50 protein-coding genes and 1 tRNA gene are annotated in these 57,466 nt (G+C 63.9%); 25 read left to right on the top strand and 26 right to left on the bottom strand.

Features of this window, described 5'->3' with window-relative positions; all coding sequences use genetic code 11:
• Positions 1-190 precede the first annotated feature (190 nt).
• Positions 191-898, top strand: coding sequence for an SDR family NAD(P)-dependent oxidoreductase (locus FJ978_RS04425; protein WP_140570558.1), 708 nt, complete (start codon positions 191-193; stop codon positions 896-898).
• Here FJ978_RS04425 and FJ978_RS04420 read toward each other — a convergent pair.
• The 4 genes from FJ978_RS04420 to aroA form a co-directional block, all read right to left on the bottom strand.
• Complete coding sequence (locus FJ978_RS04420) at positions 883-2,751, bottom strand: hypothetical protein (RefSeq protein ID WP_140570556.1); 1,869 nt, start codon at positions 2,749-2,751, stop codon at positions 883-885. The genes FJ978_RS04425 and FJ978_RS04420 overlap by 16 nt on opposite strands.
• A 133-nt stretch (positions 2,752-2,884) precedes the next feature.
• A complete protein-coding gene (gene rpsA / locus FJ978_RS04415) occupies positions 2,885-4,582 on the bottom strand; it encodes a 30S ribosomal protein S1 (protein WP_013891536.1) in 1,698 nt (565 codons plus the stop codon).
• A gap of 205 nt (positions 4,583-4,787) precedes the next feature.
• Entirely contained in the window at positions 4,788-5,438 is a 651-nt protein-coding gene (gene cmk / locus FJ978_RS04410; RefSeq protein ID WP_140570554.1) for a (d)CMP kinase, read from the bottom strand.
• Between the two features lie 259 nt (positions 5,439-5,697).
• Positions 5,698-7,056, bottom strand: coding sequence for a 3-phosphoshikimate 1-carboxyvinyltransferase (gene aroA, locus FJ978_RS04400; RefSeq protein WP_140570552.1), 1,359 nt, complete (start codon positions 7,054-7,056; stop codon positions 5,698-5,700).
• A 206-nt stretch (positions 7,057-7,262) separates the two neighbouring features.
• Between aroA and FJ978_RS04395 the strand changes: the two genes are divergently transcribed.
• Positions 7,263-7,649, top strand: coding sequence for a TIGR02300 family protein (locus tag FJ978_RS04395; RefSeq protein ID WP_013891533.1), 387 nt, complete (start codon positions 7,263-7,265; stop codon positions 7,647-7,649).
• A 173-nt stretch (positions 7,650-7,822) separates the two neighbouring features.
• A tRNA-Ala gene (locus FJ978_RS04390) sits at positions 7,823-7,898 on the top strand.
• 280 nt (positions 7,899-8,178) lie between these two features.
• Here the strand turns inward: FJ978_RS04390 and FJ978_RS04380 are convergent.
• The 4 genes from FJ978_RS04380 to FJ978_RS04365 form a co-directional block, all read right to left on the bottom strand.
• Positions 8,179-8,418 (bottom strand): hypothetical protein, encoded by a 240-nt coding sequence (locus FJ978_RS04380; protein ID WP_140570548.1) that lies wholly within the window; start codon positions 8,416-8,418, stop codon positions 8,179-8,181.
• A 176-nt stretch (positions 8,419-8,594) separates the two neighbouring features.
• Positions 8,595-9,323: a Crp/Fnr family transcriptional regulator gene (locus FJ978_RS04375; protein WP_318013309.1), complete on the bottom strand. Its 729-nt coding sequence runs from the start codon at positions 9,321-9,323 to the stop codon at positions 8,595-8,597.
• A 114-nt stretch (positions 9,324-9,437) separates the two neighbouring features.
• A complete protein-coding gene (gene dgoD, locus FJ978_RS04370) occupies positions 9,438-10,586 on the bottom strand; it encodes a galactonate dehydratase (RefSeq protein WP_140570546.1) in 1,149 nt (382 codons plus the stop codon).
• Between the two features lie 7 nt (positions 10,587-10,593).
• On the bottom strand, positions 10,594-11,340 hold the full coding sequence (locus tag FJ978_RS04365; RefSeq protein WP_140570544.1) for a FadR/GntR family transcriptional regulator: 747 nt from the start codon (positions 11,338-11,340) through the stop codon (positions 10,594-10,596).
• A 200-nt stretch (positions 11,341-11,540) separates the two neighbouring features.
• Between FJ978_RS04365 and FJ978_RS04360 the strand changes: the two genes are divergently transcribed.
• From FJ978_RS04360 to FJ978_RS04280, 17 genes are all read left to right on the top strand, one after another.
• Complete coding sequence (locus tag FJ978_RS04360) at positions 11,541-12,530, top strand: arabinose ABC transporter substrate-binding protein (RefSeq protein WP_013891527.1); 990 nt, start codon at positions 11,541-11,543, stop codon at positions 12,528-12,530.
• A 70-nt stretch (positions 12,531-12,600) separates the two neighbouring features.
• Positions 12,601-14,112 carry an L-arabinose ABC transporter ATP-binding protein AraG gene (gene araG / locus FJ978_RS04355; RefSeq protein ID WP_140570542.1) on the top strand — a complete coding sequence of 504 codons (1,512 nt, stop codon included), beginning with the start codon at positions 12,601-12,603 and terminating at the stop codon, positions 14,110-14,112.
• Positions 14,113-14,123: 11 nt separating this feature from the next.
• Positions 14,124-15,074, top strand: coding sequence for an L-arabinose ABC transporter permease AraH (gene araH, locus FJ978_RS04350; RefSeq protein ID WP_140570540.1), 951 nt, complete (start codon positions 14,124-14,126; stop codon positions 15,072-15,074).
• A 24-nt stretch (positions 15,075-15,098) separates the two neighbouring features.
• A complete protein-coding gene (locus FJ978_RS04345; RefSeq protein WP_140570538.1) occupies positions 15,099-15,878 on the top strand; it encodes an SDR family oxidoreductase in 780 nt (259 codons plus the stop codon).
• A gap of 15 nt (positions 15,879-15,893) precedes the next feature.
• Entirely contained in the window at positions 15,894-17,606 is a 1,713-nt protein-coding gene (araD, locus tag FJ978_RS04340; protein WP_140570536.1) for an L-arabinonate dehydratase, read from the top strand.
• An 11-nt stretch (positions 17,607-17,617) separates the two neighbouring features.
• Positions 17,618-18,523, top strand: a complete 906-nt coding sequence (locus FJ978_RS04335) for a dihydrodipicolinate synthase family protein (RefSeq protein WP_140570534.1) — start codon at positions 17,618-17,620, stop codon at positions 18,521-18,523.
• Between the two features lie 254 nt (positions 18,524-18,777).
• Positions 18,778-19,950, top strand: a complete 1,173-nt coding sequence (ssuD, locus tag FJ978_RS04330) for an FMNH2-dependent alkanesulfonate monooxygenase (RefSeq protein WP_140570532.1) — start codon at positions 18,778-18,780, stop codon at positions 19,948-19,950.
• Positions 19,947-21,407 (top strand): FAD/NAD(P)-binding protein, encoded by a 1,461-nt coding sequence (locus FJ978_RS04325; RefSeq protein WP_140570530.1) that lies wholly within the window; start codon positions 19,947-19,949, stop codon positions 21,405-21,407. The genes ssuD and FJ978_RS04325 overlap by 4 nt, the downstream gene beginning before the upstream one ends.
• Before the next feature lie 165 nt (positions 21,408-21,572).
• Positions 21,573-22,679, top strand: coding sequence for a dimethylsulfone monooxygenase SfnG (sfnG, locus tag FJ978_RS04320; RefSeq protein ID WP_140570528.1), 1,107 nt, complete (start codon positions 21,573-21,575; stop codon positions 22,677-22,679).
• 125 nt (positions 22,680-22,804) lie between these two features.
• A complete protein-coding gene (locus tag FJ978_RS04315; protein WP_140570526.1) occupies positions 22,805-23,740 on the top strand; it encodes an ABC transporter ATP-binding protein in 936 nt (311 codons plus the stop codon).
• Positions 23,737-24,636 (top strand): branched-chain amino acid ABC transporter permease, encoded by a 900-nt coding sequence (locus FJ978_RS04310; protein WP_140570524.1) that lies wholly within the window; start codon positions 23,737-23,739, stop codon positions 24,634-24,636. Before FJ978_RS04315 ends, FJ978_RS04310 begins: the two co-directional genes overlap by 4 nt.
• 3 nt (positions 24,637-24,639) lie before the next feature.
• A complete protein-coding gene (locus FJ978_RS04305) occupies positions 24,640-25,680 on the top strand; it encodes a branched-chain amino acid ABC transporter permease (protein WP_140570522.1) in 1,041 nt (346 codons plus the stop codon).
• An 82-nt stretch (positions 25,681-25,762) separates the two neighbouring features.
• Positions 25,763-27,100 carry an ABC transporter substrate-binding protein gene (locus FJ978_RS04300; protein ID WP_140570520.1) on the top strand — a complete coding sequence of 446 codons (1,338 nt, stop codon included), beginning with the start codon at positions 25,763-25,765 and terminating at the stop codon, positions 27,098-27,100.
• Positions 27,101-27,176: 76 nt separating this feature from the next.
• Entirely contained in the window at positions 27,177-27,983 is an 807-nt protein-coding gene (locus FJ978_RS04295; protein ID WP_181176653.1) for an ABC transporter ATP-binding protein, read from the top strand.
• Positions 27,984-28,007: 24 nt separating this feature from the next.
• Complete coding sequence (locus tag FJ978_RS04290) at positions 28,008-29,255, top strand: SfnB family sulfur acquisition oxidoreductase (RefSeq protein ID WP_140570516.1); 1,248 nt, start codon at positions 28,008-28,010, stop codon at positions 29,253-29,255.
• Between the two features lie 62 nt (positions 29,256-29,317).
• A complete protein-coding gene (gene msuE, locus FJ978_RS04285; protein ID WP_013891512.1) occupies positions 29,318-29,878 on the top strand; it encodes an FMN reductase in 561 nt (186 codons plus the stop codon).
• Between the two features lie 118 nt (positions 29,879-29,996).
• Positions 29,997-30,482 (top strand): hypothetical protein, encoded by a 486-nt coding sequence (locus FJ978_RS04280; RefSeq protein WP_013891511.1) that lies wholly within the window; start codon positions 29,997-29,999, stop codon positions 30,480-30,482.
• Positions 30,483-30,488: 6 nt separating this feature from the next.
• Here FJ978_RS04280 and FJ978_RS04275 read toward each other — a convergent pair whose 3' ends face one another.
• The 5 genes from FJ978_RS04275 to FJ978_RS04255 form a co-directional block, all read right to left on the bottom strand.
• Positions 30,489-31,028, bottom strand: coding sequence for a hypothetical protein (locus tag FJ978_RS04275; RefSeq protein ID WP_140570514.1), 540 nt, complete (start codon positions 31,026-31,028; stop codon positions 30,489-30,491).
• Entirely contained in the window at positions 31,021-33,894 is a 2,874-nt protein-coding gene (locus FJ978_RS04270; protein ID WP_140570512.1) for a sarcosine oxidase subunit alpha family protein, read from the bottom strand. Before FJ978_RS04270 ends, FJ978_RS04275 begins: the two co-directional genes overlap by 8 nt.
• On the bottom strand, positions 33,891-34,157 hold the full coding sequence (locus FJ978_RS04265) for a sarcosine oxidase subunit delta (protein ID WP_140570510.1): 267 nt from the start codon (positions 34,155-34,157) through the stop codon (positions 33,891-33,893). The genes FJ978_RS04270 and FJ978_RS04265 overlap by 4 nt, the downstream gene beginning before the upstream one ends.
• An 8-nt stretch (positions 34,158-34,165) precedes the next feature.
• Complete coding sequence (locus FJ978_RS04260) at positions 34,166-35,419, bottom strand: sarcosine oxidase subunit beta family protein (RefSeq protein ID WP_140570508.1); 1,254 nt, start codon at positions 35,417-35,419, stop codon at positions 34,166-34,168.
• A 92-nt stretch (positions 35,420-35,511) separates the two neighbouring features.
• Entirely contained in the window at positions 35,512-36,171 is a 660-nt protein-coding gene (locus FJ978_RS04255) for a TetR/AcrR family transcriptional regulator (protein WP_041163957.1), read from the bottom strand.
• 281 nt (positions 36,172-36,452) lie between these two features.
• Here FJ978_RS04255 and FJ978_RS04250 point away from each other — a divergent pair, with 281 nt between their 5' ends.
• Both FJ978_RS04250 and FJ978_RS04245 read left to right on the top strand, forming a co-directional pair.
• Positions 36,453-37,892, top strand: coding sequence for an aldehyde dehydrogenase family protein (locus tag FJ978_RS04250; protein WP_013891505.1), 1,440 nt, complete (start codon positions 36,453-36,455; stop codon positions 37,890-37,892).
• Between the two features lie 75 nt (positions 37,893-37,967).
• A complete protein-coding gene (locus FJ978_RS04245; protein ID WP_140570506.1) occupies positions 37,968-38,543 on the top strand; it encodes a DUF1349 domain-containing protein in 576 nt (191 codons plus the stop codon).
• Between the two features lie 69 nt (positions 38,544-38,612).
• Here FJ978_RS04245 and FJ978_RS04240 read toward each other — a convergent pair whose 3' ends face one another.
• The 6 genes from FJ978_RS04240 to FJ978_RS04215 all read right to left on the bottom strand — a co-directional run bounded on the left by FJ978_RS04240 (position 38,613) and on the right by FJ978_RS04215 (position 46,950).
• Positions 38,613-40,187, bottom strand: a complete 1,575-nt coding sequence (locus FJ978_RS04240) for a glycosyltransferase (protein WP_140570504.1) — start codon at positions 40,185-40,187, stop codon at positions 38,613-38,615.
• Complete coding sequence (locus FJ978_RS04235; protein ID WP_140570502.1) at positions 40,184-42,316, bottom strand: glycosyltransferase; 2,133 nt, start codon at positions 42,314-42,316, stop codon at positions 40,184-40,186. Before FJ978_RS04235 ends, FJ978_RS04240 begins: the two co-directional genes overlap by 4 nt.
• The gene (locus tag FJ978_RS04230) at positions 42,313-42,963 is read right to left on the bottom strand and encodes a bifunctional DNA primase/polymerase (RefSeq protein WP_140570500.1); all 651 of its coding nucleotides are present in this window, start codon (positions 42,961-42,963) and stop codon (positions 42,313-42,315) included. Before FJ978_RS04230 ends, FJ978_RS04235 begins: the two co-directional genes overlap by 4 nt.
• Before the next feature lie 128 nt (positions 42,964-43,091).
• Positions 43,092-44,621 (bottom strand): mercuric reductase, encoded by a 1,530-nt coding sequence (locus FJ978_RS04225; RefSeq protein WP_140570498.1) that lies wholly within the window; start codon positions 44,619-44,621, stop codon positions 43,092-43,094.
• Positions 44,611-45,960 carry a glucoamylase family protein gene (locus tag FJ978_RS04220; RefSeq protein ID WP_140570496.1) on the bottom strand — a complete coding sequence of 450 codons (1,350 nt, stop codon included), beginning with the start codon at positions 45,958-45,960 and terminating at the stop codon, positions 44,611-44,613. Before FJ978_RS04220 ends, FJ978_RS04225 begins: the two co-directional genes overlap by 11 nt.
• A 237-nt stretch (positions 45,961-46,197) precedes the next feature.
• Entirely contained in the window at positions 46,198-46,950 is a 753-nt protein-coding gene (locus FJ978_RS04215; protein ID WP_140570494.1) for an SDR family NAD(P)-dependent oxidoreductase, read from the bottom strand.
• Positions 46,951-47,345: 395 nt separating this feature from the next.
• On the opposite strand from FJ978_RS04215, the gene FJ978_RS04210 reads away from it, so the two are divergent.
• Both FJ978_RS04210 and FJ978_RS33370 read left to right on the top strand, forming a co-directional pair.
• Positions 47,346-48,659 carry an O-antigen ligase gene (locus FJ978_RS04210; protein WP_140570492.1) on the top strand — a complete coding sequence of 438 codons (1,314 nt, stop codon included), beginning with the start codon at positions 47,346-47,348 and terminating at the stop codon, positions 48,657-48,659.
• A complete protein-coding gene (locus FJ978_RS33370; RefSeq protein WP_281405981.1) occupies positions 48,656-48,781 on the top strand; it encodes a hypothetical protein in 126 nt (41 codons plus the stop codon). Before FJ978_RS04210 ends, FJ978_RS33370 begins: the two co-directional genes overlap by 4 nt.
• A 187-nt stretch (positions 48,782-48,968) precedes the next feature.
• Here FJ978_RS33370 and FJ978_RS04205 read toward each other — a convergent pair whose 3' ends face one another.
• Together FJ978_RS04205 and FJ978_RS04200 are read right to left on the bottom strand one after the other, a co-directional pair.
• A complete protein-coding gene (locus tag FJ978_RS04205) occupies positions 48,969-50,225 on the bottom strand; it encodes a polysaccharide biosynthesis/export family protein (RefSeq protein WP_181176654.1) in 1,257 nt (418 codons plus the stop codon).
• Between the two features lie 85 nt (positions 50,226-50,310).
• Positions 50,311-50,988 (bottom strand): sugar transferase, encoded by a 678-nt coding sequence (locus tag FJ978_RS04200; RefSeq protein ID WP_140570488.1) that lies wholly within the window; start codon positions 50,986-50,988, stop codon positions 50,311-50,313.
• Between the two features lie 599 nt (positions 50,989-51,587).
• On the opposite strand from FJ978_RS04200, the gene FJ978_RS04195 reads away from it, so the two are divergent.
• The gene (locus FJ978_RS04195; RefSeq protein ID WP_031249634.1) at positions 51,588-51,860 is read left to right on the top strand and encodes a hypothetical protein; all 273 of its coding nucleotides are present in this window, start codon (positions 51,588-51,590) and stop codon (positions 51,858-51,860) included.
• 25 nt (positions 51,861-51,885) lie between these two features.
• Here FJ978_RS04195 and FJ978_RS04190 read toward each other — a convergent pair whose 3' ends face one another.
• The 5 genes from FJ978_RS04190 to FJ978_RS04170 form a co-directional block, all read right to left on the bottom strand.
• Complete coding sequence (locus FJ978_RS04190; protein WP_140570486.1) at positions 51,886-53,730, bottom strand: ABC transporter ATP-binding protein; 1,845 nt, start codon at positions 53,728-53,730, stop codon at positions 51,886-51,888.
• Positions 53,723-54,700 (bottom strand): serine kinase, encoded by a 978-nt coding sequence (locus FJ978_RS04185; RefSeq protein WP_140570484.1) that lies wholly within the window; start codon positions 54,698-54,700, stop codon positions 53,723-53,725. Before FJ978_RS04185 ends, FJ978_RS04190 begins: the two co-directional genes overlap by 8 nt.
• Positions 54,697-56,616 (bottom strand): lasso peptide isopeptide bond-forming cyclase, encoded by a 1,920-nt coding sequence (locus FJ978_RS04180; RefSeq protein WP_140570482.1) that lies wholly within the window; start codon positions 56,614-56,616, stop codon positions 54,697-54,699. Before FJ978_RS04180 ends, FJ978_RS04185 begins: the two co-directional genes overlap by 4 nt.
• Positions 56,613-56,966 carry a lasso peptide biosynthesis B2 protein gene (locus FJ978_RS04175; RefSeq protein ID WP_246678040.1) on the bottom strand — a complete coding sequence of 118 codons (354 nt, stop codon included), beginning with the start codon at positions 56,964-56,966 and terminating at the stop codon, positions 56,613-56,615. Before FJ978_RS04175 ends, FJ978_RS04180 begins: the two co-directional genes overlap by 4 nt.
• 148 nt (positions 56,967-57,114) lie before the next feature.
• Entirely contained in the window at positions 57,115-57,414 is a 300-nt protein-coding gene (locus tag FJ978_RS04170; RefSeq protein WP_140570478.1) for a PqqD family protein, read from the bottom strand.
• Positions 57,415-57,466 lie beyond the last annotated feature (52 nt).

Below are 57,466 nucleotides of genomic sequence, written 5' to 3'. Positions count from 1 at the left end.
CCGGCTTGGCTTTTGCGCGGGTATGAGCAGCGGCCCGCGGCTCTGCCTGTCGCACGGCTGCCTGACGCATGCAAAGACGTGACGGCTGCCATGTCGAGATATCAATTGAGTGATCGCCCGAAAGGCGCGACGCTTCGCGTCGGGCGGCAACAAGCGACAAAATCATAAAAAACGACAGGAGCGGTCCAGGATGACGGAAACACTCAAGGGCAGGCATATCGTTGTGACCGGCGGAACCGGAGCGCTCGGTGGCGCGGTGGTTGGCAGGCTGCTGGAACAGGGCGCGATCTGCCACGTCCCGAACGCGCACGCCGCCGCACCCCAGCATTTTCCTTTCGCCGCGCACGAGAACGTCAAGCTGGCGCACAATGTCGACCTGTCGGACTCCGCCAAGGTCGAGGCCTTCTATGCTCAAGTTCCCGCCTTGTGGGGGTCCGTCCATCTGGCCGGCGGCTTTGCCGCGGCGCCGGTGGAAAAGATCGAATCGGCGTCCTTTGCCGAGATGATGGACACCAATGCCCGCACCACCTTCCTGTGCAGCCGCGCGGCCATCCGCTCGATGCTGGAGTCAGGCATTGCCGGCCGCATCGTCAATGTCACCGCGCGTGCCGGGCTCGACCTCAGGCGCGGTGCCGGCATGGTTGCCTACGCGGCCAGCAAGGCAGCCGTCGCGGCGATGACGGTGGCGATGGCGGAAGAACTCAAGGCCGAGGGTATCCTGGTCAATGCCGTGGCGCCGTCGACGCTCGACACGCCGGCGAACCGTGCCGATATGCCGGACGCCGATTTCACCAGATGGGTCAGCCTCGAAGCCGCGGCCGAGGCCATCGCCTACCTGGCCTCACCCGCCAATCAGGCGATGAGCGGAACGCTGGTGCCGCTCTACGGCCGGGCCTGAACCGCGAGCGTCGAAGCCGGGCACACGGCATCCGATCCATCGGCATTGCGATAGCTGTAGATCCGCAGCGGCGATGAAGCGGCTGTGGGGCACTCGCGCAACCATGCCGGCGGCCGGCCTTCAATCAACCCCGCCGCGAATGGATAGGCGGCTTCCAGCGCCGGCAAAGGCGGGCCTCGCCAGGCGCAAATCGCGACATGCGTTGCCTTGGTGGCATCGAGTATCGCGCGTGGGTCGGTGGTCGCCGGATCAAGAAAACGGTAGCTTCGTTCGATTCCCTTGGCCGACGGATGATTGGCGATCGTCACCACCTTGGGACCGTCGGCAAGGGCAACGAAACGCGAGCCGACCAGCGGTGGGGAAAGGACAATGGCGCCTGCCGGCCAACCCTGTTCAGGCTCAAAAGGGCTGGAATAGCAGTTATCGGCGAGCTCGCCCGCAGGAACCGCCGCTTCGGACGGTTTTACCGACAGGTTGTACAGCGCCATTGCGACGGACAAAACGAGACCCGGCAGGATCAACGTATATCTGCGCGATGCCGCCGGCACCGGAGATTTCAAATAGCGTCCCAACCTCGCATCCGGCGACAGCAGGCTCGCCAGGACGAAAACGAGGCCTATGCCGGCAAAGATCGGAAGGTAGCGGTAGTAGCGGACATAACCGACCGCAAGCACCAGCGCGAGCAGCGAGAACAGGGCCAATATCACGAGAGGCCGGCTTCGACCGTGCCGCCCGGCGCAGATGACGGCTGGCGCAAGCGCGCCGATAAACAGCAGCGCCATGCTGGGAAAGCCTGTCGACAGGACGACATCAGGGCGCCGGAACAGGCTCATTTCCTGAAGAATTCTGTTGATCATGTTGTCGCGGACATAGGCGTCGAGCGAAGCGTAGGGGCTGGCCAGGCATTGCGGAAATAGCTTGGCAAGCGCCGCGGCACTTGCCGCCGCGAACACCAGCAGGATTGCCGTGCGCATGGGCCATCCTCCACGCCGGCCGGCAAGCAAAGGCACGACGGCAAATGAAAGCCCGGCCGCGACCAGAGCCGTCACGTGCGGCGTCGAATAGGTGTCGCATCTGACCGCGGTATAGGCGGAAGGCGGCACGATCGCCGCGAACAGGCCGATCGCCCCGGCAGCCAAGGCGATGCCGAAACCGACGATCCGGCTTTCACCGCCCTCGCGGTCAAAAATCCAGTCGAAGGCGTAGACCGCGATCACCAGCGCATAGAACGGCGCGAACTCGGCGCTGACGGCGATTGACAGGGCCGTCAGCAGCCCGTTGACGAAGGCGGAAAAGCGATTTCGCGACATCATCAACACCAGCGCTGCCAGAAGCAGCATGATTTGCAGATTGTGATAGTCGATCCGTCCCGGGGCGAATTCGAAAAAGGTGCGCGCGGCAAAGATCAATGCCAACGGGAATGCAACGGCCGGATAAGCAAAGCCGGTGGCGATCACCAGCCGGTTGTAGAAATAGAGCGCCGGCGCAAGCAGCAGCAGCGGGACGGCGAAGCTTGCCAGCATCAGAGCCGGCTCGAAGCCGGCGAACGGGGTGACCAGCCGCGCGAAGGCGGCATAGGGCAAGTCCACGATCCATGGCCAGTGCGAGACATAGGGCTCGGGCTGGACGATACCGGGCAGCGTCCGATCGAAGATATTGCCCGTCTCAAGCAAGGTACGGATTTCGTGGAGCTTGAGCAGATCGTCCGCGTCATTGTTGAGCCTGAAGCCCAGGCACCAAAGGGCGGTCATCAGGATCGCCATTGCGCAAAAGCAGAACAGGACAGGCGCGTTGGTGTAAAGACGCAGCAACCAGGAAGGTCGCGCGGCGGCATTGTTGGCGCCATTGCTCATGGAAGGTATTCCCTTGGACCACTGGCAAATACGCGACGAAGTTTATGTTCCCGTAAAGAAAAGACCCGCCGGATCGCTCCGGCGGGTCTTTTTGTAAGGTCGCACGCGAGGCGTGCCGTCGATGGCTGACGCCTTAGTTGCCCTGCTTCTTCAGCGCGGCACCCAGGATGTCGCCCAGCGAAGCGCCGGAGTCGGTCGAGCCGTACTGAGCGACGGCTTCCTTCTCTTCGGCGATTTCCAGCGCCTTGATCGAGACCTGCAGCTTGCGGGTCTTCTTGTCGAAGGCGATGACGCGGGCATCGACCTTCTGGCCGACGGTGAAGCGCTCGGGGCGCTGCTCGTCGCGGTCGCGGCTGAGGTCGGAACGCTTGATGAAGGTCTCGATGCCGCTTTCGACAAGCCGCACTTCCAGACCGCCATCCTTGACGCCGATGACTTCGCAGGTGACGACCGCGTTCTTGCGCAGTTCGCCGCTGTTGGCCGCTTCGCCGACCGTATCCTTGGCCAGCTGCTTGATGCCGAGCGAGATGCGCTCCTTGTCGATGTCGACGTCGAGCACCTGCGCCTTGACCATGTCGCCGCGATTGTACTCTTCGATGACCTGCTCGCCCGGACGAGTCCAGTCGAGATCGGACAGGTGCACCATGCCGTCCACGTCGCCTTCGAGGCCGATGAACAGGCCGAATTCGGTCTTGTTCTTGACCTCGCCCTCGACCTGGCTGCCGACCGGATGGCTGGAGGCGAACGCCTGCCACGGATTCTCAAGCGTCTGCTTGAGGCCGAGCGAGATGCGGCGCTTGGCCGGATCGACCTCGAGCACCACGACGTCGACTTCCTGCGTCGTCGACAGGATCTTGCCGGGGTGCACGTTCTTCTTGGTCCACGACATTTCCGAAACGTGGATGAGGCCTTCGATGCCCGGCTCCAGCTCGACGAACGCGCCGTAGTCGGTGATGTTGGTGACGGTACCCTTGATCTTCTTGCCGATCGGGAACTTGGTGCCGATCTCGGACCACGGATCGCTCTCGAGCTGCTTCATGCCGAGCGAGATGCGGTGGGTTTCCTGGTTGATGCGGATGATCTGCACCTTGACCGTCTGACCGATGTTGAGGATTTCGGTCGGATGGTTGACGCGGCGCCATGCCATGTCGGTGACATGCAGCAGGCCATCGATGCCGCCGAGGTCGACGAACGCACCGTAATCGGTGATGTTCTTGACGACGCCTTCGACAACCTGGCCTTCTTCGAGGTTCTGCACGATTTCCGAACGCTGTTCGGCGCGGCTTTCCTCGAGCACGGTGCGGCGCGAGACCACGATGTTGCCTCGGCGGCGATCCATCTTGAGGATCTCGAAGGGCTGCGGGTTGTGCATCAGCGGGGAGACGTCGCGGATCGGGCGGATATCGACCTGGCTGCGCGGCAGGAAGGCCACGGCGCCGTCGAGGTCGACGGTGAAGCCGCCCTTGACCTGGTTGAAGATGACGCCTTCGACGCGCTCACCCTTGGTGAACTTCTCTTCGAGACGGACCCAGCTCTCTTCGCGGCGGGCCTTCTCACGCGAAAGCATCGCTTCGCCAAGCGCGTTCTCGATGCGCTCGACATAGACTTCGACGGTGTCACCGACCTTGAGGGTGGTGTCCTTGCCCTTGACGCCGAATTCCTTCAGCGGCACGCGGCCTTCGACCTTGAGGCCGACGTCGATGATGGCCATGTCCTTTTCGATCGCGGTGATCGTGCCCTTGACGACTTGGCCTTCGCCGGAATGGCCGGCGGTAAATGATTCTTCGAGCAGGCTCGCGAAATCATCGCGAGTGGGATTTGCAGCTGACATATTTTCTCCTGGAGTGCCCCGCATCTGAAGCGGGACGGGCGCCGTGGGTTAGCGTTGCGTTGGCCTGCCGGCGTTCCGGGTTGAAAAACCCTGGGCCGCTTTTCAAGCGGCAATTCCGGCGCATGAAGAATGCTGGCAGGCTGGTTCGTGCCCGATATGGGTATTTTCTGCGCTTCCGGCAACGGAAAACGAGGGAAAACCCGGATCAGGCTTTATTTCGCTTGGCCAGCACGTCGTCGATGACAGTCATGGCCGCGAGAAACGCGGCTTCTATAGCCATTTCGCTGGTATCAAGCAAGTGCGCGTCGGCGGCCGGCTTCAAGGGCGAGTCGGCGCGGCCCATGTCGCGCTGGTCGCGGCGCTCGATGTCGGCGAGGATTTCGGCGAAATCGGCGGTGCCGCCGATGCTCTCGATCTCCGCCAGCCGGCGCCTCGCGCGCACTTCGGCGCTCGCCGTGACATAGAGTTTGATGTCGGCGTCGGGACACACGACAGTGCCGATGTCACGCCCGTCGAGCACCGCGCCCGGCGGCGTCTTGGCGAACTCGCGCTGCTTTTCCACCAGAATGCGCCGCACGGTCGGGTAAACCGCGACTTTCGAGGCAGCCTCGCCGACCGCATGCGCCGACAAGACCGCGCGGTCGAGCGTCGCCAGATCGACCTGGCGCGCGGCGGTTTCGGCCGCCGATACGTTGTCGAGCGGCAGGCCGAGCCGCAGTAGCGCATGGGCCACCGCACGGTAGGTGAGGCCGGTGTCGAGCAGGTTCAGCCGGTAATGGTCGGCGAGACGCCGGGCGAGGGTGCCTTTGCCTGCACCGGCTGGACCGTCGATGGCGATGGTGAAGACGTGTGTCATCGGCGGGCCAACGCGATCGGAAGATGCGGTGGATAAAACAAGCGTCGCGATCCTTCACACCCCCCTCTGTCCTGCCGGACATCTCCCCCGCAAGGGGGGAGATTGGCGGCTTTGGCGCTCCGCACAATCCTGCAACGTCGGCTATTGGCGAAAGCCGCAATGACGGCCAATCTCCCCCCTTGCGGGGGAGATGTCCGGCAGGACAGAGGGGGGTGCTGTCCCGCCGACATCTCTGCTTGCTTCGCGCTTGCCATCAACCTTACCCGATCTCCGCGCCCAGTCCCTTCATCAGCCCCATGAATTCCGGGAAACTCGTCGAGATCATCGCCTGGTCGTCGATCGTCACCGGCTTTTCCGTCGCCAGCCCCATGACCAGGAAACTCATGGCGATGCGGTGGTCGAGATGGGTCTGCACCGTCGTATCCAACCCGTTGGGATGGCCGCCCAGCCCCTTTCCGCCCGGCTTGCCGCGCACGGCAAGCGAAGCCTCGCCCTCGGTGCAGTCGACGCCGTTGAGCTTCAGCCCGTTGGCCACCGCCGACAGCCGGTCGGATTCCTTCACCCGCAGTTCCTCCAGCCCCTGCATCAGCGTCTCGCCCTCGGCGAAGCTCGCCGCGACCGCCAGCACCGGATACTCGTCGATCATCGACGGCGCCCGCTCGGGCGGCACGGTGACGCCCTTGAGCTCGGAATAACGCACCCGCAGGTCGGCGACATCCTCGCCGCCGGCATTGCGCGGGTTGAGGATTTCGATGTTGCCGCCCATCTCCTGCAGCGTCAGCAGAAGGCCGGTGCGGGTCGGGTTCATCAGCACGTTTTCGATTGTGATGTCGGAACCCGGCACGATCAGTGCCGCCACCAGCGGGAATCCGGCCGAGGACGGGTCGCCCGGCACCGCGATCGTCTGGCCGTTAAGCTTGCCCTGGCCTTCGATGAAGATGTGGCGCACGCCGCGCTCGTCGGTTTCGACCGATAGATTGGCGCCAAAACCCTTCAGCATCTTTTCGGTGTGGTCGCGTGTCATCACCGGCTCGATCACCGTGGTGATGCCGGGCGTGTTGAGGCCGGCGAGCAGCACCGCCGACTTCACCTGCGCCGAGGCCATCGGCACGCGGTAGGTGATCGGGGCGGCGTGCTTGGGCCCATGCAGCGTGATCGGCATGCGATCGCCTGGCGTCGCCTTCAACACCTGCACGCCCATCTGGCGCAGCGGCTCCAGCACGCGGCCCATCGGCCGGCCCGACAGCGAGGCGTCGCCGATAAAGGTGGTTTCCATGTCATAGGTGCCGACAAGGCCCATGGTCAGGCGCGAGCCGGTGCCGGCATTGCCGAAATCGAGCGGGCCTTCCGGCTGCAGCAGCGCGCCGTTGCCGGTGCCGCGGATCACCCACTCGGTGCCGCGCTTTTCGATATGCGCGCCCATTGCCTTCATGGCCGCACCGGTGCGCATCACGTCTTCGCCTTCGAGCAGGCCGGTGATGCGGGTCTCGCCGGAGGCGAGGCCGCCGAACATGAAGGAGCGGTGCGAAATCGACTTGTCGCCCGGCACCCGTGCGGTGCCGGAAAGGGCTGACGATTTGCGGGCGGTGGCCGGCTTGGCAGCGGCGGCGTGAGACATGGAATTTCCCTGGACGGAGTGCCGGCGGGCCGGCGCTTTTCATTTGTTGCGGCGGTCTCGTATCACGGCGGGGCGAAATGGTCATCCCCATGGTCGTCACTTGGCGCGAGGCCTTTCAGGACTTGGTTTTGTGACGCCGGCTTTTCGCTTTGACAGCGCCCCAAACTGTGGTTAAGGGGACCACTCTTTTATTGACGAGGCTTGCCGTGGCAAAAAACGAACTTGGCACAAAGCGTATCGACCCTGAGACGGGTCGAAAATTCTACGACCTGAACAAGGACCCGATCGTCTCGCCCTATACGGGCAAGACCTATCCGCGTTCCTATTTCGAGGAAGGCAAGATCGCCGCCCTCGAGGAGGAAGAGGAAGTGGCCGAGAAGGAAGTGGACGCCGAGGACGAAGAGGGCGTTGAAGTCGTCTCGCTCGAAGAGGCCGACGAGGACGCCAAGGGCGACGATCTGCCCGATCTCGGCGACGACGAGGATGTCGACCTGGGCGACGACGAGGATGACACATTCCTTGCCGACGAAGAGGAAGAAGACGACGACGTCGCCGACATGATCGGCGTTGGCGACGACGACGACGAGGTCTGATCGACCCTGGAATGCAAGTGTTTGCAGGCTTTCTCGGCCTGTGAACAAAAAGCCGGTACTCAAGGCTTGATATCTGGGAAAGGCGGGGTTAGAAGCCGCCTGCACTAACGGCGCGGTGTTCCAACCCGCGCCGGATCTCTTCGCCGGCAACGGCGCCGGTTGACTCCGGAAGTGGGGCCATAGCTCAGTTGGGAGAGCGCTTGAATGGCATTCAAGAGGTCGTCGGTTCGATTCCGATTGGCTCCACCAGTCACCTTCTAGGCCGCTGATTTTCCTATCGGTTTTCGATACGGCCAGGATCCTCCCGCGTCGAAATCGATCGCAAATCCAGCGCCGATCGCGCTCCGCGCAATGAGATCGTCAAGTTCCCAATCGGTAAGTTCGCAAAGCGGAAACACGCGCCTCACGGCGCAGTTCACCTCGGATATCGAAATGCTCGTGCTCTCGACATTGTCGATCAGGTGTCGGACGATCGCCAGTCGGACGTCCGACAAGGTAGGCGTCTCCACGGGCGCGGACATCTACGGGCCTACGAATGGAGCCGTGGTGCTTTGGCCGGTCTTGCGTCGAAGGCGACGGGCACGCCATGAACGAAGGATGCGGCCGCCACCAGTTCCTCCAACTCGCGGTCGGTGGCCTTGCATGCCGGCATCAGTGTTCGGATGGCGCGGATCGCCTGCGCGATGGAGAGGAACCGGGCCCTTCCCCTGGAAAGGACATAGGCTTCGGCGGCTTTTTCAACAGTGATGGTGCGAAACGAATTGGTCATGAAGAATTCCTCCCTGAAACCCTGACCAATCCGATTTATGGCACGAATTCGACCGCCTTCAAGCCTATGTCCGATAGCGGACAGTCGCTGCGAGCCGCTCAAAACCGCTGATGCTTTTCGGGCGACCTGCCGAGGGGCTAGGGCACGTCGGCTGAACCCGTTTCAACCGGCATGCTTCAGGCCGCGGCCAGGCCGAAATAACGCTGCTCCTCCTCGCCGTAAGCGCCATGTGTGAGCTTTATCAACCCAGCGCGGTCGACGATCGTGATCTCGCCGCGCTTGGCGTGAACCAATCCTCGATATTCAAGCATTTGCAGGGCCGTGGTGACCCCGGGGCGGTGGGCGCCGAGCATGGTCGCCAGAAACTCATGCGTCAGGTAGATCTTGTCTCCTTCGGCGCGGTCATGGACCATCAGCAGCCAGCGGGCCAGGCGTTCCTCGATTTTCGAATGACCATTGACCAGCGCCGTCCGCGACGATTGGACAAGGAACGCGTGGGCATAGTCCAGGAGTGATGCGCGAAGGGACGGGCTTTCCGCAATCGCGGAGCGAAGGGTTTCAACCGGCAGGCGCCACCCATTGCCCGCGACCTGGATATAGGTCTCGGTGGCGGTGCTTTCCTGTCCGAGAATGACGGCAATTCCTGTCATCCCGTCATAGCCGATAATGCCGACTTCACTTTGCCGCCCGCCAGTCATGGTGGCGACCACCGACGCGATGCCCCTCTCGGGAAAATATACGTCCTTGATCGGCTGATGCGCGACCTCCAACTGGTCCTTGATGTCCAGTTCGACATGATGCAGCGATGGCCGCAAAAGCGCGAAGTCCTGCGAGGAGAGGGCCTTCAGCACCTGGTTGCGAAAGAGGGATTGGGGCAAAGCTCTCTCCCATACGGGCAAGAGCACGCACCTCTCACTGTCGGACGCATCCGAAGAACTGGCGGCCGATGGCGAAGCATAGGCCTTAAATGCGCGATTGCAAAGAAATAGCTGACCTGCCGAGACCGGCGATCTATCTCTTCACCACTCGGCGAAGGAGCCGTCCTTATGGCGCCAAATCGGATTGCGCCAGCGATGGCCTTCCTTGGCGCGCTCCCTGACATACTCTTCGTCGATCTCGACGCCCAGGCCCGGCCCGTCGGGAATGGCGACATAGCCGTCCTCGTAGCAGAAGACGTCCTTGTTGGCGGCATAGTCGAGCAGGTCGTTGCCGGCGTTGTAGTGGATGCCGAGGCTCTGCTCCTGGATGAAGCAATTGTAGCTGACCGCGTCGAGTTGCAGGCAGGCGGCGAGCGCGATCGGCCCCAATGGGCAGTGCGGCGCCACCGCCACGTCATAGGCCTCAGCCATCGCCGCGATCTTGCGGCATTCGGTGATGCCGCCGGCGTGCGACAGGTCTGGCTGGATGATATCGACGACGCCTTGCTCGAATACCGACTTGAAGTCCCAGCGGCTGTAGAGCCGTTCGCCGAGCGCGATCGGGGTCGAGCCGAGGGCGGCGATCTCCTTCAGCGCTTCGCGGTTTTCGCTGAGCACCGGCTCCTCGATGAACATCAGCCGGTAGGGTTCGAGTTCCTTGACCAGGATGCGCGCCATCGGCCGGTGCACGCGGCCATGGAAATCGACGGCGATGCCGATGTTCGGCCCGACCGCCTCGCGCACCATGGCGACGCGCTCGACGGCGGCATCGATCTTGTCGTGGCTGTCGACGATCTGCAGTTCCTCGGTGCCGTTCATCTTCAGCGCCAGGAAGCCGCGCGCCATCACTTCCTTGGCGCCGGCAGCCACTTCCGCCGGCCGGTCGCCGCCGATCCAGGAATAGACCTTGATCGTGTCGCGCAATTTGCCGCCGAGCAGCTCATGCACGGGCACGCCGAGCGCCTTTCCCTTGATGTCCCACAGTGCCTGGTCGATGCCGGCGATCGCGCTCATCAGGATCGGCCCGCCGCGGTAGAACCCGCCGCGATGCATCACCGTCCAATGGTCCTCGATCAGGCGAGGATCCTTGCCGATGAGATAGTCGCCAAGCTCCTTCACGGCGGCCTCGACGGTCAGCGCCCGGCCCTCGACCACCGGCTCGCCCCAGCCAGTGACGCCGGCATCGGTCTCGATCTTCAGGAACAGCCAGCGCGGCGGCACGATGTAGGTGGTGAGCGATATGATTTTCATGCTGGTCTCAGTTGTTCTTGAGTTTCTTGGCGCTGACGAGGTCGCGCGCCGCAAGGTCGAGAATCCGGTTTGCGGCACTGCGTGCCGCCTCGGCGTCGCGCATGCGCAGCGCCTCGACCACCTCGCGGTGCGCGGCCACCGCCTCCATGCGCCGATCGAGCGAAATGGTCGCCGTCGCCTCCAGCGAGAATTTGAGCCCGGTGTCGATCAGATTGCCGATCTGCCGGAAGATCGGGTTGTGGCTCGCCGCATAAAGGATCTGGTGGAAGGCGATGTCGGAGCGCGAGAAGGTACCGAGGTCCTCGCCGGCGCCGGCCATGCCGCGCCACGCGGCTTCGAGATTGGCGATTTCCTGCAGTGTCGCGCGCGTGGCGGCAAGCTCGGCGACCAGCGGTTCGATGGCGCGGCGGGTTTCGAGTATGGCGTCGAACAGCTTGTCGTCGAGCGCATGCGGCGCGTGCCAGGCCAGCACCTGCGGGTCGATGATGTTCCAATCATCCTCGGTGCAGACGACGGTGCCGACACGCGGCCGCGACAGCACCAGCCCCTTGGCGGCCAACACCTTGAGGGCCTCGCGGATGACGGTGCGGCTGACGCCGTATTCGACGCCCAGTTCGTTTTCGGTCGGCAGCGAAGAGCCGGCCGGATAGCGCCCGGAAAAGATGTCGGAGGCAATCGCCTTCGTCACGTCGGGCATGACGCGCGGTCGGCGGGTAGCCGTGTCGCCTGGCGTCTTTTTCAAAATGTCGGTCACCTCAGCCCTCCTCCAAGGCGGCGAACCTGCTGGTTCGCGCAACCGGCCCGGCCTTACCGGATGCGGATGATTTGCGCCAGCGATCCCTGGTCAGAGCATGTAGCTTAATTGTCATACCAGATCAATTGACGAGTATGATAAAAACAATTAGAGACTCCAGCACCCGGGCTGAGCGCCCGGCCTATCGCTGGGAGGTAATCATGCGACTTTTGAAGACCGCGCTCGTCGCGGGCGCGCTTGCCGTGCTGTCCGTCACGACTATCGCTGCGTATGCTCAGGACACCAAGATCGGCTTTATCGTCAAACAGCCCGAGGAGCCTTGGTTCCAGGACGAATGGAAGTTCGCCGACCAGGCCGCCAAGGAAAAGGGTTTCACCCTGGTCAAGATCGGCGCCGAGGATGGTGAGAAGCTGATGTCGGCGATCGACAATCTCGGCGCCCAGGGTGCGCAGGGCTTCATCGTCTGCACCCCGGACGTCAAACTCGGCCCCGGCATCGTCGCCAAGGCCGCCGCCAACAATCTCAAGCTGATGACCGTCGACGACCGCCTCGTCGGTGCCGACGGCAAGGCGCTCGAAGACGTGCCGCATATGGGCATTTCGGCTACCAAGATCGGCGAGGCCGTTGGCCAGGCGATCGTCGACGAGATGAAGGCGCGCGGCTGGAAGGCCGACGAGGTCGGCGCCATCCGCGTCTCCTATGATCAGTTGCCGACCGCCGTCGATCGTGTCGAAGGTGCTATCTCGGTGCTGAAGGCGAACGGCTTCAAGGCCGAGAACATCTTTGACGCCCCGCAGGCCAAGACCGACACCGAGGCCGCGCTTAATGCCGCGACGGTAGTGCTCAATGCTCACGCCGACATCAAGAAATGGGTCTCCTTCGGTCTCAACGACGAGGCCGTGCTTGGCGCCGTGCGTGCCTCCGAAAGCGTCGGCATTCCCGCCGACGGCATGATCGGCGTCGGCATCGGCGGCGCGGATTCGGCGATCAACGAGTTCAAGAAACCGACCGCCACCGGCTTCGTCGGCACGGTGATCATCTCGCCGAAGCGCCACGGCTACGAGACGGCACTCAACATGTACGACTGGGTCGCCAACAACAAGGAACCGGAAAAGCTGATCCTGACCTCCGGTGCGCTGGCCAAGCGCGACGACTACCAGAAGGTCCGCCAGGGCCTCGGCATCGAATAATCCTCACTGTACAAACAGGCGGCGGCGCAACCCGCCGCCTGTTTGCCGTGGTTCAAAAGGATCGACGCCAGTGTCCTTTCTCGACTTCTCGCGCATCACCAAGACCTATCCGGGCGTCAAGGCGCTGTCGGACGTCTCGTTCGGCGTCGACAAGGGCGCCGTGCATGGCCTGATGGGCGAGAATGGCGCCGGTAAATCCACGCTGATCAAGATCCTGTCGGGCGACCAACATGCCGACGAGGGCGAGATCAGCATCGACGGCAAGGCCCAGGCCTACGCCTCGACAAGGGACGCCTTCGACAATGGCGTCATCGTCATCCACCAGGAACTGCAGCTCGTCCCCGAGCTCACCGTTGCCGAAAACCTCAGCCTCGGCCGCTTTCCCGCCAGTGCCGGCATCATCGCCGGCCGCAAGATGCTGGACGATGTCGGCGCCAAGCTGAAATCGGCCGGCATCGATATCGACATGCGCCGCAAGGTCAAGACGCTGTCCATCGGCGAACGCCAGATGGTCGAGATCGCCAAGGCGATCATGCTCGACGCGCGCGTCATCGCACTGGACGAGCCGACCTCGTCGCTGTCCTCGCGCGAAAGCGAAATCCTGTTTGCCCTGATCAACCGCCTGCGCGGCGAGGGCAAGGTCATCATCTATGTCTCGCATCGGCTGGACGAGGTGTTCCGCCTCTGCGACAGCCTGACCGTGCTGCGCGACGGCAAGCTCGCGGCGCATCATCCATCACTGAAAGGCGTCACCCGCGACCAGGTCGTCGCCGAAATGGTCGGCAGGGAAATCTCCGACATCTGGGGTTTTCGGCCGCGCGGATCGGGAGATGTCCGCCTGAAGGTCGAGGGGCTCTCCGGGGCCAAGCTCAAGACGCCGGCCAGCTTCGAGGCCCGTGCCGGCGAGATCGTCGGCTTCTTCGGCCTGATCGGCGCCGGGCGCTCGGAACTGATGCGGCTGGTCTTCGGCGCCGACCCGCGCTCGAGCGGTACTATCAGTGTCGACGGCAAGCTCGTCCGCGCCACCGATCCCCACGGCTCGATCCGGGCCGGCATCGTGCTGTGCTCCGAGGACCGCAAGCATGACGGCATTATCCAGGGTCGGTCGATCGAAGAGAACATCAACATCTCGTCGCGGCGCCATCACACGCGCTTCGGCGTGCTCGACCGCGCCAGCGAGATCGCCACCGCCGAGACCTTCATCAAGAAGCTCAAGGTGCGCACGCCCTCGCGCAGGCAGGACATCATCAACCTCTCCGGCGGCAACCAGCAAAAGGTCATCCTCGGCCGCTGGCTGTCGGAGCAGGGCGTGCGCGTCCTCATCGTCGACGAGCCGACACGCGGCATCGATGTCGGCGCCAAATCGGAAATCTACGAACTGCTCTACCAGCTTGCCGAGGACGGCATGGCGATCATCGTCATCTCGTCCGAACTGCCGGAAGTGATGGGCATTTGCGACCGCATCCTGGTGATGTGCGGCGGACGCATCAGCGCCGAACTTACGCGGGACCAGTTCGCCGAGAGGGCGATCCTGGCCGCGGCACTCCCCGACAAGAAAACCCCCGACGCGATCGCATCCTGAGGACTTTTGCCATGACCGGCCAGTTGAAAAAAATCCTGCTCGGCGAACAGGGCCTCGTCGTCATCTTCGTCGTCGCCTTCGCGTTGGTGTCGCTGCTGGTGCCGAACTTCCTCACCGACCGCAACATGCTCGGCCTTTTGCAGTCGGTAGTCACCGTCGGCATCGTCGCCTGCACTATGATGTTCTGCCTGGCGGCGCGCGACTTCGACCTGTCGGTGGGCTCGATCGTCGCCTTCGCCGGCATGGTCGCGGTGATGGCATCGAACTACACCGGCTCGATCCTGCTTGGCCTGCTGGCGGCAATCGCCTGCGGCGCCTTCGTCGGCTTCATCAATGGCGTCGTCATCGCCAAATTCCGCATCAACGCACTGATCACGACACTTGCCACCATGCAGATCGTGCGCGGCCTTGCGCTGATTGCGTCCGACGGCCGCGCCGTCGGCATCAACAGCCCGGATTTCTACCAGCTCGCGCTGTCGAAACTGCTCGGCATACCGACGCCGATCTGGGTGCTGGCCGTGCTCTTCGGCATCTTCGGCTTCGTCTTGAACCGCACTGTTTTCGGGAAGAACACGCTGGCCATCGGCGGCAATCCGGAGGCGTCACGGCTGGCCGGCGTCAATGTCGACCGGACACGCATCTGGATCTTCGCGCTGCAGGGCGTCGTCTGCGGCATCGCCGGCATCCTCTTGGCCTCGCGCATCACTTCGGGTCAGCCCAATGCGGCGGTCGGCCTGGAGCTTTCGGTCATCTCCGCCTGCGTGCTCGGCGGCGTCTCGCTTGCCGGCGGCCGCGCCACCATGTCGGGCGTCATCGTCGGCGTGCTGATCATGGGCATTGCCGAGAACGCCATGAATCTGCTCAACATCCCGGCCTTCTACCAGTACATCGTGCGCGGCGTGATCCTGCTGCTCGCCGTGCTGCTCGACAATCTGCGCTCGTCGGCACTCGGCCGGCGTTGACCGACTTCACGTGGAGTGACAGCGATGGCTGAGCGCCTGTCCGGCAAACGCATCTTCCTCACCGGTGCCGCGCAAGGCATCGGGCTTGCCATCGCCGAGGCCTGCCTTGCGGAGGGCGCAAGACTGTTCCTGGTCGATCGCGACGGCGCGCTGCTCGACAAGACCGTCGCCGGGCTCGCCGCTTCGCAGGGCCATGTCGGTCATCAAGCTGCCGACATCAGCGACGGGGCGGCGATCGCCGCCGCGGTCGGACAAGCAGGCGACGAGATTGGCCCGATCAACGCGCTGATCAACAATGCCGGGATGAATGTATTCTCCACCCCGCTCGATGCGACCGAGGAAGAGTGGAACCGCAATTTCGATGTCAACGTCAAGGGCGCCTGGAACTGCAGCAAGGCGGTGCTGCCGGGAATGATCGCGAGCGGCGGTGGCGCCATCCTCAACATCGCCTCGACCCACGGCTTCACCATCATTCCGCACACCTTCCCCTATCCCGTCGCCAAGCACGCGCTGCTCGGCCTGACCAAATCGCTGGCGCTGGAATACGCGGCGCAAGGCGTGCGCGTGAACGCGCTGGCGCCCGGCTACGTCGAGACGCAGAAGGCGATCGACTACTGGAACAGTTTTGCAGACCCGGTGGCGGCGCGCGCCAAGACGCTCGCGCTGCATCCCGGTGGCCGCATCGCGTCGGTGCGCGAGATCGCGCTGGCCGCGGTGTTCATGATCTCCGACGAGTGCCCGTTCATGAACGCGGCAACCCTCGTCGTCGATGGCGGGCTCAGCCAGTTGCAGCACCCCGCCTGAACGTCGGGAAAAGCCATGACCAAGAGAAGATCGCAGCACTGGTTCGGCGGTAATGGCAAGGATGCCTTCATCCACCGCAGCTGGATGAAGAACAATGGCCTGCCCGACGACGCTTTCGACGGCCGCCCGGTGATCGGCATCTGCAACACTTTTTCTGAATTCACCCCGTGCCATGTCCATTTCCGCAGCCTGATCGAGCACATCAAGGCCGGCGTTCTGGAGGCCGGGGGCCTGCCGCTGGAATTTCCCGTCTTCTCCTGCGGCGAATCCAATCTGCGGCCGACGGCGATGCTGTTTCGCAACCTCGCCTCGATGGATGTCGAGGAGGCGATTCGCGGCAATCCGATGGATGGCGTCGTGCTGATGGCCGGCTGCGACAAGACCACGCCGTCGCTGGTGATGGGTGCTGCATCCTGCGACCTGCCGTCGATCGTCATTTCCGGAGGGCCGATGCTCAACGGCCGCTTCCAGGGCCGCGAGATCGGTTCGGGCACGGATGTGTGGAAGTTCTCCGAGGATGTCCGCGCCGGGGTGATGAGCGAACAGGATTTCGCCAATGCCGAAAGCGCCATGTCGCGCTCGCCCGGCCACTGCATGACCATGGGCACGGCCTCGACGATGGCCTCGATGGTCGAGGCGCTCGGCCTGGCGCTGCCCGGCAATACCGCCTATCCCGCCGTCGACGCGCGCCGCAGCCGCATCGCCCGCATGACCGGGCGGCGCATCGTCGAGATGGTCAATGAGGATCTGCGGCCATCGGCCATCCTGACGAGGCAAGCCTTCGCCAATGCGATCCGCGTCAATGGCGCGATCGGTGGCTCGACCAATGCGGTCGTCCACCTGCTCGCCATCGCCGGCCGCGTCGGTACTGAGCTGACGCTCGACGATTGGGACGCCCTTGGCCGCGACGTGCCGACCATCCTCGACCTGATGCCGTCTGGCCGCTTCCTGATGGAGGATTTCTGCTACGCCGGCGGCATTCCGGCGGTGATGAAAGAGATCGCGGACATGCTCGATCTCGACGCGCTGACAGTCACCGGCAGACGACTGCGCGACAACATCGCCGACGCTCAAAACTACAATCCGGAGGTCATCCGCCCGCGTGACAAGGCGCTGACGCAGCACGGCGGCATCGCCGTGCTGCGCGGCAATCTGGCTCCCGACGGTGCCATCATCAAACCGTCGGCCGCATCGCCGGCCCTGATGAAGCATCGCGGCCGCGCCGTCGTGTTCGAGGACATCGACGACTACAAGGCGCGCGTCGACGATCCCGCACTCGATATCGACGAGACCTCGATCATGGTGCTCAGGAATTGCGGCCCCAAGGGCTATCCCGGCATGGCCGAGGTCGGCAACATGGCGCTGCCCCAAAAACTCCTGAAGCAGGGCGTCCGCGACATGATCCGCATCTCCGACGCCCGTATGTCCGGCACCGCCTTTGGCACGGTGGTCCTGCATGCGGCGCCCGAGGCCGCCGTCGGTGGCCCGCTGGCGCTGGTCAGGAGCGGCGACATCATCGAGCTCGATGTCGAGGCGCGGCGGTTGCACCTCGACGTGTCGGAACAGGAGCTGGCGAGACGACGAATAGGCTGGGCTCCTCCGGAGCCGGTGATGCGCGGCGGCTACCAGGGCCTCTATGTCGACCATGTGCTGCAGGCGGACCGTGGTGCCGATCTCGATTTCCTGGTCGGCAGCCGCGGCCACGCCATTCCCCGCGAAAGCCATTGAGGTCGACGAGGATGGCGAATTTCCAGCCGGATGATCTCCATGGCATTCATGCCATCCTCTATGCACTGTTCGACGAGAACGAACGGCTGGACCGCGCCGCGATGCGCAGCCAGGTCGAGATCTGCCTGGCGACCGGCGTGCATGGCATGGCGGCACTCGGCCTCGCCACCGAAGTCGCCAAGCTGACCGAGGCCGAGCGCCGGACGGTCATGGACTGGACGGCGCAGGACACCGCGGGAAAAGTGCCGCTCGCCTTCACCATCCTCGGCGCTTCGGTGGCCGAGCAGATATCCCAGGTTCGCCATGCCGAAAGCGTCGGCGCCGACTGGGTGATCCTGCAGCCCCCGCCTGGCGGATCTTACGGGGCGCTGGAGTATATCCGCTTCTTTGGCCGTGTCGCCGAGGCGACCGACCTGCCGGTGGCGATCCAGAACGCGCCCGCCTTCTTCGGCCGTGGTCTGACATCGGATGAAATCCGCGACCTCGTCACGCTGCATCCCAACATCAGGCTGATCAAGGGCGAGGGGCCGGTCACCGACATTGCCGGCCTGATCGAGCGCACCGAGGGCCGGATTCCCGTTTTCAACGGGCGTGGCGGGCTGGAACTGATCGACAATTTCCGCATCGGCTGCCGTGGCATGATCCTGGCGCCGGATTGCGTGGATTATGCCGTACGCGCCTGGAAGGCGTTCCGCGCCGGAAACGAAGCGATAGCCGAGGCTGAGTATGCTAAAATGCTGCCGGCGGCGGTTTTCGTCATGCAGGGCATCGAGAACTTGATCTGCTACGGCAAGCGGCTGTTTGGCGCCCGCACCGGCATCCCGATACATGATCGCGCGCCGGCGATGCGGCCCAATGAGACTGGTCTCGCCATCGTCGAGCGCTTCGCGGCAGGGCTTGGCCGATTGCCGGGCTAGAACCGCAGCCATCGGCAGCGGGGTCGCTGCCGTGATGCTTCGAATAGGCGAAGACCGGGTACATCAGCCCGGGTGCGAGCTGGCGGAGAGAATTCTAATAATCCCGTCGGAATTGGAATAAACTAACTCTACAGAATTTATAGAATAAGCAATCTGTACTGGCGATCTGGCTTTCCCGGACAGGACCACGCCATGCCCACTTCCTTGCGCCCGTTCTCAGCCTGCTGCCGTCGCCCGCGCGTGGGAGGCAGGCCATGACCGCTGATGTCCCCGACCGCATCAAGGTGCTCTGGTTCCTGCCGACGCATGGCGACAGCCGCTATCTCGGCACGACGGAAGGCGGCAGGGCCGTCGACCTGCCCTATCTGACGCAAGTGGCCAAGGCCGCCGACACGCTGGGCTATTACGGCGTGCTGTTGCCGACCGGCCGGGCCTGCGAGGATTCCTGGGTGATCGCCTCGGCGCTGGCGCCGCTCACCGAGCGGCTGCGTTTTCTCGTTGCCGTGCGGCCCGGCCTGCAGTCGCCGACGCTCGCCGCGCGCATGACCGCCACGCTCGACCGCATCTCCAACGGCCGCCTGCTGATCAACGTCGTCACCGGCGGCGATCCGCTGGAGAACAAGGGCGACGGCATCTTTCTCTCGCATGCCGAACGCTATGAGGTGACACAGGAATTCCTGCGCATCTACAAGCGCGTGCTGAGCGGCGAGACGGTCGAACATCAGGGTAAGCATTTCCGCATCGAGGATGGCCGGCTGCTGTTCCCGCCGGTGCAGACGCCATATCCGCCGCTCTATTTCGGCGGCTCGTCCGATGCCGGCTCCGTGGTGGCGGCGCAGGAGATCGACAAATATCTGACCTGGGGCGAACCGCCGGCCGATGTCGAGAGCAAGCTGGACGCCGTGCGCGAACTGGCCGAAAAGGCCGGCCGCAAGCTCTCCTTCGGCATTCGCCTGCATGTCATTGCCCGCGAGACGACCGAGCAGGCCTGGGCCGCGGCGGACAGCCTGATCAGCCGGCTCGACGACGCCACGATCGCTTCGGCGCAGAAGGTGTTTGCCCGCATGGATTCGGTCGGCCAGGCGCGCATGAGCGCGCTGCATGGCGGCAGCCGCGACAGGCTGGAGATCGCGCCCAATCTCTGGGCCGGCGTCGGCCTGGTGCGCGGCGGCGCCGGAACCGCCCTTGTCGGCGACCCGGACACGATTGCCGAGCGGATCGACGAATATCGGCGCCTCGGCATCGACACCTTCATCCTGTCCGGCTACCCGCATCTTGAAGAAGCCTATCGTTTCGGCGAACTGGTGCTGCCGAAACTGCCGACCGATCACCCGGTCAAATCGGCCGGCTCATCCGTCAACACCGGGCCATTCGGCGAAACCATTGCCGGCGACCACCGCCCGAAGTCGCTCGCCAGCGCCTCGTGAACGCGCTGCCCCAATCCCGCCGGCTGCGCGTCGCCATCATCGGCGGCGGCTTTTCCGGCGCTGCGGTCGCCTGGCATCTGGCGCAACTGCCCTGGTTCGAGCGTCTGTCGATTTCGGTGATCGAGCCGCGACCGGCGCTTGGCGGAGGCCTTGCCTATTCCAGCGCGGAGCCTGCGCATCGGGTCAATGTCCCGGCGATCAGGATGAGCATGGCTCCCGACGATCCTCAGCACTTTGCGCGCTGGTTGGCCGGCAGTGGCGAACTCGAGCGCGATACCGACGCCATCTGGAAGAACGGCGAGGCCTATCCGCGCCGGCGCGTGTTCGGCCGCTACGTCGCCGAGCATCTGGTGCCCTGGCTCGCTTCGGGCGTGGTTCGTCATGTCCAAGGTCTCGCCACGCGCGTGACCCGTGACGCGGATGGCGCTGGCTGGGCCGTGCACACTTCCGGCGGCCCGGTCGCAGCCGACATTGTCGTCCTGGCGGCGACGCACCTGCCGCCTGGAATTCCGGACGCGCTGGCCTCCCTGGCCGAAGCGCCGGGTTTCGTTGCCGACCCGTACGCCGCTTCCGCTCTTGCCCATATCGGACAGGAAGCGTCGGTGCTGATTGTCGGTTCCGGATTGAGCTCGGCCGACATGGTGGCCGAACTCGATCGCCGCGGCCATCGCGGCCGCATCCTGGCGTTGTCGCGCCGCGGGTTGCGCTCGCGCGGCCACCCTGACGTCAGGGGCGAGCCCTTCGGCGATTTTGCGTCATCGCCGGCCGCAACAGCGCTTGGCCTGCTGAAGAATATTCGCGCCACGCTGGCGGCGGCGCGAGCCGCCAATGTCAACTGGCAGTCGGTCTTCGACCAATTGCGGCTGCAGGGACCGGTGCTGTGGGCAGCACTTGCACCGCGCGAGCGGGCAAGGCTGGTCCGCCAGTTGCGCGTGTTCTGGGACGTGCATCGCTTCAGGATCGCACCGCAGGTGGCGGCGGTGCTGGATCGCCGTCAGGCCGCCGGCACCTACGAAACCGTTGCCGCCAGGCTTGTCGCGTCGAACCATGAGGATGACGGCCCGGCGGTCAGCTTCCAGCGGCGCGGACGGACGCGGATCGAAACGGTGCGCTTCGATGCCGTCATCAACACGACTGGCCCGGCGCATGGGCAAGCCCTTCGGCTCAACCCGGCGCTGCGCTCCTTGGCCGAAGCCGGGCTGATCAGGGCTGACGCATACGGGCTGGGTATCGAGACCAGCCTCGATAGCCGCGCCATCGGCCGGGACGGCAAGGCGGTCGCCACGCTTTTCGTAGCCGGCCCGCTGGCTCGGGGCACGTTTGGCGAGCTCATGGGCCTGCCGGAGGTGGCCCGTCACGCCCAGACGGTTGCCAGGGAGATCGCAAGGCTGCTGGACACGGTCCCGTCAGCCGAGACGATCGGCGTCGATGCGGACAGCGTTGCCGCGGCCCACTGACGGCCGGAAGCCGGTTTGACCGGGAAAATTGGTATTTCCGTCCCAGGAAGGCTCCAAAAACGGAAAATCCTTCTTTGTATATAAATTCCATAAACATAATAAATATTGGGGAAAGCCGGCGCCGACCGGACCGATCAACGACACCGCCTGAATGGGAGACAGTTCATGGCACACGCAGACACCGACGCGCTCAAATTCGCCTATTGGGTGCCCAATGTTTCGGGCGGCCTGGTGATCTCCAACATCGAGCAGCGCACCAACCATTCGGCCGAATACAACCGCAAGCTGGCGCAGATCGCCGAGAAGGCCGGCTTCGACTATGCGCTCAGCCAGATCCGTTTCACCGCCGGCTACGGCGCCGACGAGCAGCATGAATCGGTAGCCTTCAGCCATGACCTGCTCGCCGCCACCACGACGCTGAAGGTCATCGCCGCGATCCTGCCCGGCCCGTGGAATCCAGCGCTGGCAGCAAAGCAGATCGCCACCATCAGCTATCTGACCAATGGCCGTGTCGCCATCAACCTCGTCTCCGGCTGGTTCCGTGGCGAGTTTCACGCCATTGGCGAGCACTGGCTTGACCATGACGAGCGCTACCGCCGCTCGGAGGAGTTCATCCGCGCGCTGCGCGGAATATGGACCGAAGACAGTTTCACCTTCCGCGGCGATTTCTATCGCTTCAACGAATATTCGCTGAAGCCGAAACCGCCGCGGCCGCTGCCCGAAATCTTCCAGGGCGGTTCATCGCGTGCCGCGCGCGACATGGCATCGCGTGTCTCGGACTGGTACTTCACCAACGGCAACACACCGGCCGAGATCGCCAAGCAGGTCGAAGACCTCAGGACCAAGGCGAAGGCCAACAGCCATTCGGTCAAGGTCGGCGTCAACGCCTTCGCCGTCGTCCGCGAAACCGAGGACGAGGCCAAGGCGGTGCTTGCCGAAATCATTGCCAAGGCCAACCCCGAAGCGGTCAATGCCTTTGGCCACGAGGTCAAGAATGCCGGCAAGGCCTCGCCGGAAGGCGAGGGCAATTGGGCGAAATCCTCCTTCGACGATCTGGTCCAGTACAATGACGGCTTCCGCTCGAACCTGATCGGCACGCCGAGACAGGTCGCGGAGCGCATCGTCGACCTGAAGCGCGCCGGCGCCGATCTCATCCTGCTCGGCTTCCTGCACTTCCAGGAGGAGGTCGAGTATTTCGGCAAGCATGTCATTCCGCTCGTCCGCGAGCTGGAAGACGCCGAACAGGCAGCGTCACTGGCGGCAGCAGAATAGTCATCCCGCAAGCTGGCCGGTCAAGCTCCGGCCAGCACACGAATGAAGGTGTTTCAGGTGCGCTCGATCTCCTCGGGCGGCATCGAGAATTCGCGCGCCTAAAGGCGCAATCGAGGACCTTGGAAATGCCATTGGCCAGCTATTCCCTTGGAATGATGGAGGCTTCGGTCTACGCGCCGGAAATCTTCGCGCGCGGCTTGCCGTCGGCGCCCCAGCCGGCGCTGCCTTCCGCGGGCCGTATCGAGCCGGCGGGGTCCGTTTCGGGTACAGCCGCTCCGCTGCTTTCACTGCAAGCTATCGGCCTGTCGTTCGGCGGCGTCGTGGCATTGGCCGATATCGACCTGTCGGTGCAACCCGGCGAGATCCGCGCCATCATCGGGCCGAACGGCGCCGGCAAGAGCTCGCTGATCAACGTCATCAGCGGCGTCTACCGGCCGGATCGCGGCCATGTCCTGCTCGACGGCGTCAGCCATGCCCAGGTGCCGACGCAGCGGCTGGCGCATCTCGGCGTTGCCAGGACCTTCCAGAACCTTGCTTTGTTCAAAGGCCTCAGCGTCCTCGACAATGTCGCGTCCGGCCTTGCCTACAAGGTCCGCTCCAATTTTGCCGACCAGGTGCTCGGCATTGGCCGCTCGCGCGGCGAGCAGCGTGAAACACGCGGCCGCGCCGACCAGATTCTAGAATTCCTCGACCTCACCGCCGTTCGCGAACGCCTTGTCGGCACGCTGCCCTACGGGCTGCAGAAGCGCGTCGAATTGGCCCGCGCACTGGTCGCGCAACCGCGCCTGCTTCTGCTCGACGAGCCGATGGCCGGCATGACATCAGGCGAGAAGAGCGAGATGGCGGGTTTCGTCCGCGCCGCGCGCGATCGCTTCGCCACCACCGTGGTGCTGATCGAGCATGATGTCGGCGTCGTCATGGGCCTGTCCGACCGCCTCGCCGTTCTCGACTACGGCCGCAAGATCGCCGACGGCACGCCTGACGAAGTCAGGAACGACCAGCGCGTCATCGATGCCTATCTCGGCGTCGCCTCCGACAATGAGGACGGGGCAGGCATATGATCGCCGACTTCGATTATCAGTTCTGCATCGAAGTGCTCGTCGGCGGCCTGCTCTCCGGCGTCATGTATTCGCTGGTCGCGATCGGCTTCGTGCTGATCTACAAGACTTCGGGCGTGCTCAATTTCGCGCAGGGCGCGCTGCTCCTGTTCGCGGCACTCACCTTCGTCAGCCTCGTCGAACGCGGCGTCCCGTTCGCGCTGGCCCTGGTCGCCACCTTCGCCATCATGGTGGCGATCGGCGTCGCCATCGAACGCACGGTGCTCAGGCCGCTCACCAACAAGCCGCCGATCACTTTGTTCATGGCCACGCTCGGCCTGTCCTACATCATCGAGGGTGCCGCCCAACTGATCTGGGGCACGCAGGTCCACGGCCTCGATCTCGGCATCGAGGACGTGCCGCTGGAAGTCGGCGGCGTGCTGATCAGCCAGTTCGATATCTTCGCCGCGGTGGTTGCCGCCGGCATGGTTCTGCTGTTGTCGCTGTTCTTCCGCTACACCCGCATCGGCCTCTCCTTTCGCGCCGTCGCCGATGACCAGTTCGCCGCGCTCGCTGTTGGTCTGCGGCTGCCGCTGATCTGGGCGACCGTCTGGGCGGCCGCCGGCCTAGTCGCATTGGTGGCGGGACTGCTCTGGGGCGCCCGCCTCGGCGTGCAGTTCTCGCTGTCGCTGGTGGTGCTCAAGGCGCTGCCTGTGCTGGTGCTCGGCGGCTTCGATTCCATCCTCGGCGCCATCGTCGGCGGGCTGTTGATCGGCGCCAGTGAGAAGCTCGCCGAGGTCTATATCGGCGACTATTTCGGCGGCGGCATCGAGAGCTGGTTCGCCTATGTCGTTGCGCTCGTCTTCCTCCTGATCCGCCCTTCCGGCCTGTTCGGCCAGAAGCTCGTCGAAAGGATCTGAGCGATGACCGCGATAGCAAGCGATTTCTCGTCCACGCCGGCGCTGCCGAAATGGCTCGCGCCTGTCCTCCTGCTCGCCTTCGCCTATGGCGTCGTGCCGCTGATCGGCTCGAGCTACCTGTTCGAGGCAATCCTGCTGCCGTTCCTGGCGCTCAGCCTCGCCGGCGTCGGCTTGAACATCCTCACCGGCTATGCCGGCCAGGTGTCGCTTGGCAGTGCTGCCTTCATGGCGGCCGGTGCCTTCGCCGCCTACAATTTCAATTTGCGCGTCGAAGGCCTGCCGTTGATCGGCAGCATTGTTCTGGCCGGCCTCGTCGCGGCCGCGATCGGCATCGTCTTCGGCCTGCCGAGCCTGCGGCTGAAGGGCTTCTATCTCGCCGTCTCGACGCTTGCCGCGCAGTTCTTCGTGCAATGGGCGCTGACCAAGTTCAGCTGGTTCTCCAACAATTCGGCATCGGGCGTCATCGACGCGCCAAGGCTTTTGATTTCAGGCTTCGCACTCGACGGCGCCGTCGGCCGCTATCTCTTTGCGCTGACCATCGTCACCGTGCTGACCTTCCTTGCCCACCGGCTGGTCTCGTCGCAGACCGGGCGCAACTTCATCGCCATCCGCGACAATGAAACCGCCGCCCGCATCATCGGCATCCCGGTGCTGAAGACCAAGCTTCTGGCCTTCGCCATCTCGTCCTTCATCATCGGCGTCGCCGGCGTCATCTGGGCCTTCGCCTATCTCAGAACGGTCGAGCCGGACGGCTTCGATCTCGACCGATCCTTCCAGATCCTGTTCATCATCATCATCGGCGGGCTGGCATCGATCCGTGGCGCGTTCTTCGGCGCCGCCCTCATCGTGGTCTTCCCGCTCGGCTTATCGCGCCTCGGCGGCTTCCTGCTTGGCGATGTCTTCGATTCCGGCGTGCTCGACATGAGCCAGCGCATCGTGCTGGGCGCGCTCATCATCCTGTTTCTGATCCTTGAACCCGACGGACTGGTGGCCCTGTGGGACAGGCTCCGAAGACGGCTCCTGTTCGCCTGGCAGACGAGCTGAGCTCCATCATTCGACATCAATCGCATTTGGAAATGAACCAGAGGCCGAACCAAGGACGGCCCATACCGGGAGTACCCAACCCATGAACTTTCTCAGCACAATCAAGGCGGCGGCGCTGTCCGCAGCGATGATCGTGTCGGTGGCCTTGCCATCAGCTCACGCCGACGAACAATATTTCCCGCTGCAGAGCTATCGCGTCGGCCCTTACGCGGCTGGCGGCACCGGTTTCTTCGGCGGCTTCATCGACTATCTCAACCTCATCAACATTCGCGACGGCGGCGTCAACGGCGTCAAGCTGACCTGGGACGAATGCGAAACCCAGTACGAGGTCGAGCGCGGCGTCGAATGCTACGAGCGGCAGAAGAGCCATGCCGGTGCCGCCGCCTGGAACCCGCTCTCGGTCGGCATCGCCTACGCCATGATCGACCGTATCACCGCCGACAAGGTGCCGCTGATCACCGTCAACCACGGCCGCACCGATTCCACCGACGGGCGTGTGTTTCCTTATGTCTTCCCGCTGCTGCTCAACCCCTACAGCGAGACGTCCGGCATCGTGAACTACATCGCTTCCAAGGAAGGCGGCATCGACAAGCTGAAGGGCAAGAAGATCGTTGTGCTCTATCACGGCTCGCCCTACGGCAAGGAGACCATCCCGATCTATGAACTGCTGGCGCAGAAATACGGCTTCACCGTCCAGCAGATCGAGGTGCCGCATCCCGGCAACGAGCAGCAGTCGCAATGGCTGACCATCCGCCGCGCCAAGCCGGACTTCGTCGTCCTGCGCGGCTGGGGCGTGATGAACCCGGTGGCGCTGAAGACGGCGGTCAAGGTCGGCTATCCCGTCGACCACATCGTCGGCAATGTCTGGTCGAATTCGGAAGAGGATGTCATCCCCGCCGGCGACGCCGCCAAGGGCTACACCGCCATCACCACCCAGGCCTCCGGCAACAGCTACCCGGTGGTGCAGGAGATCGTGAAGACGGTCTACGGCGCCGGCAAGGGCAATCTGGAAGACAAGTCGCGCATCGGCTCCGTCTACCACAATCTCGGCATCGTCAACGGCATCCTGAATGTCGAGGCGATCCGCGTCGCGCAGGAGAAGTTCGGCCACCGCACGCTGACCGGCGACGAGGTCCGCTGGGGCTTCGAACATCTCAAGCTCGATCCGGCCAAGGTCGAGGCGCTCGGCGCCAAGGATCTGTTCCACTCGATCAATGTCAGCTGGGACAACCACGAAGGCGAGGGCTATGTGACCTTCCAGCAGTGGGACGGCAAGAAGTGGAACGTCGTCTCCGACTGGATCGCGCCGGACTGGGCGCTGCTGCGGCCCATCATCGAGAAGTCGGCCGAGGCCTATGCCGCCGAGAAGGGCATCAAGCTGCGCAGCGCCGATGATGCCAATGCCGTGACCACCAACTGATCAGCCAGTGCCGGCGCCGCGGACAGGTTCCGTGGCGCCGGCCGCTTTCGTTCCGCGGACCAGGGAAGAAGAGCCCATGCCGGACAATGACGTCATTCTTGCCGTGAATGCGGTCCACGCGACCTACAACCACGCCATCACGGCGCTGCACGGCGTCAGCTTCGAGATCAGGCGCGGCGAGATACTGGCGCTGCTCGGTGCCAATGGTGCAGGCAAGACCACCACGCTGAAGGCGGTCTCGAACCTGCTGCCGGCCGAGCGCGGCCAAGTCAATGCCGGCACTATCCGCTATGACGGTTCGGATGTCGCGCGCCGCAAGCCGGGCGATCTGGTGCGCGCCGGCCTGGTGCCGGTGCTGGAAGGCCGCCACTGCTTCAAGAGCCTCACCGTCGAGGAAAACCTGGTCGCCGGCGGCATCGGCCGCAGCGGTCGTCGCGCCGAAATCAACGTCGACCTCGAACGCATCTACGGCTATTTCCCCCGCCTCAGGGAAAAGCGCCGGACACTGTCCGGACTGACCTCCGGCGGGGAGCAGCAGATGACCGCGATTGGCCGGGCGCTGATGTCGCGGCCGCGCCTGCTCGTCCTCGACGAACCGTCGATGGGGCTTGCCCCGCTCATCGTCCAGGACATCTTCCAGACGCTGAGAAAACTCAATCGCGAGACCGGCCTGTCGATCCTGGTGGCCGAGCAGAATTCCGCGGTCGCGCTCAGATATGCCGACCATGCCACGGTGCTCGAAAACGGTGTCTCCGTCCTCTCTGGCCCGGCTGCAGAGCTTCGCCAGCGCGAGGATGTGCGCGCCTTCTATCTCGGTCAATCGACCTCCGGGCAACAGCCGTCAGCGGCTACCAAAACAGCCCATCTCCATGCCGTCGCCTGAAACGAAATTCGAAGGAGCAGTGAAATGACCGTCTCGACCGTCAAGACAGACCATGCCTCCGCCGCCGTGCCGCCCGTTGCAAGGCCATCGGGGCCAGCCCACATCATCAAGGATGACGCCGAAGCGATCGCCATCGCCCACGCACTCGCCGCCGAATTCGCCAAGGACTCCTCCAGGCGCGACCGCGAGCGGATCTGGCCGGTTGCCGAACTCGACGCCTTTTCGCAGAGCGGCCTCTGGTCGATCAATGTGCCCAGGGCATTCGGCGGGCCGGAAGTGTCCTACGCGACGCTGGCCAAGGTGATCGAAATCATCTCGGCGGCGGATTCCTCCATCGGCCAGGTGGCTCAGAACCATCTCGGTGTCATTGCCGCCATCCGCACCGTGTCGGACGCCGAACAGCAGAAACTGCTCTTTGGTGAGGCGTTGAAAGGCACGCGGTTCGGCAACGCCTTCTCCGAGTTCGGTTCCAAACGTGCCGCCGATTTCGAGACCCGCTTCACCGATGCCGGCGACCATGTGGTCGTCAATGGCCGCAAATTCTATTCCTCCGGCGCGCTGCTTGCCCATCTGGTGCCGATCGTGGCGCTCGATGACGAGGGCCGCGCCTGGTATGCGATTGCCGACCGTGGCGCGCCCGGCCTGACGGTCATCGACGACTGGTCGAGCTTCGGCCAGCGCACGACGCTCTCCGGCACCGTGATCATCGACAACGTCAAGGTGCCGAAGACTTTTCTGGTGCCCGGCTACAAGGGCTACGACAGGCCGACCGCCGACGGCGCCATCTTCCAGATCATCCAGGTGGCGGTGGACACCGGCATCGCCCAGGCGGCGATCGACGAGACGGTTCACTTCGTCAGGACCAGAAGCCGCGCCTGGATCGACAGCGGCGTCGACAATGCCTGGGACGATCCCTACACCATCCAGGCGATCGGCGACCTGACGCTGCGCCTGCACGCGGCACAGGCGCTGCTCGAAAAGGCCGGCCATGCGATCGACCGCGCCGTGATCGAGCCGACCGCCGAGACGGTCGCGCATGCGCAGATCGTCACCGCCGAGGCCAAGATCCTGTCGACCGAGATCGCCATTGCCGCGACGAACAAGCTGTTCGAACTCGCCGGCACGCGCTCGACGCTGGCCGAGCACAATCTCGACCGCCATTGGCGCAACGCCCGCACGCACACGCTGCACGATCCGGTGCGCTGGAAATATTCGATCCTCGGCAAATATTTTCTCAACGGTGAAAATCCGCCGCTGCACGCCTGGAGCTGATTTCCATCGGCAGGCGAAAGCCCGCTTTAGTAAAAACTTCGACCATCAAGAGGCCCACCGCCATGTCAAATCCAACAGTCGTCGGCTTTTCCGGCAACATCACCCGGCCGTCAAAGACACGCGCCTTCGTCGATTTCGTCGCAAGGGACATTGCCGCGCGCCACGGCCTGTCGGCCAGCACCTATGACATCGAGGATGTCGGCCCATCGCTGGGCACGGCAAGGTGGGCACGCGACCTCGACAGCCAGGCGCAACCGATCCTGGCCCAGATCCTCTCCGCGGATGTGCTGGTGGTCGGTTCGCCGACCTACAAGGGCAGCTACACCGGCCTGTTCAAGCACTTCTTCGACCTCATCGATCCAGCCGCGTTGCGCGGCAAGCCCATCCTTCTGACCGCGACCGGCGGCGGCGAGCGCCACGCCTTGATCGTCGAGCATCAGCTTCGGCCGCTGTTCGGCTTCTTCGAGGCCTTCACCCTGCCGACCGCCGTCTACGCCACCGACAAGGATTTCACCGACGGCGTGCTGCGCTCCGAGGCGATCCTGAAGCGCGCCGCGCAGGCCGTGGACGAGGTCGGCTTCGTGCTGGCGAACCGCTCGGCGGGCAGGGTCGCCGCCGAATAGCCTCTCGTCATCGGCTTGCACCGAGGTCGAAATCGGCGTCCGGGGTAAGCTCGCTTACCCGCAGTTTACGACCGCCGGCTACAACGTTCCTGTCTGATTCGTCTGGGACAGGAACATCATGAGCAAAGCCCTCATATCCTTCGCGCTGGTCGCGGTGCTGACCGCCTTGCTCATGGCGTTGAGCCTGGCGGTGGCCAGGCACGGCTATCCCTATGGGGCGATCGGCGTCAGGCGCCTCGACGGCATTGCCGATGCCGGAACGTTCATTCCGCTGGCCGCCGTCTACTTCTTCAGCGCGCTGCTGATGATGATCCTGCCGATCCGTGCGGCCAGCATCGTGCTGACCCATGCCGCCGACGCGATCTTCTGGACGGTGATCGTGCTGCTTGCCACCATTGTCGGCGGCCTTCTTGCCAGATGGGCCTTCGGGCAGGGCAGCGCCCTGCTGGCATTATTGAACTGGCGGTTCCTGTTTGCCGTCGCCGTCGTCGGCTGTCACTTCGTCATGAACGAGCTGCGCCGCAATGTGCTGCTGCGCAGCCTGTTCTTCGTGGTCTTCGCCGCCGCGATGCTGGCCTGCCTGTTCTGGTCGTTCACGCTCTGAGCGTGATCATGGCTGGCTAGCTTCCGCGATATGGCTCGCGGCTTGCTCCATCCACGTCCAGAGATAGCAGGCAAGACCGCGGTCGACATGGATGCGCAGCTTGCTTCCATGGCGATAGACGATGGCGCTGATGCCGGCGAAGGAAAGTGCTGCACTGGCACTTGGCTGCCTGGGGTCGAGCGTCGTGCCGCGTGCGATGAAAGCATCGAGCCCCACGCCTTCGATTTCGAACAGTTGCAGGCCGGTGCTGATCTCCGTCACCGCGAACCCTTCCTTGTGCCAGCCCGCCGCGATGGCAAGCGGTGCGTTCGACACCACGAGCAGCCGGTCGCGGGCCAGCCGCGCGGCATAGCGCTCGCCCTGCGCCGCGCCAAAGACACCCACGCCATCCGCCTTCACGCCGGATAGACGCGCCCAGGCATCGAGGTCGCCGCTGACCAGCGTCTGGTCGAGGCCCGTGACCGTGCGCACCGCCAGGCCAGGTGTCGTAATCATTGCCGCCGGCCAGTCCGGCACGCTGGACCATTTCTCCGCGAGATCACGCATTGAGCCGCTCTCCTGCCGGATCGAAGGCGCAAGGGGCGGCGATCGTCGCCGTCCTGATCTTGCCGAGATGCTGGATTTCGATCGTCTCGCCATGACGCGTTGCGCCACGCTCGATCAGGCCAAGCGCGATGGGGTGGCCAAGCGTCGGACTCTGATAACTTGACGTGACAAAGCCCAGGCTTTTCAGCTTGCCGTCGCGACGGTCGATGCCGTGCGCGCCTGTGGGCAATGGCGCTTCACCAGACGGCACCGACAAGCCGACAAGCTGCAAACGGTTACCGCGCGACGCCTCCTCGGTGAACAGCGAGCGGCGGCCGACATATTCGGTCTTGCGCTTGGCGCGGGGGCCTTCGCTGCCGAGATCATGCGGCAGCGTGGTGCCGTCAGTGTCCTTGCCGATGACGATAAAGCCTTTCTCGGCCCGCAGGATCATCAACGCTTCGAGGCCGATGACGACGGCGTCGAGCGCCTGGCCGGCCTGACGCAGATGCGCCCATAGCGGTTCGGCACGATCGGCTCGGATCGAGATTTCGTAGCTTCTGTCGCCGGTGAAGCTGACACGGGAGATGCGAACCTGGTCGCCGCCATAGCGGCCATGGCCGACCGCCATATGCGGCAGGTCGGCATCGTCGAGCGAGAGGCCGAGATCCAGCTTTTCCAGCAGCTTTCGTGCGTTCGGACCCGAAACGGTCAGCGTCGCCATTTCCGATGTGGCGTTGTGGATGTAGACGGCGTCGCGGCCGAAACGGTCCTGGCGCCATTCCTCCAGCCGGGCGTGCACGGCGGCAACATGCGAGGACGAGCACGAGACGACGAATCGATGCTCGTCCAGCCGCACCAGCACGCCGTCATCGAAGACCACGCCGTTCTCCGACAGCATGAAGCCGTAGCGGCAGCGGCCGGGCTTCAGCGTCGACATGGTGTTGTAATAGAGGAAGTCGACGAACGCGGCCGCCTGCGGTCCGATCACCTCGATCTTGCCGAGCGTCGAACCGTCGAACAATGCCACCGACTGGCGGGCACGCCGCGCCTCATCCTGGATGGCGCGATCTGCATCGGCGTCGCGGCCGCCATAATGGGCCGGGCGCAGCCAGCCGCCATATTCCTGGAAGACGGCGCCGCTGGCACGGTGGACGTTTTCCAGCGGAAGCCGGCGCACCGGCGCCATCAGCTCGCCAACGCGCGCGCCAGCAAAGCTTGCCAGCGGCACCGGCGTGAACGGCGGGCGATACGTGGTGGTGCCGACCTCCGGCACCGTGCGACCGGTAATGCCTGCCATCAGCGCCAGCCCGGGCAGGTTGGAGGTCTTGCCCTGGTCCGTCGCCATGCCGAGCGTGGTGTAGCGCTTGAGGTGTTCTACCGAAACGAAGTTTTCGCGTGCCGCCAGCTCGACGTCCTTCGCCGTCACGTCGTTCTGGTAGTCGATCCAGATGCGCCCTTTCGAGCCCGGCATCGGCCATGCCGCTACTATGCCGCCAGTCGCCTCTGGTCCGGTGCTGAGCGGTGTTGCAGCACTTCCCTTGCCCGGGAAGGCGTCCGCGACGCCGGCGAACACATCCGACAGGCAAACCGCGCCAGCGGCTGCCCCGACGACGGAAATGCCGTCGACCGGGTCGCCCGGCAGGAAGGCGGCGCGCGCCTCGCTCCAGGCGAGCTTGCCCCTGGCCTGACCGAACAGATGAATGGTCGGCGTCCAGCCGCCCGAGACCAGCACGCAATCGGCATCGAGCCTGCTGCCGTCGTCCAGCGTCACGCCTTCGACGCGAAGCTTGCCGCTTGCCGAGGCAAGCGCCCGCCCTTTGAGCACCCGCACACTGGCAGGCGTGGCGGGCATGCCGTCGCGCCTGATGTCGACAAGCGTGACGTCGGCGCCGGCCTCCGCGACTGCCTCGGCAACCTCGTAGGCGCTATCATTGTTGGTCGCGACAACGATGCGCCGGCCGACCAGCACCGCATGGCGCCTGAGATAGGCGAGCGCCGCATCGGCCGACAGGATACCCGGCAGATCATTGTTGGCGAAGGGCAGCGGCCGCTCGATGGCGCCCGTCGCCAGCACGACCCGGCGTGGCCTTACCCGCCACAGCGTGTCCGGCTGGCCGTCGAGATGGCGCTGGTTCAGCCCGACCAGATTGTGGTCGTAGATGCCGAAGGCGGTGGTCCAGGGCAGGATCAGGTGGCCGTTGGCAGCTAGGTCCGCAACCGTCTCATCGACCCACTCGGTCGCCGATTTCCCGTCGATCTCTCCGGCGCGATGGCCGAGCGATCCGCCAGCCCGGAGTTGGTCATCGACAAGCACCACGGATTGGCCCGAACCGGCGGCCAGCCTGGCCGCCGCCAGGCCTGCCGGTCCGGCACCGACCACCAGCACGTCGCAATGGTGGTTGATCTGGTCCGCCATGCCGGGCGAGGCCCAGCTCGCGTCGACCTTGCCCAATCCGGCCATGGCACGGATGCGCGGCTCGAACATGTGCCAGTCCGGCCACATGAAGGTCTTGTAGTAGAACGCGGCCGGAATGAAGCGCGAAAAGCGGTCGAGAAAGGCGTTGCGGTCGGCCAGCGCATTGGGCGTCGCGTTGACGCTTTTCGCCACCAGCCCGTCGCGCGCCGGCTCGGTCGTGGCCCGCGTGTTCGGCGTCGCGCCGCCGACATCGACCAGCGCGTTCGGCTCTTCGACGCCCGCACCCCAGATGCCGCGTGGCCTATGATACTTGAAGCTGCGGCCGACCACCGCGACATCGCCGGCCAGCAGCGCCGAGGCGATGGTGTCGCCGGCAAAGCCCTGCACGGTCGTGCCGTCGAAGCTGAAGCGGATCGGGCGCGAGCGGTCGATGGCGCTGCCGCCGGTGGCAAGACGCGAGGCGGTCACGCCCTGTGCTCCCCGCCAAGCGCGGCCGAGGACAGCACCTTGTGCGAGACGGTGTCACGTTCCATGACGAAGAACTCGCCGCAACTCACGTGAACCCAGATCTCGCGCGCCGTGCCCTTCGGATTGCTGCGCAAATAGAGGTAATCGGCCCAGCGCTCGATCGGCACCTCGGCATCATCCGGCCGGACATTGCCGGCATCGCCGCCATAGTGGAATTCGGTCTCTTCGCGCGGGCCGCAGAACGGGCAAGGGAAAAGCTGCATGATTGCCTCTAATGCGCGATGCCGGAGCCGGCCGCCTCGTCGATCAGTCGTCCGCTGGCGAAGCGGTCGAGGTCGAACGGGCGGCTGATGTCGTTGTGCTTGCCGGTCGCCAGCAGGTTCGCCAGCAGCGTGCCGCCAGCGGGAATAGCCTTGAAGCCGCCGGTGCCCCAGCCGCAATTGAGGAACAGGCCCGGCAGCGGCGATTCCCCGATGATCGGCGACGAATCCGGCACGACGTCGACAATGCCGGCCCATTGCCGCATCAGCTTCAACTGGCCGAAGATCGGAAACATCTCCAGCAGCCCGGCGATGACGGTTTCCAGCGTCGGCAGATTGCCGCGCTGTGCATATGAAGGAATACGGTCGAGCCCGCCGCCGATGACGATCTCACCCTTGTCCGACTGGCTGACATAGACGCCGCAGCCGGGTGACAGCACCACGGTGTCGAGGATCGGCTTGACCGGCTCGGAAACGCAGGCCTGCAGCGCATAGGAATTAACAGGCAGCCGGAACCCGGCCTTGGCCGCCAGCACCGAGGAATGCCCGGCCACGGCCATGCCGATGCGCTCGGCACGGATGACGCCACGCGTCGTCTGGATACCGCGGCAGCGGCCGCCTTCGATGATGAAATCGGTGATCTCGCAGTTCTGGATGATATCGACACCGAGCCGGCTCGCGGCGCGCGCATAGCCCCAGGCAACCGCGTCATGACGCGCCGTGCCGGCCCGACCTTGCCAGATGCCGCCGAACACGGGGAAACGCGCATCGGCCGAGAAATTGTAGATCGGCGCCACGCGCCTTACATCCTGAGGCGAGAAAAGCTCGGCATCGATGCCGTTGATCTGCATGGCGTTTGCGGTGCGCGCGCCGATCTCCATCTCGGCCGTCGAGTGGCAGAGATTGACCATGCCGCGCTGCGACAGCATGACGTTGTAGTTCAAATCCTTGGATAGCCCCTCATAGAGCCGGTGCGCCAGCCCGTAGAGTTCGACGCTTTCGGGATAATAATAGTTCGAGCGCACCACTGTGGTGTTGCGGCCGGTGTTGCCGCCGCCGATCCAGCCTTTCTCCAGCACGGCCACTCGGGCGATGTTGTGGTTCTTGGCCAGGTAATAGGCCGTCGCCAGCCCGTGGCCGCCGCCGCCGATGACGATCACGTCATAGGCCGGCTTCGGCTCGGGCGAGCGCCAGGCCTGCTTCCAGCCGGTCTGGCCGGCCAGGCCTTCCTTGAAGAGCGATAATGCGGAATAGCGTCTGGTCATGGTGCGGCGGACAAGCCTGATTTCTCAGGGCAGCGTAGTGGCATTGTACATATATGTCTAGTTCGGTATCGCTTTGCGCACGACGGCTGGTGCTAACCTTTGCGTGCCATCGTCTCCACCACATAGCGCGAGAAATCCTCGACGTCTGCGGTCGTGGGTTCCTGGCCGGTAAAGCTGCGCAAGTATGAAGCGACGTGAGGCAGGCGGCTGCTCATCGGCTCGTCGAGTTCGAGCGAGTAATAGCCGATCTGCATGAAATAGAGGATGCGGGCACGAACGAATGCGTCCTCCTCGTCATAACCATGGCGCATGAACATGTCGCGGATGGCGTTGACGCGTTCCTCGTCGGCTTCGTCGAGCGCGCGCCGGATTGCTGGCGAACGACGCGCCCAGGCTCGGATCGCGAAATCCAGCCGGGGATCGAACAGCCTTTCGTCGACCCAGCACTCGAAGATGCTCATCACCCCGCGGACCACGGTGGCGGAAGGCCGCCTGGCGCGCTCGACGATGAATTTCGTGTTGGTCTGCCGCCAGTGGTCCAGCAGCTGGTCGAGAAGATCCTGCCGGCTCTTGAAATACCAGTAGAAGCTCGAGCGCGAGACGTCGAGCTGCTGGCCCAGCGTCAGCACGCGGACGCGCTCGACACCATCAGAGATCAGTGTTTCAAGCGCAAGCTTCAGCCAGTCTTCGCGAGTGGCCTTGACGTTGCCGGTGGCGCCGGTGCGTTGGATCGTCGTTTCGAGTGCTGCCATCGCACGACGCATGACACGCCGCACAGGCCAAATCAAGGTCATGGACACTACTGTACAGAGCGATTCATTCCGGTCTGAATGACGCCGCGTGGATATTAGCCGGGTTGGTTTTCGGAATGCACCGCACCATCGGCGCGGAGACAAGCTTGGGCATTTTTGTCGCGGCGTCTCGGCCAGTGCCTGCTTTCCCGCAAGGCAATTGTCTGGCAAATACCAATTCAGACGGATGCCGCCGCGCGGCCGGCAGCCAAGCCAGCAGCCAAGGCAGGGAAGGCAAGATCATGAACGTATTTCGCAAGAACCTCATCGATGGCGAGTGGGTCGGCGACGCCGGCTCCCGCAACATCAACCCCTCGGATACCGGCGATGTGGTCGGCGAATATGCCTCGGCTGGCGTCGAACAGGCCGGCCAGGCAATCGCCGCGGCCAAGGCGGCGTTTCCGGCATGGTCCCGCTCAGGTCCGCTGGCACGCCATGCGGTGCTGAAGAAGACCGCGGACGAGATCATGGCCCGCAAGGACGAGATCGGCCGCAATCTGGCGCGCGAGGAGGGCAAGACGCTGGCCGAAGGCATTGGCGAGACCATTCGCGCCGCCCAGATATTCGATTTCTTCGCCGGCGAGACATTGCGCCTGTCCGGAGAAATGGTGCCAAGCGTGCGCCCGGGCGTCGGCGTCGAGATCACCCGCGAAGCGGTCGGCGTGGTCGGCATCATCACGCCTTGGAATTTCCCGATCGCCATTCCGGCCTGGAAGATCGCGCCCGCTTTGGCCCACGGCAACACCATCGTCTTCAAGCCGGCGGAACTCGTTCCCGAAAGCGCCTGGTCCATCGTCGACATCCTGCATCGCGCCGGCCTGCCCAAGGGCGTGCTCAACCTCGTCATGGGCAAGGGCTCGGTGGTTGGCCAGGCCATGCTCGACAGCCCCGATGTCAACGCCATCACCTTCACCGGTTCGGTCGGCACGGGCAAACGCGTCGCCGCCGCCAGCGTCGAGCACATGCGCAAGTTCCAGCTCGAAATGGGCGGCAAGAACCCGCTGGTCGTGCTCGACGATGCCGATCTCGCGGTCGCCGTCGATTGCGCGCTCAACGGCGCCTTCTTCTCGACCGGCCAGCGCTGCACGGCCTCGTCCAGGCTGATCGTGACCGATGCCATCCACGATCGTTTCGTCGACGCACTCAAGGACCGCATGGGCAAGCTGGTCATCGGCGATGCGCTCGACGCGCAGACCCAGATCGGCCCCGTCGTCGACGCCACTCAGCTGAAGCAGGACGAGGATTACATCGCCATCGGTGTCAGGGAAGGCGCGACCCTCGCCTTCGGCGGCGAACGGCTCGACCGCAAGACGCCAGGCTTCTTCCTGCGCCCGGCGCTGCTGACCGAGGCCACCAATGCCATGCGCTCTTCGCGCGAGGAGATCTTTGGCCCTGTCGCCAGCGTCATCCGTGTCAAGGATTATGACGAGGCGCTTGCCGTCGCCAACGACACGCCTTTCGGGCTGACGTCGGGCATCTGCACGTCGAGCCTGAAGCACGCCACCCACTTCAAGCGCAACTCCGAAGCCGGCATGGTGATGGTCAATCTGCCGACGGCGGGCGTCGACTTCCACGTTCCCTTCGGCGGCCGCAAGGGCTCGAGTTTCGGCCCGCGCGAACAGGGCCGCTATGCCATGGAGTTCTACACCACCGTGAAGACCGCCTACACGTTTGCAGGCTGATCGGGCGCAAGGTGGTCGGCGCCGGCCGGTCGGGCCAGCGGTCACGCAGTTCAAGAAACGGATCGGCGCGTCGCCATGGCATTGCAGGACCTGACCTGGCTCAACCCGCCGCCGCACCACGCCATCGACGGCGATACCGTCCATGCACGCACCGGCAAGGAGACCGATTTCTGGCGTGAGACCTTCTACGGTTTCTGGCGCGACAACGGCCATTTCCTGCATCGGCCGGTCGAGGGCGATTTCACCGCCGAAGTCACCGTCAGGGGCGACTACAAGGTGCTCTACGACCAGGCCGGGCTGATGGTCCGGCTGAGCGAAACGCACTGGATCAAGGCCGGCATCGAATACACGGATGGCCTCGCCTATGTCTCCGTCGTCATCACCAACGACACGTCGGACTGGTCGCTGGTGGCCATTCATGCCGGCCCGGACGGCGTCAGGATCCGCCTGACCCGCCACGCCGAGGCGATCCGCGTCCAGTATCTCGATGCTTCGGACGGGCATTGGAAGCCGGTGCGGCTCGCCTATTTCCCGGTCTCGAAGACGGTCGATGTCGGCATGATGTGCTGTTCGCCGCAGCGTGAAGGTTTCGAGGTCACTTTCTCTGGCTATTCTGTCGGTCCGCCGATATCGCGGGAGTTGCATGACTGACGCCTGGCGACATCTGCGGCCATCGCCGATCTGGAACCCATAGGAAAGAAACTTCGGCGGGCTGCCGGCTCACCACGGCACGTGCAGTATTTCCAGCTTAGGCAGGCCGACCGGCCTGATGCCGAGATCGTTGGCGAGCACGCCAAAAGCTTCGGTCTCGATCAGGTCGCGGTAGGGAATTTCGGGGAAGCGAAGGCCGCCGCGATGCAAGGCGGCATCGACCAGGAGCATGGTTCCGCCGACCGCATCGAGGCCGATGATATCGAGATGCCTGACATCGCTGAGATGATACCGGTTCGGTGTTTGCGCGGGAGGCTGGTGGAGACCGCCACGGATGTCGCGGTAATAGCGATAATCCCTTGTCTGCCGCCTTACGATGAAGCTGTTGAGGTCGAAACTGCCGCCGCCGGCGATCTTCACGCAGTTGGGCACCGCGATGCGATGTCCCGTGGCGATCAGCCGGTTGAGGGCATCGCCGGGAAAGCGCCAGACGTCGATGTCGATCCACAGTGCCCAGTCGTCGTCCTTGCTCAGCCCGTGATCGATCAGGTAATTTCGCACCTTGGCGATCGCGCCCCGCCTCACGCGTTGCATCCTGGGCCTTGCCCGTTTTGCCCGGTCGAGGCTGGTGCCGACCCGCCTTTGCAGCAGGACGATGTCACGATATTTGCCGGTTAATCCCGCCGTCGCGGCCTGCAGCCGCTCCCAGCTCCCATCCAGGCTGTCACCCTCGCAGAAAACCAGCTTGATCCTCTCCTTGGGATAGTCGAGCCCCTCCAGCGCATCGAGAAATGGCTGGATGAGGTCGGCGGCGTCGCGAAGCGGCACCAGTACGGCGACATTTTTGCCTGAAGGCGGCGGCGCCGACAGGACCGCTTTGTCGACGCCCGCTTTCGCCACGGCCTCATCGAGATACGCGCCACGCGTCAGCTGATACCAAAGCCGGTAGGCTCGATTGCGAAGCTTGGTGGTCCATTTCGGCGGCGGCTCAGGGATCCACCAGGTGCCGGCCCAGTGATGGATCGAAAGCGCTGTCGTGTCGTCGTCGGCCTCGCGCTCGGCGCTGCCGGCCGACGTCACCGGCGTGAACAGGTCGGAAGGATGAATGGCGAAGGCCGCCTGATCGCCGTAATTGCGCTGGGCGGAGGTCAGCAGGCAAGGACCGGTGGCGTCGAGCACATCCTTGGCCCCGGCGAGCCCGGGCATCATCGACAGGACATGCAGCCAGAAAGGATGACCGGGCGGGCTCGCCATCGTCCCGTTGAACAGGAGGTAGGGCAGGCCACGAAATTCCAGCTGGACGGCCGAATGCGAAGCCGGCTCCTTGCACAGCACGATCCGGGTCTCGTTCATGACCGGATCGAAGGGCGCGACGCATTCGCAGTCGATGTCGGCGTAGACCCCGCCAAAATGATGCAGAAGCATGTAGCGGGCTGCATCCGACCGCTCCACGCCGTTCGGGTACGTGCAGAACACCGGCAGGAAATCCGGGTAGTGCTCGGCAACGAAGTCGAGCAGCATCCGGTCGCTCCAGAACATCACCGTCCAGTGTGGATTGTGCCGCTTCCAGCTGTCGGCATACGCCTGGAAGCGCGCGGGGACACGGTCGGTCTTCCACGTCTGGTGCAGGATTGCTGGAATCATGCGGCGGGGCCGTTTGGTCCAAGCCCATCACGAACGGCGTCGCGGATCGCTTGCAGGCCGAACCTTGCCCATGCCGCGTGATGCGCGCGAAGGCGTTGCCGCGCCCGGCGTTCGGGGTCGAGACAGAGTTCGATGGCCATCTCGGCAAGCGTCTCGTCGGTGTCAGCCAGCAGCACCTCGTCATTCTCGACCAGGTCCAGGCCCTCGGCCGCGATCGGCGTGGCGATCACCGGCACGCCCGCGGCCATTGCTTCCAGGATCTTGATGCGTGTGCCGCCACCCGCCGTCAGCGGGACGACGGTGAGATGCGCGCTGGACAAGAGTGGCGCCACGTCGGCGGGATCTTCGATGAGCTCCACACCAGGCAATCCGGCCAGTGCCTGCACGGCCGGTCTCGGCGTGCGTCCAGCCAGGACAAGCCTGGCATCCGGCAGGGCGTTTCGGATACGGGGCAATATGACACTGGCCAATCGCTGTGCGGCATCGACGTTTGGCGGATAGGCGAGATGGCCGATGAACACGATCACCGGAAAGCCGTTGCCGGTCGACGGCTCGGCAGGCATGTCCGTGGGAACATCGCCGGCTTGCGGAATTCCGTTCGGAACCACGTGGATCGGAATCTTGTGCCGGGAAAGCCTCATCAGCTTCTGGCGATCCAGGTTCGAGCAGACCCATACCCTGTCGACAAGGGACAGCGCTTTTCTTTCAAGGAACCTGACGCCGAATGCCGCCGCGGTTCGCTTGGCACTGAGACGCCGGATCTGTGCGGCAAGGTCGGACTCGACATTGTGCATGTCGAGAATGACCTGCGCCGCCAGCGGCCGCAGCGGCCGCAGCAGCTTGAACAGGCCGAGGCCCTCGACAATGATGGTGTCAGGGCGGAATTCACGGGCGAGCGCCTCAAGCCGCGTCAGGGCGGAACGCGGTATGCGATTCTCCGCCCTGGTGCGCCACCACCCGACCGAGGCCGTGCGGGGCTCTCCCTGGATCGAAAGGCCCTCGACGCGGATCAATGGATCAGGCGCATTCCCTGCTATCTTCGGCTTCACCGAAACCAGGCACACCGGTCCGAACCTGGCGGCTGCGTCGGCATTGCGGAAGTTTCTCAGATCCGAACCTGAAGTTGGCGGAGAAGCCGGGTCGTACGACACGATCAGCGTGCGTCTTTCCCTGTCCCTCCTGGCATCCAACCGATGACCAGGCCGCTCGACAATGGCCCCGGCATGAATTCGGGTATGATATTGCAATGTCTTCCAACTCCCGCCCAGGGTCTTGTGGGCGCGAACGGCACGCATCATGCGCTTCGCAGCCCTGTATTGCTTGTGCTTGAGGAGCTGCCTGGAAATCCGCTGCGCGATCCAGGCTTTCCTCCATTGCAGAATGTCCTTAGCAAGGCCTAAACCGGCAAGCTTGTCCAGTTCCAGTGCGATCGCGAGAAATGTGGCTCGGGGGGTCTGGACGAATCGCCGCGCCATTCTCGCTTCGTCGTGGTGATAGAGAAGCACCGGCGCGGGGGTCGTCGCCACGTCGGAGCGTGCCAGCAGGGCCGCCCAATAGCAAGTATCCTCATCGAGACCGGTGGTTTCGGGAAAGCTGATGGCGGCCGTCGCCGCGGCTGCGACCAATGCGCTTCCCACGGCGATCGGCCACGCTTCATTGAGAAGGTAGCGTCGGGCGTTCAGGGCCCGATCGCTTGTATATCCATGTGGAGCCTTGAGCTTATCCGGCCGGCCCGCGGTGCGTCGAATGCTGGATCCGATCGACAGGCCGGCTCCGGGATTGCTCACAAGCGCCTCACGCAACAGCCCCAAGCCTCCCGCGATCACCTCGTCGTCGGCGTCGAGGAAGAACAGGAACTCGCCCTTGGCACGCGCCATACCGGCGTTGCGGGCGGCGCCGGCGCTGCCAAGCCGCATGCTGAGGACCTGCAGCGGCAATTCATATTTGCGGGCGCTTTGGATCGAGATAGCCGCGGTCTGATCGTTGGATCCATCGTCGACCAGAAGGATCTCACCGATGAGGTTTCTGTCCGGCACAAGGCTGCGCAGGGTCGCGTCGATCGTCGCGGCCGCATTCCTTGCGGGGATGACGATGCTGATGTCCGGTCGCGCGCCGTCCGGGATACTCATGCGGGCTCGAAGAAGCCACGGTTCAGCATGCGGTCATAGTGGTATTTGAACGGCGAGACCGCGCGAAGCGAGAGACTAGCGAGGCCCTCGATGGGCGACGGATCGACATCGAATGGTGAATGGTCCTTCAGCCAGCTGTAGGACGAGCCATCCTTGAGCATGGAGGGGCTGCCAACGACATAGCCCCCAAGCGCCTTCACGTGGCCGATCCGGCGCATACCGGCATAGAGGCTCGACGAAGCCGTCGGGTCGCGCGTCCTGAGATAGACATGGAACCCGTTCGGCGATCTTGCAATCGGCGTGCGACTTAAAAGGGCCTGGTGCTTGCTCGACCAGCTCAGATAGGTCGCGGCATCATCGAAATCCAAGATAAGAAGGTTGGAGAACCCTCCAAGGATTCCGACATTTCCGGCAAACTTACGGAACCAGCGCCGGATGTCATCACCGGTTGGCGGCTTCTGCGACAGATGAAAGGCAACCGATTGGAACGCCAACTCTTTCAGGTCCTTTCGACGGGCCTGCAAATGTAGGGGGTGATACTCCATTGCCTGGAGATCGAGATGCTTGCCCCCAGCACACAACGGCACGCAGATGTAGCCCTTGGCCAAGAGCCGGATCGCATATTCCGTTTCAGTTGCAGGCTGCATCCCCGAGTGTTCCGCGGTCGCACGGTGCGTCCAATCTTCCTTAGTCGTACTGGGTGCCGTCAAGCGCCGGGCGGGATACTTGGTCGTGTATTTGCAGACATTCAGCGAAAAAGCTGGTCCATACGCTGTCATCGCCTCGACCAGGCCAGCCAGCGCGCCGCCAGACGCCTGCGCAAGGTGGTGAACCGCGTTCGCCGGTAGGCGTCGCCCGCCATCTTGATGCCTTGGGCCTGCGTCGGGAAGGGGTGGATCACGTCGGCCAGGGCATGCAATCCCATGCCTGACCGGATGGCGAGCGTCACCGCATTGATCATCTCGCCGGCGTGGGCGGCGACCACCGTCGCGCCGAGGATGCGGTCGGATCCCTCCCTGACATGGATCTTGACGAACCCCTCTTCCTCGCCGTCCATAACGGCACGGGCGACGTCGTGCATCAGCACCGTATAGGTCTTGACCGGAATGCCGTTCCGGCGTGCCTCCACCGGATAGAGACCGACATGGGCGATCTCCGGATCGGTATAGGTGCACCAGGGAACGACAAGGTCGCTGAGCCTTTCGCGGCCGCGAAACAGCGCATTGCGCACGACAATGCGGGCGGTCGCTTCCGCCGTATGGGTGAACTTGTATTCCAGGCACACATCGCCCGCCGCGTAGATGTGCGGATTTGTCGTTCTCAGGTAATCGTCCACCTTGATGCCGTTGACGTCATACACCACGCCGGCATTTTCCAGGTCGAGATCGTCGACATTGGGCGAACGGCCGACGCCGGTGATGATCTCGTCGACGGAAATGGTCGTCACGTCGCCGTCCCGCATCAGGTCGGCGAGCTTCTTGCCGCCCTTTGTCCGCACCGCCACCACTTCGGTGTTCAGCCGGACCTCGACCCCCTCGCGCGCCAGCGCATCCGAAAGGATTTGCGCGGCGTCGCGTTCCTCGCCCGGCAGGAACATCGGATCGCTCTGCGCCAGGATGACCTTGGCACCGAGCAGGCAGAAGGCCTGCGCCGTCTCGCAGCCGAGCGGCCCGCCGCCGATGACCAGGAGCCGTGGCGGGCACTTCGTGAGATCGAACATGGTTTCGTTGTCGAGATAGCCGGCCTCGGCAAGCCCCGGAATCGCCGGCCCGCTTGGATGCGCACCTGTCGCGATCAAAGCCTTTCTGAACCGCAGCGTCTTGCCGGCGACCACCACCGTGTCCGTGCCGGCGAAGCGTGCCTCACCGAAATAGAGGTCGATGCCTTGCGAAGCGATGGCAGCGGCCGAATCGGCGCGGCTGATCCGCTCCCGGATCTGCCGCATCCGCATCATGGCGCGTTCGAAGTCGACGTGCAGACGCTCCGGCGTGTCGCCGCCGAAATTCTCGGCGTCGCGCATGTCGGCATAGAGCCTGGCCGTGCGGATGATCGACTTCGACGGCACCCCGCCGACATTGACGCACGCACCGCCGATCAGCCTGCGCTCGATCAGCGCGACCTTGGCGCCAAGGCTTGCGGCGTCGCGCGCGGCGGTCAGTCCGGCAGGCCCGGCGCCGATGACGACGAGATTGTAGGAACCGTCCGGCTCCGGGTTCTTCCAGCGCGGCGGATGCGCGCCCTGGATCAGCTCGACATCGTTGCGGTCGACCGGGAAGGCGGCGGCTTTTGTCCGTTCACGCGACATCGCGGCCCCCAGGCTCGGGGCTTGCGAGCTGCGACAGCCATCCGCCGGTGAAGCCGGCCTTGTCCAGGCCGCGGCGGATGTGAGGATTGGACCGCATCAACTCCCAGATCAGGCGCGAACGGTGGTTCTCGATCATCATCGCCACGATGCCCTGGTCCAGCCCATAATGGCCTTCCGAGATCCAACCGTTGCGGCCGAATTTTCGCCGGCTGGCCAATGTCGGATTGAAGCCGCTCGGCAACCGGAAATTGTCGATCACCTGCGGATAGCGGTCGCCGAGATGGCGCAAGGCCGCCAGGCAAATGTCAGGCGCGAAGGGCAGCGACGCCGGATAGGACCATGGCGCGATCGTCCCGTCATCCGGCCCGAAAGGCGCCCCGCGCGCGGCATATCCGGAAAACCGGTGACGCCGTCGCTCCACGCTGGCGCGGAAGCCGCCCGGTCCGTCCCCGGCCGATAGTCCCCAGAGGTTCTCGCCATAGCCGTCAAAGCCATAGGGATTGTGTTGGGCATAGTCGCGGTGAAGGTAGGTCGAACGGCGGCTGTTCTCGAAATAGTCGGAATTCTTCTCGCGCATGAAGGCGTCGCGGATGCCGGCGAAATCGATCCAGGCATGCGAGAACTGGTGCATGAACAGCGGCCCGCCATAGAGCACGTCGTGGCCGTAGATGTTTTCCCACTGGTAGGTCGCCGTCCAGCCTTCGTAGCAGTCGTCCGACGTCGGGCTGTCCGGCGAGGCCATCGACAGCACATAGAGGATCGTCGCCTCGTTGTAGCCTTCCCAGCCATAGTGCAGAAAGCCGCTCCTGGGCTTCCAGCCTTGCCGCAATGTCGGACTGCTGCCTTGCGCCCAGCGCCAGTCGACGCGCCGGTAGAGCGCCTCGGCCAGCTCGCGGATTTCGGCTTCCTTCTCATCCCTGCCGGCGAAATAGGCGCTCGCCACCAGGAAGCCGGCGATCAGCAAGGCAGTATCGACCATCGACAGCTCGCAGCGCCAGACGCGCAGCCCGGTCCGCATATCGAGGAAGTGGTAGTAAAAACCCCGGTGGCCGGTGACCTCGTCGCCGCCGCCTTGCGGGCTGGCCGAGAAGAAACGCAGCGCGGCAAGGGTAAGCTCCACCGCCGTCTCGCGCGTCATCCAGCCGCGCTCGACGCCGATCGGATAGCAGGACAACGCGAAACCGACGACCGCGATGCTGGCCGGCGAATTCGGCCGTGACGTGTCGGCGACCAGCCCGTTGTCGGGGTTCACATTCTCCAGGAAATAGCCGAAGGCGGCGCGCTGATAGCGATCCAGAAGCTCGTCATCGGACAGCGTGGCGGGATATGCTTCAGGCAAACGATGCAAACTCCGGCCAGATGGTCGCGGCTCCCGCCGATCGCGCGGCATCGGCACGGCGGCCATGGGTCATCGCCCCTGCCAGGCTGTCTCGTCGCGTCATGGCTTTCCCGCAAACCCTGTTATGTCATTACCATCCATCCGGACGTCAGCCACTATACGCCTGTCCAGCTCCGTTCGTTGCTCCGTCACGCGGAATTGTAGTTGGATCTGGCAGAGGCGCGAGTCCCCGCCTGGTCAATAGGTAGCGCGGCCGCCGGAGACGTCGAACACCGCGGCCGTCGTGAACGAGCATTCTTCCGAGGCGATCCAGCAGATCAGTGCCGCCACTTCCTCGACCTCGCCGAAGCGCGCCATCGGTATCTTGGACAGCATGAAATCGATGTGCTCCTGGCTCATCTGCTTGAAGATCGCGGTGCGCACGGCCGCCGGCGTCACGCAATTGACCGTTATCTTGGTCTTGGCCAATTCCTTGCCGAGCGACTTGGTCAGGCCGATTACCGCCGCTTTCGAGGTGCTGTAGGCGGAGGCGTTGGGATTGCCTTCCTTGCCGGCGATCGAGGCGATGTTGACGATGCGGCCATAGTCGCGTTCGAGCATGTGCGCAACGAGCGCCTTGTTGCAGTAGAAGACGCCGTTGATGTTGATGTCGATGACCTTCTGCCAATCCTCCGTCGAATAGGACCAGGTCGTCATGTTGGGTCCGGTAATGGCCGCACTGGTGACCAGGATGTCGACGCCGCCAAGGGCTTCGATCGTCCGCGCTGTGGCGGCTTCAACACCCTTCGCATCGGCAACGTCCAACGTCACGCCATGCAGGCCGGAGACAACGGCTTTGGCCTGTTCGATCTGGGCCGGGTCGCGATCCCAGACGCTGACGCGCCCGCCCTCGCCGACGATCCTTTGCGCCACCGCCAGGCCGATGCCCGAGGCCCCGCCGGTGATGACCGCCGATCGGCCGGCGAAGCGTCCCGCAAAATGCATAGGCATCTGATTTTCCTCTGTCGTGACCGGTGCAACGGCCGCCTCGCCCCAGGTGGACTGTGAAGTCGCCGGCAGGCAAGTTCAAGCCGGCATGTGGGACGATCGTCTGGGCCAATCCCGAAGCAGCGCCGTGCCGCTCCATTTGTCGCCTGATCCCAGGTGGCTGTTGCCGGACAGGCGACCCATCGATCTCTCGGCAATTGCCCGGCTGTAAGACAAGGTGACCGGATTTGCCCCGGATTTGCCATTGAGCAAGGGGTGCGATAGGTTATATTGCACTGCACAATGGAGACGCTGTTTATTGTACGCCCCTGTTTGCGGATATGCCGGCCGGCTTTCGGCCTGCCGGCCTTGGTGGTCTCTGGCTTGCCGGGCTTGGGTCGCGTCGACGGGACTCTGAGATGAAGATTCCCAAGTCCCTGCTGGTCGATCCCGAAAAGAACTCTGCCTATGGCGCCTTTGCCGTTGCCGTCTCAATCTGGGCGTTCTCCTATTCCGTCATATTCGGCCAGGTGCTGATCCTGGCCTACTACGCCGTCTGGCTTCCGCTCATCCTGGTCGACTACCGGCGCTTCCTGCGTCAGCTGTCCAGCGCCTGGCTGCCACTGCTGTTCGCGGCCTATGTCTGCTTCTCCGTCTTCTGGTCGCAGGCGCCCGGCACCACCGCAAGGACGGCGATCCAGTACCTTTCCCATATTGCCTGTGCCTATGTCGCGGCGCGCACCGTCAGCGCGCGCACCCTGACGCTGGGCGCCCTGATCGGGATATTCTTCGTCCTGCTCTACTCACTCAAGGTCGGGGGCTATTCCGAGGATGTCCTCGACGGCACCTACAATTTCGTCGGCGCCTTCGCGTCCAAGAACCAGATCGGTTTTGTCGGCTCGCTCGGCATCTATTTCTCGGTTGTGTTCCTCGCCTTCCTGCGGCGTGGCCGGCTCAGCTTCATCCTGACGGTGCCCGTTGTGCTGTTATCGGCCTATGTGCTGGTCGTCTCGCATTCCGCCACCTCGATGGCCTCGATACCGGCGGTCCTGGCGCTGATTGCACTGCTTGCCATGAGCAAGCTCTTGTCGCGGCGCTATCGCCGCGTGATCTTCCTGGTCGGTGCCGGCATGATCGTCGTGGTGGCTGTTGTAGCGCTCAATCTTGGGCTCATGGACTTCGTGCTTGGCATCTTCGGCAAGGATTCGACGCTCACCGGGCGGACCTATCTCTGGGAACAGGGCTGGGATGCCGCTCAGCGGTCGCCGATCCTCGGCGTCGGTTATGCCGCCTATTGGGTGCAGGGCTTCGCCGAGGCCGAACGGCTGTGGAACGAATTCTACATCACCACCCGCACCGGCTTCCATTTCCACAACACCTATATCGAGGCGCTTGTCGAACTCGGCTTCACCGGCGCGACGATGGTGTCGCTGATCATGCTGCGCACGCTTTACGGTCACGTTTCGATGGTGATCTTCAAGGCGTGGCAAGCCGAATCGGTAGTTCTCTTCGGCGTGATGGTGCTGCTGCTGATCCGCTCCTTCGTCGAGGTCGAGGTACTCAACCCCTACATCATGGGCTCCTTCCTGATGTATTTCAGCTATTTCAAGCTGGCACGGCTGCCCGTTACCGGCACGCGGCGGTCGCCAGCCTTCGAGCCGGCGGATGCGAACAGGGGCGAGGCCGAATGGCCGCGGCACGCCGGCCGTCCGGCGACTGCCGACCCTTCGTGAGCCAACGCAACCTTGCCCAAAAGGGCGTAGCGATTTTGGGCAACGATGCATCGAACAAAAAGACAAAAGCGCGTCGCGTGGTTTCCTTCGAAGGCGGCGCGCTTGATCGTTTCGCCGCCTGAAGATCTCACGGCCCCGAAAATCTCAAGGTCTTGAAAATCTCAAGGTCTTGAAAATCTCAAGGTCTTGAACATCGCACTATCAAAGAAAATCGCACCAACAAAAACCTCCGCCAGGCAGGCCTGACGGAGGTTGGATGTCTTTGCGATTGGGGATCGAAGGCGCCGGATCGCGCCAAAGGCGGCGTGCCTATTGGCTGGCCAGCGGCGCCAGCTTGACCTTGATCACATCGCCGGGCAGCACTTGCGTTTCTTCCTTCGCCGCGATCTCGCTGGGCTTGCCGTCCACATTGCGCACCAGTGAATAAAGCAGGGTGGGCTGCTGGTCGTTGGTGATGGCGGCCGTCGTCGCGGGATCGGTGGCCTGGGCTATCAGGCCTTTCTGCATATTCACCTTCAGCGCGGCCTCGTTCAGATCGGCTTCGGTCTGCTGCCGGTCGGCGGCGAGGCTGGAACTCAACGTGTTCTGGGCATCGATGGCGTCCTGCGTCGCCTTGCTGATCGCCTGCTTGGCGGTGAGGATGGCTGTCTCGTAGTCGAGGATCTTGCCCTGCAGGTCGGTGACGGACTGCTGCGAATCCAGAAGTCTCGCATTGGCGACCAGGCCCTTCTGGGCCAATGGACCGATGCTGGCGAGCTGCTGCTGCGCAAGGTCGACCTGCTTCTGCTGGTTGACGATCTTCTTCTGCAGCGATTCGATTTCGGCCTGCAGGACGCCCTTGAGGTCGTCGAGCGCCTCGAGCTTCAGCTTCAGCGCCTTTTGGTCGGCCGTCAGGATCGTCATCTCGTCGGCGACGATGGTCGGCAGCCGTGGATCGCCCTCGACCTCCTTCGGTGCCTCGAAGCTCGTCTTGCCCGCAAGGTCGGCATCGATGCGGGCACGCCTGACGATCAGCCGGACACGCTGGTCGTCGGAAATGTCGAAATTGCCCTTGGCGGTGACCAGGTCCTTGCCGAGCTGCGGGCCGTAGTCGGCGTTGCGCCGGATGCCGCCGGCGACGCTGATCGCTTTCAGCACCGTCAGATCGGGCACGTAGGGAAACTGGCCGGGGTTCTGCACTTCGCCCGAAATGTAGAACGGCCGGAACTGCGCCATTTCGACCGAGGCTTCGGGCTTGTCCGACAGAGCGAGCTTACGCTGCAGCGCCTCGCCGATAGCCGCCGCTACTTCCGCCGTGGTCTTGCCTGCCGCCGGCAACTCGCCGACGAAAGGCACCGACAGCGTGCCGCTAGGGCCGACCGTGTATTGGCCATTGACCGCCGTCCAGTCCCTGAACGTGCCTTCGACGGTCTGCCACTCCGCGATGCGGATGGTGAGCTTGTCCTGCGAGCCGAGATGGTATTCGTCGGCGGTTGCGAGTTGGGGAAAAGCGAGCGACAACGCAAGGCATGTGGCCATGAGCCGCGAGCGGCCGGAGAGTGGGCCGCTGCCAAAGGCTTCGAACATGTCTGTCTTCAAGTGAACGTTCCGATCCGTTTTAGCCCCATCGCCCGATGAGCTTGCCGCCGGATGCTTGGTATCGGCCGGCCGGTCAGTAAGAACCGCGTGACATCCACACGGCCGGCACGGTCCTGATGATGATGCGAACGTCTTCGAACAGCGACCAGTTTTCGACATAGTGGCGATCGAACGCGACGCGGCTGTCATAGGAGACGTCGTTGCGGCCGCTGACCTGCCACAGGCCGGTCAGGCCGGGCCGCGACTTCAGATAATAAACCGCGGCGCTGCCGTAGATTTCCAGCTCGTCGCGCACAACGGGGCGAGGCCCGACAAGGCTCATGTCGCCCTGCAGGATGTTGATGATCTGCGGCAATTCATCGAGGCTGAGTTTCCTCAACACCGCTCCGACGCGGGTGACGCGCGGATCGTTCTTCAGCTTGCGGGTCGCAATCCACTCCGCGTTGGCTTCCGGATTGGTGGCCAGATAGGCGGCCAGCACCTTGTCGCCATCCGGAACCATGGTGCGGAACTTCAGGCACGGGAAAACCCGGCCGCCGCGGCCGATTCGCCGGTGGCCGTAGAAAACCGATCCGCCGTCGGAGAATTTGACGAGCAGCGCTATCATCACGAACAGCGGGCTGAGAGCGATTAGTCCCGCCAGCGAACCGACAATATCGAAACTTCGCTTCATGAGTCCGCCGATCGGCGGCGGAAAATCGGTGTCAGCCTGCGAAAAGTCCGCCGTGGCCGACTTGGCAATATCCCTCATGCCGTAACTCCATGCGTTGAACGAATGGTTCACCACACGATACCAAAAAAATGTTGCAGCGCAACACACAATTTCCCAGCCCATTGAAATAGTCACGTCATGAATTGACTAAATAATAAGCTCGCAATGCACATTTTTCAGGATACGTAGCACATTTGTGACAATAAATGGGCAAATGGAAAAAATGCGGACCTTTTTGGGGCGAATTTTGGGCGGGACGTTCTCTGTGGCCCAGAGGGATGCATATTAGTGCTTTAGAAAGGTGCGAAGTTCACGACTATTAACATAAAATACTACTCAATATTACAGATTGTACTGAAAAATGCCAGCCGCTTCAGGTTGAGTGAAGTGCGGTCGTGTGCATTGCAGCATGGCAGAGTCGAACGCGAAAGCTCAATCAAAAATATATGCGGTTGCCCTTGCCGCCTTCTGCTCGCCTTAATAGAATTGCAAATTATACCTGTCAGAGTGGCGACAGGTTGAAAGGCCGGAAGCAACCGGTCGACGGCGGGTGGTTTAACAAGCCCGCATAACAAGGGACGGCGCTCGGGTGGGGCAATCGTTGGATATAACCCGAGCCGGTTTATGGGCTGTTGGGTATGTCGCTTCCAAAATTCATCGTTGGGATGATTTTCGCTCTTGCGATCGTCGTCGGCTGGTCCTGGATTGACGGCGTTTCGCTGGGCACGACCCTGCTACGCGTCATCATTTGCGCCGTGGTCATCCAGGCCGGGTATTTCGCCATCATTTATGTCATGGTTGCCAGGAGCGCGCCGACGCCGGCCGACAGGCTACGCGAAGCCGAAAGAAAGCTGAACTCGCCCGAAGTAGAAGGCGAGAAGCTGGGCAGTGCCCGGCGAGGCCTGCACTAATTCCAACGCGCGGCATCGCCCGGCCTCAGGCCACATGGGCCGGTTCGGTCTCCGACTGCTCTCCCGAGAGCATCCTGGACAAACGGCTCGCCGGCTTCGCCTTCAGGCGCTGATACTGCCCGACTTCCACGACACGGCCGTCTTCCATCGCCACCACCCAGTCGGCGAAGGCGATCATCGACGGACGGTGGGCGATGGTCAGGATCGTCATCGCGCCGCGCAACCCTTCGATCGACCTGGCGATCAGCGACTGGTTCTGCCAGTCGAGCGCGCTGGTCGCCTCGTCGAGGATGAGCAATGACGGCTTGCGCAGCAGCGCCCGCGCCAGTGCGATGCGCTGGCGCTCGCCGCCCGAAAGCCGCACGCCCCGGTCGCCGACCACCGTATCGAGCCGGTGGTCGAGCCGTTCGACGAACTCGCCGGCATGCGCGGCGCGCAGCGCGGTCCACAGATCGTCGTCGCTGGCCTCCGGCGCGGCAAGACGCAGGTTCGCCGCGATCGTATCATGCAGCAGGAACACGTCCTGCGGCACATAGGCCACCTGATCGCGCCATCGGCGTCGATTGGCGGCGTCGATCTCGACGCCGTCGACCAGGATCTTGCCGGCGGTCGGTTCGAGCAGGCCGAGCAGCATGTCGGCGATCGTGCTCTTGCCCGATCCGGAGGGCCCGATCAGGGCGGTGACCTTGCCGGCCGGAAGGCCGAAGGTGATGTCGCTTACCACCGCCTTGCCGGCGCCGTCGTCATAGGCGAAGGAGACGCCACGGATGTTCAGCCCCGTATCGAGTGCCAGCTTGCTTGCATCTTCGACCTCCGAATGGCCCGGTTCGCGCTCGGCGTCGAAACGTGCCTGCAGGCTGCGCATTGCCGTGTAGGCGGGCAGGTTGATCAGCACCTGCTGGGCCTGCGTCTGCATGTCCATGAAGCGTGGCGCGATGCGCATGAAAACCAGGAGCAGCACGACGATCTCGGCGAGCGAGAGGTTGAAGCGGACCAGCGCCACGTAGATGAACAGGCTCAAGCCGACGACGCTCGCGACCTGGAACACGGCGGTGCCGATCGAGCTGTTGCGGACATAGTCGATGTTGTCGGCCTTCATCTTCTCGAGCGTTGCCTGCAGCTGCGCGAAATAGCTGGCTTCGACGTTCAAGCTCTTGGCCACCTTGATGCCGCCGAGGAATTCCGAGACCGTCCGGTACTGATCCTGGCGATTGCTTGTCAGCACGCGACCAAAGGCGGTGGCGCGTGAGCGAAAGGGCTGCAACGCCACGAACATCACGATGCCGATAACGATTGCAAACGCCGTCATGACCGGCGAGATGAACATGGAGATCACGAGGTAGCCCACCAGCAGCACGGCGATCTGCACCAGCATCAGCAGCGAGAAAGCGGCCCCCTGGACACGGTCGATGTCGCCGGTCAGGGCGTGGTCGAGGTCCGAGCCGCGCATGCGCGAAAACACGCCCCAGCGCGCCTTGCCGATGCTCTCGAACAGGTTCATGCGCAAGCGGTTGATGAAATCGAACAGAAGCCTGGCCATGTAGACCGATTTGAAGCGGTTGAACGCCGCCTGCGCGGCAACAAGCCCGACCAGCGCAACCAGCACCGTCGTCAGCTGCAACGTCCCGCCTGGCACCAGCCAGCGCACGAAATCGATGTTCGGCAACCGCACCGCGAAATCCTGGTCGGCCCGCCCGACCAGATGCAGCAGCGGCACAAGCAGCAGGATGGAGATGCCTTCGGTCAGGCTGCCGAGCACCAGGAACAGCAGCGCCGTCCAGGTCCGACGTCCGCCGATCTGGGCGATCACGGCGCCGAAGGCGGCGACGTCGCGAAACAGCGACAGACTCAAGACCGATGACCTAGACATCTTCAGCCAGTTCTCTCTCAAGCAGCGCCACAGCCTCGCCGATCCTGTCGAGACCGGCCGGAACTTCCAGCCGGCACACGCCGACATGGTTAGCGATTGCTGAACATTGGCGAAGATGCATCGCCGCGAAATCGCCGGAGAGGGCCGCGCGGCCGAACCGGGTGACGTAGGAGAATTTGATGATGGCCGGCAAGGCTGCGATGGCGGGCAAGGGCGTCATCGCGGCCCTTTGGCCGCGCTCGAGGACATAGATCCGGGCCACCGGCACCACGCTGCCGGAAAAGGCGCCGTGCAGGCGATGTTGCATCTTGTCGATCGCCGGATGGACTTGCGGTCGCACCTCGGCTTGCCCAAGCGGGATGGCGGCCGCGGCGTCGGCCGCCAGCTTGATCTGCGGAAAGCCCGGCACGATCATCGGCCGGTCCGGATTGCTGAGATCGAGCGCCACGACGTCATCGGTAAGCAGTTCATGACCAGCCCGGATCAGCGCGCTTGCCGTCGTCGATTTGCCGGCGCCCTTGTCGCCCATGAAGATGGCGCCCTTGCCGGCCACCGCGATGGCGCTGGCATGCAGGACGAGCAGGCCGCGCCGATGCAGCAGCAGCGCCATCACCGGCCCGAGCAGCGGGAAGGCAAGCAGCGCGTCGTCGACGCCGGGCGCCGGTTCGACATCGATGCGGCGGCCGCCACTGATCAGGAACGCGCCGACGGCATGCCATGCCAGATATTGCCGGTCCGGCTCGAAGCGGAAGGTGGTCGCGGCCTGCGGCGAAGGCTTCGGCATATCGATTGCGCCGACGGCGATCGTTATGTCCGCCGCGGCCGGCTCCACCGGCTCCAGTTCTGGCAACGCCACGTCGGACGCGACCGTCAGCCCATAGGCCCGGTAGAAGTGGCATTGCCTCTCCGGCACTCCCGCCACAGCGGGATAGTGTGGGGCGAGGGGGAGTGGCCCATTGCGAGGCATCATGCGGCACTCCCGCCCTGTTGCACCTGCCGCAGCCACAGCGACAGCGACGCCGAGCGCCAGACATACTGGACGTCGAGCGGTGCCGCCCGATCCGGCTGGCGCAGCAGCCGCGCATAGGCGGCACTCACCTGCGGCAGGTTGACGTAGGGTGCGATGCGATCCGTGTCCGAGACCAGCAACTGCTCCAGGAGATCACGGTGGTTGCGCACCATGCCGTTGACGAGATTGGCGGTGAAATCGATCTTGTCTCGCCGCCACTGGACCGGCGGCGGCAGGATCCCTTCCATGGCGCGGCGCAGCACGGAGCGGCCAAAGCCGTGGCTGAGCTTCTCCTCGCCCGGCAGCCCCAGGCAGAACTCGACCAGTGGCTTGTCCCAGAACGGGTAGCGCGGCTCGACGCCGAAATTGGCGGCGGCTTTGTCGAGAACCTCGAAGGAATGCGGGACATAGCCGTTCGACAGGATCCAGCGGTGGCTCAAGGCGTCGCTGGCCTGGACGCCGCGCGGCATGTACCCGGCCCGGTGAAAACGGTCGATGAGTTCGGTCCGCCTGGCCAGGTCCGGATTGACCAGGTCGCGCCAGCTTCGGCCACGCGTTGGCGTGGGCCGGCGTATCTTGTTCAGGGTCCGGTTTGCCAGCTGCCTCAGTTTGGCGATCCGCCAGGCCGGCCCATAGAGGGTCAGGAACTGGAAATACAGGGCGAGCGTGCTGTCGCCATAGGTGTTGGAAGCGCTGCGGATCTCGCGCCAGAGGTCCAGCCATCTGCCGCCATTGGCCAGCTCGTGCAGGTGGCCATGGCCTTGCGAGACGACCTCGTCGCCGCCATGGCCGTCGAGCAGCACCTTGATGCCCTTGGCGCCAGCCGTCCTGTAGATCCCGCGGGTCAGCGTCAGGCCCGGCGCCAGGAAGGTGCCTTCCTGCTCCTCCAGCACCCGTTCGAATTCAGCGAAGGGCGCATAATCGCCGACCGCGATCAGCGTCGGGTCGACCTTCTGCTGGTCGAGCACGGCGTCGATGAAGGGGCGTTCGTCCATCGACGACCCTTTCTCGAAGATCAGCGAAAAGGTCGGCAGCCTTGGCTTGCGTTCGGCGGCGTTCCGCAGGCCGGCCACGCAGGCGATCGAGGAGGAATCGAGGCCGCCGCTCAGCATCGCGCCGATCGACGATGTCCCCCGCATACGGTTGCGTACCGATTGCGAGAACAGATGGGCGAATTCCTCCGCCGCATCCGACGGCGGCGGCCGCGAAGACGGCTCGATCTGCCAGTACCGCCGCAGCAGCACCTGTTGAGCGCTGACGGTGAGGCTGTGACGGGCCGGCAGGCTGAAAATATCGCTGTAGGGCGTCGATTGCGGGTCGTCGGGAAGCCCGGCCAGGAACCCCGAGATCCGGTGCTCGCTGATGCGCGCGCCGACCCCGTCCAGGCCAAGCATCGGCCCGATCTCGGAGGCGAAGGCAAAGCGCCGGTCCGCCGCGTGGTAGTAGAATGGCTTGACCCCGAAATGGTCACGCGCGCAAAACAACAGCTGCCGCTCGGCATCCCAGATGGCAAAGGCGAAGTCGCCTTGCAGATGCTCGGGGCAGGCTTCGCCCCAGCGCAGATAGGCCCGCATCAGCAACACCGCGTCGGCGACCGAGCTGTCCCGTATGCCGAGCCTGGCGAGCAGTTCGTCGCGGTTGTCCAGCCGGCAATCGGCGGTGATGGCCAGCTTGCCGCCGGCCATGGTCAGCGGGCCGGGGCCGGCCTCATCCAATGTGTTGAGCCAGGCGTGGCCAAGGGCGATGCCGGCGTCCAGCCACCATGAGCTGCCGTCGGGGCCGCGATGGCGCATGCGTGCCAGCATCTGCTGGATATCGGTTGCCGCGTCTGCCGGCGCGGGCCCCTGTCGCAGCACAATTCCGGCCACGCCGCTCATCGGCTGCCGTGGTCGACCAGATGGGCGAAACCATCGACGGATCCGCCGAGCACGATATGGTTGTCGCTGATCAGCCAGGCATGCGCTTTCAACTGCTCGCCCGTGCCGCGTTCGACGCCGATGCGGATATTCGAGGCATTGCCTTGGCGCGCGAGCAAATATTGGCCCGAAAGTGCCTGGGTGAGGCACGTGGCGCGCGGCACGAACCGTGCCGCCGCGGCAACCCCCCAGGCGACAAGCCGCAACTCGCCCATGCTGGCGCACTGGTGCGCGTTGAGCCGGGTCACCATGGCGCGAACACGGTTGTACGAGAACAATGTCAGCCCCAGCCGGACAACCGCGACCACCACCAGGCATTGGCAAAGGAAAAGCGCTTCCGAGCCGCTCAGCGAGAGGATTCCGGTTAGGCTCCGCCTGCCTGGCCGACTTTTCGCCTGCCTGGGGCTCTTTTCCGTCGCAGGTCTTTGCCGCGAAACCATGGCCTTTTGCGAAACCTGCCTAGACGAGTGCCTCATGCTGCAGCCTCGCAAGCCCGTTTTCGGCCAGCCCCTTCAGCAATGCGTCGATGTCGGCCTTGCAGCGCTCGGCGTCGACATTATAGGACGCAAGCACGGCGCTACGGATATCGGCGATCGACTTCGGCTCCTGGATCAACTCCCAGATGAACGCGCCGACGCCGTTGAGGCTGTAATAAATATTGGATCTCAGATTGAGAAGCGCGAGGCCGTCGCCGAATTCGCAAGCCACGGCATCTTTGGTGGCACTTATGCAATCGTGGTCCGATGGGTTCCAGTTCATCCTAAAACCTCGTTTGCAACACACGGTCTACACATCGTCGCTCAAGAGCGGA

It is taken from the genome of Mesorhizobium sp. B1-1-7 (genome assembly GCF_006442705.1).
In the GTDB taxonomy this organism is placed as follows: Bacteria; Pseudomonadota; Alphaproteobacteria; order Rhizobiales; family Rhizobiaceae; genus Mesorhizobium; species Mesorhizobium opportunistum.
The sequence above is the reverse complement of the archived record's forward strand: the minus strand, read 5'-3'. Positions and strand labels throughout refer to the sequence as shown.

Excerpts from the sequence above, each read along its gene's own strand:
- FJ978_RS04235 (WP_140570502.1), bottom strand. The coding sequence starts at position 42,316 with ATGAGTATCCCGGACGGCGCGCGACCGGACATCAGCATCGTCATCCCC.
- FJ978_RS04215 (WP_140570494.1), bottom strand. The coding sequence starts at position 46,950 with ATGCCTATGCATTTTGCGGGACGCTTCGCCGGCCGATCGGCGGTCATC.
- FJ978_RS04255 (WP_041163957.1), bottom strand. The coding sequence starts at position 36,171 with ATGGCAGCACTCGAAACGACGATCCAACGCACCGGCGCCACCGGCAAC.
- FJ978_RS04425 (WP_140570558.1), top strand. The coding sequence starts at position 191 with ATGACGGAAACACTCAAGGGCAGGCATATCGTTGTGACCGGCGGAACC.
- FJ978_RS04250 (WP_013891505.1), top strand. The coding sequence starts at position 36,453 with ATGAACGTATTTCGCAAGAACCTCATCGATGGCGAGTGGGTCGGCGAC.
- msuE (WP_013891512.1), top strand. The coding sequence starts at position 29,318 with ATGTCAAATCCAACAGTCGTCGGCTTTTCCGGCAACATCACCCGGCCG.
- FJ978_RS04225 (WP_140570498.1), bottom strand. The coding sequence starts at position 44,621 with ATGTCGCGTGAACGGACAAAAGCCGCCGCCTTCCCGGTCGACCGCAAC.
- FJ978_RS04275 (WP_140570514.1), bottom strand. The coding sequence starts at position 31,028 with ATGCGTGATCTCGCGGAGAAATGGTCCAGCGTGCCGGACTGGCCGGCG.
- FJ978_RS04185 (WP_140570484.1), bottom strand. The coding sequence starts at position 54,700 with ATGATGCCTCGCAATGGGCCACTCCCCCTCGCCCCACACTATCCCGCT.
- dgoD (WP_140570546.1), bottom strand. The coding sequence starts at position 10,586 with ATGAAAATCATATCGCTCACCACCTACATCGTGCCGCCGCGCTGGCTG.
- ssuD (WP_140570532.1), top strand. The coding sequence starts at position 18,778 with ATGACCGCTGATGTCCCCGACCGCATCAAGGTGCTCTGGTTCCTGCCG.
- FJ978_RS04205 (WP_181176654.1), bottom strand. The coding sequence starts at position 50,225 with ATGTTCGAAGCCTTTGGCAGCGGCCCACTCTCCGGCCGCTCGCGGCTC.
- FJ978_RS04195 (WP_031249634.1), top strand. The coding sequence starts at position 51,588 with ATGTCGCTTCCAAAATTCATCGTTGGGATGATTTTCGCTCTTGCGATC.
- FJ978_RS04290 (WP_140570516.1), top strand. The coding sequence starts at position 28,008 with ATGACCGTCTCGACCGTCAAGACAGACCATGCCTCCGCCGCCGTGCCG.
- FJ978_RS04295 (WP_181176653.1), top strand. The coding sequence starts at position 27,177 with ATGCCGGACAATGACGTCATTCTTGCCGTGAATGCGGTCCACGCGACC.
- rpsA (WP_013891536.1), bottom strand. The coding sequence starts at position 4,582 with ATGTCAGCTGCAAATCCCACTCGCGATGATTTCGCGAGCCTGCTCGAA.
- FJ978_RS04300 (WP_140570520.1), top strand. The coding sequence starts at position 25,763 with ATGAACTTTCTCAGCACAATCAAGGCGGCGGCGCTGTCCGCAGCGATG.
- FJ978_RS04190 (WP_140570486.1), bottom strand. The coding sequence starts at position 53,730 with ATGTCTAGGTCATCGGTCTTGAGTCTGTCGCTGTTTCGCGACGTCGCC.
- FJ978_RS04260 (WP_140570508.1), bottom strand. The coding sequence starts at position 35,419 with ATGACCAGACGCTATTCCGCATTATCGCTCTTCAAGGAAGGCCTGGCC.
- FJ978_RS04380 (WP_140570548.1), bottom strand. The coding sequence starts at position 8,418 with ATGACCAATTCGTTTCGCACCATCACTGTTGAAAAAGCCGCCGAAGCC.
- FJ978_RS04240 (WP_140570504.1), bottom strand. The coding sequence starts at position 40,187 with ATGATTCCAGCAATCCTGCACCAGACGTGGAAGACCGACCGTGTCCCC.
- FJ978_RS04310 (WP_140570524.1), top strand. The coding sequence starts at position 23,737 with ATGATCGCCGACTTCGATTATCAGTTCTGCATCGAAGTGCTCGTCGGC.
- FJ978_RS04360 (WP_013891527.1), top strand. The coding sequence starts at position 11,541 with ATGCGACTTTTGAAGACCGCGCTCGTCGCGGGCGCGCTTGCCGTGCTG.
- cmk (WP_140570554.1), bottom strand. The coding sequence starts at position 5,438 with ATGACACACGTCTTCACCATCGCCATCGACGGTCCAGCCGGTGCAGGC.
- araH (WP_140570540.1), top strand. The coding sequence starts at position 14,124 with ATGACCGGCCAGTTGAAAAAAATCCTGCTCGGCGAACAGGGCCTCGTC.
- FJ978_RS04305 (WP_140570522.1), top strand. The coding sequence starts at position 24,640 with ATGACCGCGATAGCAAGCGATTTCTCGTCCACGCCGGCGCTGCCGAAA.
- sfnG (WP_140570528.1), top strand. The coding sequence starts at position 21,573 with ATGGCACACGCAGACACCGACGCGCTCAAATTCGCCTATTGGGTGCCC.
- araD (WP_140570536.1), top strand. The coding sequence starts at position 15,894 with ATGACCAAGAGAAGATCGCAGCACTGGTTCGGCGGTAATGGCAAGGAT.
- aroA (WP_140570552.1), bottom strand. The coding sequence starts at position 7,056 with ATGTCTCACGCCGCCGCTGCCAAGCCGGCCACCGCCCGCAAATCGTCA.
- FJ978_RS04245 (WP_140570506.1), top strand. The coding sequence starts at position 37,968 with ATGGCATTGCAGGACCTGACCTGGCTCAACCCGCCGCCGCACCACGCC.
- FJ978_RS04280 (WP_013891511.1), top strand. The coding sequence starts at position 29,997 with ATGAGCAAAGCCCTCATATCCTTCGCGCTGGTCGCGGTGCTGACCGCC.
- FJ978_RS04345 (WP_140570538.1), top strand. The coding sequence starts at position 15,099 with ATGGCTGAGCGCCTGTCCGGCAAACGCATCTTCCTCACCGGTGCCGCG.
- FJ978_RS04200 (WP_140570488.1), bottom strand. The coding sequence starts at position 50,988 with ATGAGGGATATTGCCAAGTCGGCCACGGCGGACTTTTCGCAGGCTGAC.
- FJ978_RS04180 (WP_140570482.1), bottom strand. The coding sequence starts at position 56,616 with ATGAGCGGCGTGGCCGGAATTGTGCTGCGACAGGGGCCCGCGCCGGCA.
- FJ978_RS04210 (WP_140570492.1), top strand. The coding sequence starts at position 47,346 with ATGAAGATTCCCAAGTCCCTGCTGGTCGATCCCGAAAAGAACTCTGCC.
- FJ978_RS04230 (WP_140570500.1), bottom strand. The coding sequence starts at position 42,963 with ATGCAGCCTGCAACTGAAACGGAATATGCGATCCGGCTCTTGGCCAAG.
- FJ978_RS04335 (WP_140570534.1), top strand. The coding sequence starts at position 17,618 with ATGGCGAATTTCCAGCCGGATGATCTCCATGGCATTCATGCCATCCTC.
- FJ978_RS04265 (WP_140570510.1), bottom strand. The coding sequence starts at position 34,157 with ATGCAGCTTTTCCCTTGCCCGTTCTGCGGCCCGCGCGAAGAGACCGAA.
- FJ978_RS04170 (WP_140570478.1), bottom strand. The coding sequence starts at position 57,414 with ATGAACTGGAACCCATCGGACCACGATTGCATAAGTGCCACCAAAGAT.
- FJ978_RS04315 (WP_140570526.1), top strand. The coding sequence starts at position 22,805 with ATGCCATTGGCCAGCTATTCCCTTGGAATGATGGAGGCTTCGGTCTAC.
- FJ978_RS04420 (WP_140570556.1), bottom strand. The coding sequence starts at position 2,751 with ATGAGCAATGGCGCCAACAATGCCGCCGCGCGACCTTCCTGGTTGCTG.